Raw genomic sequence first — 57671 nt, forward strand, 5'->3', positions numbered from 1 at the left:
CGACCGCGTCGGTGTCCAGGCGGGATGGCTCAGCGCACGGGATAGCCGGCCTCGGCCAGCCCTGCCTTGACCTGCCCGACCGTCAGCTCCCGGTAGTGGAACACCGACGCCGCGAGGACCGCGTCGGCGCCCGCCTCCACCGCCTCCACGAAGTGCTCGACGGTGCCGGCCCCGCCGCTGGCGATGAGCGGCAACGAGGTCGCGGCCCGCACCGCGCGGATCAGCTCGAGGTCGAAGCCGTCCTTGGTCCCGTCTGCGTCCATCGAGTTGAGCAGGATCTCGCCCGCGCCGAGACGCTCCGCCCGCGCGCACCACTCGATGGCGTCGAGGCCGGCCGAGCGCCGACCACCGTGCGTGGTGACCTCGAAGTGGCCGTCTGCCCGGCGTACGTCCGCGGACAGCACCAGCACCTGCGCACCGAAACGGTCGGCGATCTCGGCCATGACCTCGGGGCGGGCGATGGCGCCGGTGTTGATGCCGACCTTGTCGGCGCCCGCGCGCAGCAGCCGGTCGACGTCGTCGACGGAGCGCACCCCGCCACCCACGGTGAGCGGGATGAAGACCTCCTCGGCGGTGCGGCGCACGACGTCGTAGGTGGTCTCGCGGTCGGACGACGACGCCGTCACGTCGAGGAAGGTGAGCTCGTCGGCCCGCTGCCCGTCGTAGACCTCGGCCAGCTCCACCGGGTCGCCCGCGTCGCGCAGCTGCTGGAAGTTCACGCCCTTGACGACCCGGCCGGCGTCGACGTCGAGGCACGGGATCACACGCACGGCCACACTCACGCCCACCAGGGTAGGTGCTGCTCCGCGCCGGTTCCGCACGACGAGACGGCCCGGAAGGGCGCGGCGCGTGGGGCGTGGGGCCGTGCTCGCGCGCCACGCCACCACGGCTACCCACGGCGCGACCTTGTCCAGCCAGTACGCCGACGGTCAGGTGCACGCGAGGTCGAGCAGCGCCTCGGGCAGGCCGGGGTCGGTGACGTAGACCCGGCCCGTCGGGCTGGTCCAGGTGCACCGCCCAGCGACGGTCATGGTGACCCGCCACCCACCCTCGTGCTTGGCCCGGTGGTGGTGCCGGCACAGGCACTGCAGGTTGCGCTCCTCGGTCGGGCCGCGCGGCCACGGCTCGACGTGGTCGAGGTCGGTGTAGCGACCGCGGCGGTCGCACCCCGGGAAGCGGCAACGCTGGTCGCGACGGATCACCCGGCGGCGCAGGCGCGCACCCGGCCGGTAGCCGTCGGTTCGATCGTCTGGGCCGGGCTGTTCCGCCGCCTGCGCGACGTGGGCTCGGGTGACTCCACCGGCGGTCGGCGCCGGAGCGGCCCAGGCCATGCTCGCCACGTCGTGCGGCGGGTCGATCGGCAGCTGGACCCACTCCGCCGTGGTCCGCGCGGCGCGGCCGGTGAGCAGCTCGAAGACGTCGGCTGTCGGCACCGGGCCGGCGCGCTCGTGGAGCAGGACCGGTACGTCCGCCAACAGCTGCCGCACCTCCCCCGGTGTCACCAGGGTCCGGCTACCCGGCGGCTTCGGGGAATCGGGCAAGGAAGCGGCCCGCTGCGACGGCGCAGCCTGTGTCGACGGCCTCGGCGGCTGCGGCAACTCCGGCGGCGGTTCGGGTGACGAGGGCGGACCAGGCGGCTCTGGCGACGGGGACGGGGACGGGCCAGGCGGCTCTGGCGACGGGGACGGGGACGGGCCAGGCGGCTGGGCCGACGGGGACGGGCCAGGCGGTTGAGGCGGCTCGGGTGACGGCGGCTGCGGGACGATGAGCTCGAGGTGGGCGGTGAGGTCGACGTTGCCCATGGCGAGGTCGTACAGGGCCTCGGCGCGGTGCTCCCCCAGCAGCATCGCTGCGCGCGCCACCTCCTCGCTCGTCCTGTCGCCGTCGCTGGTCGCGCCGGCCGCGCTCTCCGGCGGCTGCTCGCCGTGCGCGGTTGCGGAGCCGGTGCGGGCGGCCTGCTGCGCCTGGTGGGCGCGCTGGTCGACAGCGTCCATCAACGCCACGGCCTTGCCGGTGGGCATGACCGCGCTGAACGCCGACAGCCCCGGAGTCGTGTGCGAGTCGAGCCAGACCCCGGTCTGCTGAGCCTTGGTGCGCTTCGCCGATCGCCGGGCGGCCTCCGACTCGTGACGGCCGACGAGGGTCCGTGTCGAGCGCTGCGCCTGAGTGCGCTGGCGCTGATGCACCCGGCGCCTCAGCACCGCCTCCTCGACCAGCTCGCAGGTCTCGGGCCGCGCCTCCTGCACCTCGCGGGCGATCGCGGCCGCGGTCTCGATGTTGACCTCGCCGCGGCCGACGGCGGCGAGCACGCCGGGCACCCGCGTGGTCAGCCAGACGGAGTCGTCGACGAGGGAGTCGGCGGCGTAGGGCCCGAGGCGCAGCGCCGGCCCGAGCAGGTCGCCGGCGAACTCGGCACGGTGGCCGGGCTGGTGCTCGACCACGTCGAAGGGTCGAGGCTGCTCGCCCGCCAGACACTCCTGCGCCGAGAAGGACGCGCTGTCGGGGACCCGGTCGAACCTCGCCAGTCCCGCCGTGGCGTGCGCCCGCACCGCTGCCGCCTGGTTCATCGCCGCGTGCGCGAGCACCGCGGTCAGCTCGAACTGCGCCTGCCGCTCGGCGGCACGGTCGGCCTCGCGCCACGCAGCCTCCGACTGCAGCTCGCGCTCGACCTCGCCACGCGCGGCGGGCGAGCGTGTCTCGGGGACAGGCAACGGCGTCCGGGGCAGGCCCTCACCACCCGCACCACCCTCACTGCCCGCACCGCTCGCTCCGCTCGGATCGCCCGCTCCGCCCGCTCCGCCCGCTCCGCCCGCTCCGCCCGCTCCGCTCGGACCGTTCATGCCGCCCGCACCGCCAGACGCCACAGCATCACCGGCACCCACCGACGCTGGCACGAGATCTGCCGGCACCAGCCACTGCTCCTGCTCGCTCAGCGCGAACGGGTCGGTGCGCTGCATCCGGTCGATCAGGTCGGCGGTCAGCACCTGGATCGCGCCCATCAGCAGGACCACCGGGTCGTGCGTCCGCGACTCCGCGGCACCGTGCGGACCCGAGCGCGCCACGGGACCGAACGTGCCCTCGACGGCCCCGACGAGGCCGTCCTCGTAGAGCAACGACTCGAACAGCGCACGCGCCGCGGCGACCGGGTCGCCGGGAGTCGGTGCGGTGCTCGAGGTCATGTGCGATATCGTACACCTGTTCGAACACGAGCGGAAGGGGTCAGATCCCCTGTGGACACGATGGATCTCGTTGACCTGCCTGTGGATCCAGGCGCAGCAGCCCGGTCAGCCCCGCGCGCCCCGTGTCGCCTCACCCCGTGCCCACGCGCGGTATCCGCTCGCACTCGCTGCCCCCGCTCCCTAGGGTCGGCCCCATGCCGCAGGAGACCCAGGAGGACCACCACGTCTGGGGCGAGAACCTCGCCGATCCCGCGCACGCCGACCAGGTGGTGGAGCTGGCCCGGCGCGCCCGCGGCGACGCAGCGCCGCCCTCCCCGCGCCCCACGGTCGTCACGTTCGACGGCCCCGCCGGCTCGGGCAAGTCCTCCCTCGCCCGCCTGGTCGCCGACCGGCTCGACGCGCCCGTCGTGCACCTGGACGACCTGCTGCCCGGCTGGGACGGGCTGGCCGCGGCACCGGCCCTGCTCACCACCCAGGTGCTCGTCCCGCTCGCCCGCGGCGAGCAAGCCGGTTTCCGCCGATTCGACTGGCACGCGGGCGAGTTCGCCGAGCTCGTGCCGGTGCCGGCCACTGACTTCCTCGTCGTCGAGGGGGTCGCGAGCAGCGTGGGCCTGGCGCGGGCGTACGCCGGTGTCCGGGTCTGGCTCGAGGCGGCCCACGACGTGCGCATGCGGCGCGGCCTCGCCCGCGACGGCGACGGGTTCGCCGGCCACTGGGAGGCGTGGGCGCGGCAGGAAGGCGCGATCTTCGACGCGGACCGCACGCGCGAGCACGCCCACCTTCGGCTGCAGACCGACGGGCCGGCGCTTCCCTAGGCTGACCCCATGAGCAGCGAGGTGGCCGGCGAGTGGGGTCGGCGGCTCGACCCGCGGCCACGACTCACCAAGCGCTCCTTCGCCCAGCGCGTCGAGCGGCTGCGCGACCGCGCCTTCCTCATCGTGCAGTGCGCCGTCGGTGGCGCGATCGCCTGGAGCCTGGCCCGCTACCTGCTCGGCCACCCCCAGCCGTTCTTCGCCCCGGTGACGGTGCTGGTGGCGCTGGGACTGACGTACGGCCAGCGGTTGCGTCGCGTCGTCGAGCTCACCGTCGGCGTGGCGATCGGCGTGCTCGTCGGCGACGTGTTCGTGCACTTCTTCGGCACGGGTCCGGTGCAGCTGGCCGTCGTCGTGCTGTGCTCCATGTCGATCGCCGTGCTCGCGGGCGCCGGCGGGCTGATGATGATCCAGGCCGGCGTGCAGTCGATGATCGTGACGACGCTCGTCGCCGACTCGGAGTACGCCTTCAGCCGCTGGCTCGACGCCGTCGTCGGCGGGTGCGTGGCGCTGCTCGCGGCCACCATCACCCCCACCTCACCCGTGCGGCGCCCCCGGGTGGAGGCCGCGCGGGTGCTGACCGAGCTGGCCGAGGTGCTGCGCGCGACCGCCACCGCCGGCCGCCGCCGCGACCAGCAGCGCGCCGACGACGCGCTCGCCCGGGCGCGCGCCAGCGAGGGGCACCTCGCCGATCTGCGCGAGGCGGTCGACGAGGGCATCGCGGTGACCCGCCAGTCGCCGTTCCGGCGCCGGCACAACGCCTCGGTGGTGGCGATCGCCGACCTGACCGAGCCGCTGGACCGCGCGATCCGCAACATCCGGGTGCTCGTGCGCCGGGTCTCGGTCGCGGTGCTCGAGGGCGAGCCGATCCCGCCCGCCTACCTCACCGCCGTCGACGACCTGGCCCAGGTCATGGACCAGATGGCCGACGAGCTGTCCGAGCGGCGCGTCCCGCAGAACGTGCGGCCCGCGCTGCTGCTGCTCGCCGACGACACGGCGACGCGCAGCATCGCCGGCACCGGACGTACGTCCTTGTCGGGTGAGGTGATTCGCGCTCAGCTGCGCTCGATCGTGGTCGACCTGCTCATGCTCACCGGGTGGAGCTACGAGAAGGTGCGGGCCGAGGTGCCCTACCGCTCGGACGAGCTGGACGACTAGCGCTCGGAGTCCGGTCCGCGGGTGGAGTGAGCCTGCACCAGCGCCGCCAGCCGCTGCGCCTCGGCCGTGGCGCGCGGGCCGTCGCTGCGCTGGATGCCCATGACGGGCAGCGTGTCGAAGTCGTCGAGCTCGAGCACCGCCCAGGCCTGCCCGCCGCCGAACTGCACCTCGACGATCTGCGACCACGGCACCTGCCGGGTCACGACGAGGTTGTGCACCTCGATGCCCTCCGGCGTCGGGATCGCGCGCACCTGCGCGAACCGCCACAGCACCAGGGCGAACCCGACGCCGATCATCCAGATGAAGGTCTTGTCGCCCACGGAGAACGACGGCTTGCCCTCGCTCGGCAGCGCGATCGCCACCACGGTGAAGATCATGACGCACAGCCCCGCGACGACGAGCGGCACGATGCGACCGCCGACCGGGCGGAAGGTCGCGTAGGGGTCGTTCTTGGCCATCGTCGTCCCTTCAGATGCGGCAGGCCGCGATGTCGGTCACGAGGATCGCGCGGGCGCCGACCTCGTAGAGGTCGTCCATGACCTGGTTGGTGCGGCGCCGGGGCACCATCGCCCGCACGGCGACATAACCGCGGTCGTGCAGCGGCGAGACGGTCGGCGACTCCAGACCGGGCGTGAGCGCGCACGCCTGCTCGACCAGCTCGACACGGATGTCGTAGTCCATCATCACGTAGTGGCGAGCGGTGAGCACGCCCTGCAACCGACGTACGAGCACGTCGACCTGGCCGTTGCTCTCACCCTCGGCGGACGGCCGGATCAGCACCGCCTCGCTGGTGAGGATCGGGTCGCCGAAGACCTCCAGCCCGGCGTTGCGCAGGGTGGTGCCGGTCTCGACGACGTCGGCGATGACGTCGGCGACGCCCAGCGTGATCGCGGTCTCGACGGCACCGTCGAGCCGCACCACCTCGCCGTCGATGCCGCGCTTCGCGAGGTCGGCGCGAACCAGCCCGGGGAAGCTGGTGGCGACGCGGCGCCCGGCGAGCTCGTCGAGGCCGGTGGCGGCGCCGGGGCGCGCGGCGTAGCGGAACGTCGACTGCCCGAAGCCCAGCGGCAGCACCTCCGTGGCGGGACTGCCGGAGTCGAGCAGCAGGTCGCGCCCGGTGATGCCGGCCTCGAGCGTGCCGGAGCCGACGTAGACGGCGATGTCGCGCGGGCGCAGGAAGTACAGCTCCACCCCGTTGTCGGGGTCGGCGACCACCAGCTCCTTGCTGTCGCGGCGGCCGCGGTATCCGGCTTCGCGCAGCATCTCGGCGGCGGACTCGGCGAGCGCCCCCTTGTTGGGGACGGCGAGCTTGAGCATGAGGGGTCCTTTACAGGTTCGTGTAGACGTCTTCGGGCGTGAGGCCGGTCGCGAGCATCAGCACCTGCAGGTGGTAGATCAGCTGGCTGATCTCCTCGGCGGTCCGCTCGCGGCCCTCATGCTCGGCGGCCATCCACACCTCGGCCGCCTCCTCCACGATCTTCTTGCCGATGCTGTGCACGCCGGCGTCGAGCGCCGCGACAGTACCGGAGCCTGCGGGGCGCTCGGTCGCCTTGGCGGACAGCTCTGCCCACAGCTGGTCGAACGTCTTCACGAGGGACCAGGCTAGTGGCGGGGACCGACACCTCCGCGCGGGTGTCCGGCCTCGCGCAGCGCGACGACCGTCGCGAGGGCCGCGGTGGTGGCCTCGTGCCCCTTGTCCTCGGCCGACCCGGGCAGCCCGGCCCGGTCGAGCGCCTGCTCCTCGGTGTCGCAGGTGAGCAGCCCGAACCCGACCGGCGTGCCGGTCGTCACGGCGATGCCGGAGAGCGCGTCGGTGGCGGCCGAGCAGACGTAGTCGAAGTGCGGCGTGCCGCCCCGGATCACGACCCCGAGGGCCACGACCGCGTCGTACGCCAGCGCCACCCGGGCGCACGCGACGCCCAGCTCGAAGGAGCCGGGGACGCGGATCTCGGTCACCGACTCCCGCCGTACGCCCGCGTCGGCGAGCGCACGCCGCGCACCGCCGAGCAGCCCGGCCATCACGACCTCGTGCCACGACGCGGCGACGACCGCGACGCGCACGTCGGGTGCGTGCACCCGCAGCGCCGGCGAGCCCGCCCCGCTCACGACGCCGCCCCGGTGATCGTCGCGGGCAGCCGATGACCCAGCCGGTCCCGCTTGGCCCGCAGGTAGGGCTCGTTGCTGGGGTTGGCCCCCACGCTCAGCGGTTGCACCTCGGTCACCTCCAGGCCGGCCTCGACCAGCGCGTCGATCTTGGCGGGGTTGTTGGTCAGCAGGGCGAGCCGCCGCACGCCGAGGTCGCGCAGGACCGCGGCGGCGCCGGCGAAGTCGCGCGCGTCGACCGGCAGGCCGAGGCGCAGCTGCGCGTCGACCGTGTCGTGCCCGGAGTCCTGCAGCTCGTAGGCGCGCAGCTTGTCCAGCAGCCCGACGCCGCGGCCCTCGTGGCCGCGCACGTAGACCACGACGCCGCCCTCGCGCGCCACCAGCTCCAGCGACGCGTCCAGCTGCGGCCCGCAGTCGCAGCGCAGCGACCCGAGCGCGTCGCCGGTGAGGCACTCGGAGTGCACCCGCACCAGCGCCGGGTCGGTGAGCCCGCGCGGCGAGACCAGCGCGACCAGCTCGGTGCCGGTGCGCCGGTCGCGGTAGCCGTGCACCGCGAACCGGCCGTGCGCGGTCGGCAGCGTGGTCTGCGCGACCGGCTCGACCAGGTCGTGCCGCAGCCGCCAGCGCACCAGCTCGGCGATGGTGATGACCGGCAGGTCGTGCTGCTCGCCCAGCGCCAGCACGGCGTCGGTGCGCATCATCGACCCGTCGTCGTGCACCAGCTCGACGATGCCCGCGGCCTGCGGCAGCCCGGCGAGCCGGCACAGGTCGACCGCCGCCTCGGTGTGGCCGACGCGCTCGAGCACGCCGCCGGGCTTGGCGCGCAGCGGCAGCACGTGCCCGGGGCGGATCAGATCGGTCTCGGTGCTGCCGGGGTCGGCGAGCACCCGCAGCGTCGTCGCGCGGTCTACGGCGCTGATGCCGGTCGAGACGCCCCGGGCCGCGTCGACCGTCACGGTGTACGCCGTCCGCAGCGGGTCCTGGTTGGCGCCGACCATGAGGGGCAGGCCGAGCCGGTCGGCCGTGGCGGGGTCGACCGGCGCGCAGACCAGACCCGACCCATGGCGTACGGCGAACCCGAGCCACTCCGGCGTGGCGCTGGCCGCGGCCAGCACCAGGTCGCCCTCGTTCTCGCGGTCCTCGTCGTCGAGGACCAGCACGGGGCGCCCCGCGCGCAGCGCGGCGACGGCGTCCTCGACGGTGGACATCCGCGCGGCGGCCCGCTCGTGCGCGGGGTTGTGGGCGCCGGGGTCGACGGGACGCGGGTCGATCGGACTCTCGGGACGGGTCATGCCAGCTGCTCCTCGGTGATCGGGTCGGGGCGTTCGGAGCGCGAGGCACGCAGCCACACGACGAAGCCGTAGATGACCAGGAAGGAATAGACGACGTACAGAACGGCGGAGGGATAGAACTTCGAGTGCAGCAGCAGCGGCACCCCGACGAGGTCGACGCCGATCCAGGCCAGCCAGAAGTCGTTCCAGCCGCGCGCCATCGCGAACGTCGCGACGATCGAGCCCACGAAGATCCAGGCGTCGGCCCAGTAGTACCAGCGCGGCGCGGGCCAGCCGGCGCCGACCGTGGCGAAGACCCACTGGAAGACCAGCACGCCCGCGGCCCACACGAGCAGGTAGCCCAGCCGCTCGCCCCGGGTCGCCCAGCGCGGGCTGATCGCGGGCGCGTCGGCGCCGCGCAGCCGGCGGCTCTGCCGCCAGCGCCACCACCCGTAGACGGAGGTGATGATGAAGAAGACCTGCCGCGCGGCCTGGCCGAACAGCGTCTCCTGCTGCGGGTTGGAGAAGGCGACGCCGAAGAACACCGTGAACAGCAGGGCGTTGCCGACGATGCCGACCGGCCAGGCCCACACGCGACGGCGGAGCCCGCCGACGGCGGAGGCGAACCCGAAGAGGTTGCCGATCAGCTCGCGCCACAGGATGTGCTGCCCGAAGACGGTCAGCTGAGCGTCGAAGAGGGTCTCGAGCAGGTTCACGCGCGGGCCTCCTGGGCGGGGTGCGCCACGAGGCGCTCGACGTACTTGGCCAGCACGTCGACCTCGACGTTGACCGGGTCACCGACCTGCGCCCGGCCGAGCGTCGTGAGCTCCAGCGTGGTCGGGATGAGCGACACCGCGAACGTGTCGTCGGCGAGGTCGGCGACGGTGAGCGAGACGCCGTCCAGGGTGATCGACCCCTGGGCGACGACATAGCGCGCCAGGTGCGGCGGCAGCGTGAGCGTCACCACCTCCCAGTGCTCCCCGGCTGGCGCGCGACGACGGTCGCGGTGCCGTCGACGTGCCCCTGCACCACGTGCCCGCCGAACCGGCCGTCCACCGGCATGGCCCGCTCGAGGTTGACCCGCGCGCCGGGCGCCAGGGTGGCGAGGGTGGTCAGCTCGAGGGTCTGGTTCATCACGTCGACGGTGAACCGGCTCTGCCCGGCGCCGGTCACGGTGAGACAGACGCCGTTGACCGCGATCGAGTCGCCGTGCCGCGCGTCGGTGGTCACGAGCGGGCCCTCCACCGTCAGCACGGCGGAGGTGGCGCGCCGCTCCAGCGCGGTGACGGTGCCGAGCTCCTCGACGATGCCGGTGAACATCAGTCCTCCTCGGGGACGGGGGTGGTGGGGTTCGTGAGGGCGGGTGCCGGACGCAGGGTGAGGCGTACGTCCTCGCCCAGCCGGGCGACGTCGGCCAGCTCGAGCCGCACGGCCTCGGCGATGGTTGCGACGCCGAGGTCACCGACGAGCGCGGGGCCGGCGCCGAGCAGCGTGGGGGCGACGTAGGCGCGGACCTCGTCGATCGCCCCGGCCTGCAGCCACGCGGCCGCGAGGGTCGGACCACCTTCGAGCAGCACATGCCGAATCTGCTTGTCGTGCAACGGTTTCAGCGTGTCGAACGGATCCGGTGAGTCGATCTGCAGCCAGTGGTCGTCGGCGCGCACAGCCGCCCCGGCCGGCACCTCGCGGCGACCGACGACGACCCGCAGCGGCTGCCGCCCGACCGGTTCCCCGGCCTCGTCGCGCACGGTGAGCGCAGGATCGTCGACCAGCGCGGTGCCGGTGCCGACGACGATCGCGCCGACCTCGGCGCGCAGCAGGTGCACGTCGCGCCGGGCCTGCGGGCCGGTGATCCAGCGGCTGGTGCCGTCGGCGGCCGCGACGCGCCCGTCGAGGGTCGCCCCGACCTTCCAGGTGACGAACGGCCGGCCGCGCGTCACGGCGGCGGTCCAGCGGCGGTTGAGCTCCTCGGCCGCTGTCAGCGGGTGGTGCTGCACGCGCACGCCGGCCGCGCGGAGCCGATCGGCGCCGCCGGCGGCCTCGACGGTCGGGTCCGCGCCGGCGTAGACCACCCGGGCGACGCCGGCCGCGAGCAGCGCGTCCGCGCACGGCCCGGTGCGGCCGGTGTGCGCGCAGGGCTCGAGCGAGACGTACGCCGTCGCCCCCTCGGCGCGCCCGCTCGCCTCCCGCAGGGCGACGACCTCGGCGTGCGGGGTGCCGGCCCCGGCGTGGAACCCCTCGCCGACGACGACCCCGCCGGCATCGACCAGCAGCGCGCCGACGCGGGGGTTCGGATCGGCGCCGTCCGGACGGCCCTGCCGCGCGAGGTCGACGGCACGGCGCAGCCACGCCTCGTCGGCCGCGTGGAGGTCAACCGGCCCGCCGGTCATCTGGTCCGCTCCCTCGTGCTCGTCTCTCACGAGCTCCGGGGCGGTGGGTGAGCGAAGAACCGGCGACACGGTCGCCGGCGGTGCGACCGCGAAGGCGGACGTCACCACTCACCGGGTCGCCGACGTACGGCCACCCACGTGCGCCTCCCATCCGGACTTTCACCGTCGGTCCTGGAGTTCCACCAGGTCAACCGACCGCCGAGGCGATCGGGTCGCGGACTGTCACCGCCGGCTCAGAGTTTCACTGACCCCGGAGCACGTTCTTGCCCCAGCAGTATGCACGACGCCGGGGGCGCGCGACACGGCGGCCCGGCTGCTGGAACGTGGATGCTGCAGCGTTGGTGCTGCAGCGTTGGCGCCTTGGCGCCGGGCGGGGTACGCCCTACGCGCCAACCATCCGGCCTCGCAAGCTCGGCCTCCCGCCAGACCCATCCACGGCGCTACGGGCGCACCCCCACCCGGCTCGCACAGCCCGGCCCCCGCCCGGCCCGCACAGCCCGGCCACCCGCCAGACCCATCCACGGCGCTACGGGCGCACCCCACCCGGCTCGCACAGCCCGGCCCCCGCCCGGCCCGAACAGATCGGCTCGGGAAGGACCTGCGGCGCGGCCCGCTCAGTGCGCGCAGGCGTCGGCCAGCGCGCGCAGCTCGTCGATGGCCGCGGCGGCGTCGTCGGCGCCGTAGACCGCGGACCCGGCGACGAACACGTCGGCCCCGGCCTCGGCGCACTGCTCGATGGTGCGGGCCGAAACTCCCCGTCGACCTGCACCCAGACCTCGCCGCCGGTGCGCCGCACGGCCTCGCGCACCTGCTGCACCTTGGGCAGCTGGTCGGCCATGAACGCCTGCCCGCCGAAGCCGGGCTCGACGGTCATCACGAGCACCATGTCCAGCTCGGGCAGCAGCTGCTCGTACGGCGCGAACGGCGTCGCCGGCTTCAGCGCCATGGCGGCGCGGGCGCCCTGGGCGCGCAGCTCGCGGGCCAGGCGCACCGGGTCGCGGGCCGCCTCGATGTGGAACGTCACCGACTGCGCCCCGGCCTCGGCGTAGGCGGGCGCCCAGCGGTCGGGGTCGTCGATCATCAGGTGGCAGTCCAGCGGCACCGGCGACACCCTCAGCAGGCTCTCCACGACCGGCAGCCCGAGCGTGAGGTTGGGCACGAAGTGGGCGTCCATCACGTCCACGTGCGCCCAGTCGGCGTTGCTGATGCGGTCGAGCTCGGCCGCCAGGTCGGCGAAGTCGGCCGACAGGATGCTCGGCGAGATCTGCATCGGGTCAGGAGTCCTCGGAGGTCGGGGCGTCGGGGCCATTGGGTGGGGTCTTGCGCAGCAGCGCGAGGAACATGCTGTCGGTGCCTTGCAGGTGGGTCCACAGCTGCACGGTCGGTCCGTCGCCGAGGCCGTCGACCTGCCGGCCCTCGGCGTCGCGGATGTACGTCCGCGCATCCACGAGCTCCACGTCGCCACGGCGCACGGCGTCGTCGACCACGACGCGGGTCTCGGCGGCGTGCGGGCTGCAGGTGGTGTACGCGATCAGCCCGCCCGGCCGCGTTGCGGCCACGGCGGAGGCGAGCAGCTCGCCCTGCAGCCGGGTCAGGTCGGGGACGTCACCCAGCTGGCGGCGCCAGCGCGCGTCGGGCCGGCGGCGCAGCGCCCCCAGGCCGGTGCACGGCGCGTCGACCAGCACCCGGTCGAAGGCTTGCGGCTCCTCCTCGCCCAGGTCGCGCCCGTCGCCCACGCCGACCATGACCTCGATGCCGGCGTCGGTCGCGGCGCGCAGCGTCTGCTCGACCAGGTCGGCGCGGTGCTCGCTGATCTCGTTGGCGAACACGACCGCCCCCTGCTGGGCGCCGAGCGCGGCCAGCAGCGCGGTCTTGCCGCCCGGTCCGGCGCACAGGTCGAGCCAGCGCTCCTCGGAGCCGTCGGTGTCGAGGTCGCCGCCGGCGGCGCCGTCCGCGGGCGAGGCGTCGCCCGCCGGGTCGTCCGCCGGGTCGTCCGCCGGGTCGACCGGCGCGGCGGCCAGCGCCAGGGCGAGCAGCTGCGAGCCCTCGTCCTGCACGGCGGCCCGGGTCTGGCGCACCGCCGGGATCGCGCCCGGGTCGCCGCCCTCCAGCCGCGCCCCCACGGGCGACAGCGCCGACGCCTCGGCGCCCGCCTCGACCAGCTCGGCCACGTCGCTGAGCCCGGGCCGGGCGACCAGCGCGACGGCGGCGGGGTCGTTGTGGGCGGCGAGCAGACGTACGAGATCGCCGTCGACCGACTCCTCGGTGCTCGCGCCGTGCGCGAGCAGGGCGGTGCGCAGCGCCCGGACCTCCCACGCGGGGTGGGAGAACTCCACGGCCAGCGCCTCGTCGCGGTCGCGCCCGGCGGTGACCTCGGCGACCCAGCTCTCGCGCGGGCGCTCGCTCACCCGGCGCAGCACCGCGTTGACGAAGCCCGCCGCGCCCGCGCCGTTGACCGAGCGGGCCAGCGCCACGGTCTCTGACGCGGCGGCGTGCGAGGCCACCCGCATGCCGAGCAGCTGGTGCACCCCGAGCCGCAACGTGTCGAGCACGGGCGGGTCGATCTCGGTGGCTGGCCGGCCGGCCGCGATCTCGATGATCGGGTCGTAGAGCCCGCGCATGCGCACGGTGCCGTAGGCCAGCTCGGTCGCGAACGCCGCGTCGCGGCCGTGCACGCCCGCGCTGCGCAGGATGCGAGGCAGCTCGAGGTTGGCGTAGGCGCCCCGGTCGACCGCGCGCAGCACGTCGTACGCCGCCCGCCGGGCCGGGTCGGCCGCGCGCCGGCGGTCGGCCGGCCGCAGCGCGGAACGCTGCCGCCTCGGGTCGCGCCGCGACTGCGGACGCTGCCGGCCCTTGTCGTCGCGGTAGGAGTTGTCGCGACGGGAATCGCGCTCGTCAGCCACCCAGCACCTCACCCTCGTCGACGCGCACGCCGCGCGCCCAGTCCGCGGCCGCCATGGCCTTCTTGCCCTGCGGCTGAACCGTGCCCAGGCGCAGGTCGCCCGCGCCCGATCCGACCAGCACCTCGCGCTTTCCGGCGCGCAGCCGGCCCGGCGGCAGCTCGCTGGTGCCGGCGACCTCGACCGGCTGCAGCTTCAGCCGCTCGCCGCGGAACGTGGTCCACGCGCCCGGCGCGGGCGTGCACGCACGAACTCGGCGGTCGATCGCGAATCCTGGCTGTTTCCAGTCGATCTCGCCGTCCGATGTGACGAGCTTGGGGGCCTCGCTCACCCCGTCGGCCGGCTGCGGCACGGGGATCACGGTGCCGTCGTCGAGGGCATCGAGGGTCGCCACGAGCAGACCTGCGCCCGCCGTCGAGAGCCGCCCGAGCAGGTCGCCGCTGGTGTCGCGCGGGCGCACCTGCTCGGTCATCGTGCCGAGCACCGGGCCGGTGTCGAGGCCCTCCTCCAGCAGGAAGGTGGTGGCCCCGGTGACCTCGTCACCGTGCAGCACCGCGTGCTGCACCGGGGCGGCGCCGCGCCAGGCCGGAAGCAGCGAGAAGTGCAGGTTGACCCAGCCCAGGCGCGGCAGGTCGAGCGCGGCCCGCGGCACCAGCGCGCCGTAGGCCACGACCGGGCACACGTCGGGGGCGATCTGTCCGAGCGCCTCGAGGAACTCCGGCTCGGACGGGCGGCGCGGCGTCAGCACGGGCAGCCCCCGCTCCTCGGCGAGCGCGCGCACCGGCGACACGGACGTACGTCTGCCGCGCCCCGCGCGCGCGTCGGGCCGGGTGACCACGGCCGCGACCTCGTGCCGCGAGGCGAGCAGCGCCTCGAGCGCCGGGACCGCGACCTGGGGCGTGCCGGCGAAGACCAGCCGCAGGCTCACATCGCCCTCCCGTAGGTCGGGTGCGGGCTCTGCCGCACGATCGGACCGGGCTGGCCGGCCCACTCGGCGAACCGGATCTCCTTCAGCGCCAGGCGGCGCTGCTCGGGGTCGAGGCGGTCGATGAACAGGATCCCGTCGAGATGGTCGGTCTCGTGCTGCAGGCAGCGCGCCAGCCGGTCGGTGCCCTCGATGGTGACCGGCTCGCCGTACATGGAAAAGCCGCGCGCGACGGTGCGGAACGGGCGTGGGGTGTCGATGACCACGTCGGGGATCGACAGGCACCCCTCGGGGCCGCAGATCTGCTCGCCGCTGAGCTCCAGCCGCGGGTTGACCAGGTGACCGACGCCGTCGGGGCCGAGATAGGTGAACACCCTCAGCCCCACCCCCAGCTGCGGTGCGGCGAGGCCGACGCCGGGCGCGTCGAGCATGGTGTCCTCGAGGTCGCGCACCAGCTGGCGCAGCTCGCGGTCGAACGTCGTGACCTCCACGGCGGGCGTGCGCAGCACGGGGTCGCCGAGGAGGCGGATGGGCTGGATCGGCACGGAGTCCTCACGGTGCTGACGATGCGGTGACCACACCCTAGTGCTGCCCTGTTCGGCCAATCCGGTCACGTCGCGCCCCGCCCCGTCCTACTTTCTTCAAGGGGCTCGGTGAGGGATGCCGGGCTGAGGGAGGATCTATGGCGCCCGCAGCGGGACGGCCGACGCGGATCACGACCGATCGGGGCGGGGTGACAGGCGGTCGGCTCGACCTGCGCGCACGCATGGCGTGGCTGGCCCGCACCGTCCGGTGCGCGTCCGGCGACCCGGGCAACCAGCGGCAGGTCGACTTCGCGCGCCGGCTCACCGAGCGCGGCGTCAACGCCAGCAACTCCCGGATCTCGATGTGGGAGAACGGCCACCAGGCGATGTCGCTGGAGGTCATGGGCGGCTACGAGCGGGTGCTCGACCTGACCCCCGCGCTGCTGCAGGCCACCGCGACCGCCCTGTCCCGGGGCGTACGTCGGCGCGGGCGGCTGCCCATCGCCGAGCCGCGCGGCGAGATCTCCCAGCTCGAGGGGCAGCGCCGCCTCGACGCGGTCTACGACGCGGCGATGCGCGGCACCTGCGTCGGCTCCGACTGGTTCGCGCTGGCGGCCTACTGGAACCGGGTCCCGACCGCGATGACGCCGGTGGCCATCGTGCGCCAGCTGATGCTCGTGCTCGTCGACGAGGTCGCCCGCGCCGTCGGGCCGGCGTACACCACGCGCTACCAGGCGCTCGGCATGGTCATCGACCACCCGGTCTACTCCCCCATCGCCGTCGAGACGATCCACGACTACGCCGTCGAGACCGGTGTCGACTCGGTGATGGACGTGCTCGGCGCGCTGGGCGAGTGCCAGCCCAACATCGCCGTCACCCGCGAGCTGATCTCGCTGGCCCGCACCGGGAACGGCCGGGTGCGAGCCGGCGCCGTCTACGCGCTCGAGACGTCGATGCTGCTGCGGGTGCTGCCGCAGGAGGCGCTCCCGCACGTGCAGCGGCTGACCCAGATGCTGCGCGCCGGTTCGGTGCAGGACCTGCGGCTGGCCGAGCGGCTGGTGCGTCAGCTGATCGAGCTGGGCGTGGTCGAGCGGCCCTCGCGGGTGCCACGCCCGGCTCCCGACCGGCGCGCCACGTCGAAGGTCGTGGCGCAGTACGTCACCCGCGCCCGCGAGGCCACCGGACTCCCGCAGGACCCGGTGCTGGTCAACCTGCTGGAGGAGGCGCACGGCCACGACCACCACCAGTACCGCCACCACGTCGCGCTGCTGCTCATGGCCTCGCCCTACCGCCCCGCGCTCGCCGACCACGCCCTCACCGTCGCGCTCTCCGGGCCGACCGGGCACGAGGCCTACTGCGCCGCCTGGCTGCTCACCTACCTCGCGCACCCCGAGCAGGACGCCGCCCTGCTCGCCGCGATCGCGAACGGCCCCGAGTCGCTGCGCTCGACCCTGCTCATGGCACGCACCCACGCGAGCCCCGTCCCGCCCGAGGTCGACCTGGTCGCGCTGCAGCCCGACACCTCCTCGGAGAGCCCGCTGGTCTATGCCGCCGGCATGTCGCAGCACCCGCTGCTCGCCACCTGGGCCGGCCAGAACAAGGACCCCTCGCTGCGCGAGCGCGCCCAGTGGTGGCAACGGCACGGCGGCGCCGTGCGCGAGTGAGCGGCGCACGCACGAACGGACCTCCGCGAGAACGTACGAGCGCCGCACCAGCGCACCCACCGCACCCTCCGGCGGACCACCGCCGAACCGTGCGCCCCACCGCACCCTCCGGCGGACCACCGCGAGAACGTACGACCGCCGCACCAGCGCACCCACCGCACCCCCAGGCGGACCTCCGCCGAACCGTGCGCCCCACCGCACCTTCCGGCGGACCACCGCGACAACGTACGACCGCCGCACCACCGCACCCTCAGGCGGACCTCCGCCGAACCGTGCGCCCCACCGCACCTTCCGGCGGACCACCGCGACAACGTACGACCGCCGCACCACCGCACCCTCAGGCGGACCTCCGCCGAACCGTGCGCCCCACCGCACCTTCCGGCGGACCACCGCGACAACGTACGACCGCCGCACCACCGCACCCTCAGGCGGACCTCCGCCGAACCGTGCGCCCCACCGCACCCCTCGGCGGACCACCGCGACAACGTACGACCGCCGCACCAGCGCACCCACCGCACCCCTCGGCGGACCTCCGCGAGAACGTACGACCGCCGCACCAGCGCACCCACCGCACCTTCCGGCGGACCTCCGCCGAACCGTGCGCCCCACCGCACCCTCCGGCGGACCACCGCGGGAGCGTTCCGGGGTTACTGCGGGAGGTCGAGGCCGCGGGCGCGCAGGTCCTCGCGCAGGTGGCCGGGCCCGGTGAACAGGATGGCGTCCAGGCCGGCCTCCTCGGCGGCCTGCACGTTGGCCGGGGAGTCGTCGACGAAGATCGCGTCGTCGAGGCTGCCGAGGTGGCGCATCCGCTCGCCGAGGATCTGGAAGATCTCGGCGTCGGGCTTGGCCACGCCCTCCTCGCCGGAGACGACGATGTCCTCGAACAGGTCGAGGAAGTCGAACCGGTCGAGCGCCGCCGGGAACAGCTCGGCCGACCAGTTCGTCAGGGCGACGACCGGTACGCCCGAGGCGTGCACGTCGCGCAGCACCGCCACGGTGTCGTCGATGGCGCCGACCAGGGACGCGTCGAAGTTGGCGCGGTAGCCCGCGATCTCTTCGGCGAGCTCGGGGTGGCGCTCGATGGCGGCCGCCTCGGCCTCCGCCCAGGGGCGGCCGGCGTCCTGCTCGTGGTTCCACCGGGCGAAGTCGAACTCCGGGTTCGCCAGGAACGCCGCCGCCCGCTCCTCCCCGACAGCCGCGGCGACGGCGGCCATCGGGTCCCAGCGGATCAGCACGTTGCCGAGGTCGAACACCACCGCATCGACCGCGCTCGGCGCCAGCCGCGGGTCCTGCAGCAGCTCGTCGCCCGTCGGGTCGTTCGAGGTGGGGTCGTACGTCGTCGGCTCGGGCGTCGAGGCGTCGTCCTGCGCAGCGTCGGTGCTCGTGCTGCGCAGGTGGTCGCTGTGCTGGCGGTCAGCGGGCATGGCCCCACCCAATCAGGCGGGTCGACCCCGGCCTGGCTCGCCCCCGTCCCGCGCCCGGCACCCACACCGCCCCGTCCCGCTCGTGCCGCGCCACCCCCTGCCGCGCCACCCGTGCCGCAAGTCCCGTTGTCGCGCCGGGCGTGGCCGCACCTCACAGCCACTTCGGGTCCGGGTCCACCCGGATCTGCAGGCTCCCCGACTCCTTGCGGGCGCTACGGGTCGCGCGCAGCTCGCGCAGCAACCGGGCCGCGGCGGCACCACTCGCCGGATCGGTGCGCAGCAGCGCACGGACGGCCGCACCGCCACCGCCACCGCCAGCACCACCGACACCAGCACCAGCAGCACCAGCACCACCACCGCCACCAGCCGCACCGCCGCCACCAGCCGCACCGCCATCACCCCGCACCCCCGGCAGCTCCAGCGGACCGATCACCTCCAGCTCGATCTCGGCACGCTCGCGCGCCCCTGCTGCAGGGTTTCCAGCGCCGCCAGCACGACCCGGCGGGGGCCGGACAGCATGGCCATCCAGACCGCCGGGGGTTGCTGCAGCTCGCGGCGGTCGGCCAGCTCGCGCTCGGCGAGCCACGCCGGGGCGCTACGCACCAGCGCCTCGACCGCGGGGACCGTCGCGTGCGCGGGGGCGCCGGCCAGCACCACCGCTCCCCCGCGGTCACGGGGGCGGGTCAGCGCGGCGGCCGACGTCCAGCGCCGGAACGCCTCGCTGGAGGCGTCGAGCGCCGGACGGTCCAGCAGCGCCCAGGCGTCGAGCAGCAGCGTCGCGGCATAGCCGGACGCCGCCACCGGCTCGGCGCCCGGGGTGCTGACCACGAGCGCGGGACGTTCGCCGACCTCGGGCGACTCGACGTCGCCTCCGGCCCGCAGCACCGGGACACCGGGGAAGGCCCGGCCCAGCTCCTCGGCGGTGCGCGCGGACCCGACAACGGTCGAGCGCAGCGCGGTGTCGCCGCAGGTCGGGCACTCGCGCCGGCCGGGGTTGCGACCGCACCAGCGGCAGTGCGGCTGCTCGTCGGTGGCCGACAGCACGAGCGGGCCGCCGCACGTGGGGCAGCGCGCCGGGCGGCGGCAGGTGCGGCAGGCCAGCGCCGGCAGGTATCCCCGCCGCGGCACCTGCACCAGCACCGGCCCGTGCTCGAGCGCCCGCTTGGCGGTCTGCCAGGCGGCGGTCGGCAGGTGGGCGCGCGCCGCCGGACCGTGCCGCTCGACGTCGAGGTCTTCGCCGGCGACCCGCACCGGTGGCCCGAGGCGACTGCCCCGCGGCGGCTCGACGGCCCGCACCGAACCCGCCTCGAGCCAGGCCTGCACCGGCACCGAGCGGCTGTGCCCGCCCAGCACCAGCGCGGCCCCGGACTGCTCGGCCCGCAGCCGCAGCACCTCGCGGGCGTGCGGGTAGGGGCGCGCGGCTCGTCGAACGCGTCGTCACCGTCGTCCCAGCAGGCCACCAGCCCCAGGTCGTGCACCGGCGCGAACGCCGCGGCCCGGGTGCCGATCACGCAGCGCACGTGGCCGCGCAGCACCTTGAGCCAGGCGGTATAGCGCGCCTGAGCGCCCTGGTCGGCGGTGAGCGCGACGTGCTGACCCGCGCCCAGCTGCGCCCGCAACGCCGCGTCGAGCCGCGCCACGTCGCGCCCGTCGGGCACCAGCAGCAGCACGCCCCGGCCGGCGGCCAGCGCGGCGTGCGCCAGCTCGGCCAGGCAGGCCGGCCAGTCGCGCGGGTCGGCGGGGTCCTCCGGGTCGGGCGCCCCGGGGGCGCAGGTCCAGCTCGCCGCCGGCGCGCCGCCCTCGGCGACCCGCCGCAGCAGCGCCGGACCCGCGGGATAACCGGCCCAGCGCACCGGCTCGGACGGCTCCAGCGCGGGTGGCTCAGCCTCCGCGGCGAGCGCCTGCTCGGCGCGCGCGTGCCGGGGCGGCACGGCGAGGCGCAGCACGTCCCCCACCGTCCCGGCGTAGCGCTCGGCCACCGCGGTGGCCAGCCGCAGCAGCCGCGGGGTGAGCACCGGCTCGGGGCTGACCACCCGCCGCAGCGGCGCGAGCCGGCCCTCGTGCTCGGCGTCGGACCGCCGCTCCACGACGAAGCCCCCGACGTCCTGCCCGGCGAAGCGGACCTTGACCCGGGCCCCGGGCACAGCGACGTCGCTCAGGTCGGCGGGGACGGCGTACTCGAACGGGCGGTCCAGGTGCGCGAGCCCGGTGTCGACGAGCACGGCGGCCACCGGGTCGACCTCGGCGAGCGTCACGCCGGACGTGGGCCGCGGCGGTCGGCGCGGGGCAGACGCGACCGGCAGGGCCAGCTGCTGCTGACCCTGCCGGTCGTCGTCGTTCGTGCTCACCCGGACGTTCTACCGCCTGCCACCGACAGGCCCGTCAGGGGTGGTGCCTCGGGGGGCGCCGTCGGGCTCGGTCAGCCCTTGACGGCCTTCTGCAGCGCCTCGACCTTGTCGGTGCGCTCCCACGGGAAGGCGCCCTCGACGCCCTCGGCGCTGGTGCGCCCGAAGTGGCCGTACGCCGCCGTCGGCTTGTAGATCGGGCGCAGCAGGTCCAGCTCGTGGATCAGCGCGGCCGGGCGCAGGTCGAACACCGACGTGATGGCCTGCTGGATCTTCTCCAGCGGGGCGGTCTCGGTGCCGAAGCACTCGACGTACAGACCCACCGGCTGCGCCTTGCCGATGGCATAGGCGACCTGCACCTCGCAGCGGCGCGCGAGGCCGGCCGCGACGACGTTCTTGGCGACCCAGCGCATGGTGTACGCCGCGGACCGGTCGACCTTCGAGGGGTCCTTGCCCGAGAACGCACCGCCGCCGTGACGGGCCATGCCGCCGTAGGTGTCGACGATGATCTTGCGGCCGGTGAGGCCGGCGTCGCCCATCGGGCCACCGATCACGAACTTGCCGGTGGGGTTGATGAACTTGTTGTAGTCGCTGGTGTCCAGCTCGACACCGCTGGAGGCGAGCTCCTCCAGCACCGGCGAGAACACGTGCTTCTCGATGTCGGGGGCGAGCATCGAGTCCAGGTTGATGTCCTCGGCGTGCTGGGTCGAGAGCACCACGGCGTCCAGCTTGACCGCCTTGTCACCCTCGTACGCGATCGTCACCTGGGTCTTCCCGTCGGGACGCAGGTAGGGCAGGGTGCCGTCGTTGCGCACCTGGGTGAGCCGCTCGGACAGGCGGTGCGCCAGGTGGATCGGCAGCGGCATCAGCTCGGCGGTGTCGTCGCAGGCGTAGCCGAACATCAGGCCCTGGTCGCCGGCGCCCTGGGCGTCCAGCGGGTCCTCGTTGGACCCGGTGCGGTGCTCGTGGGCGGTGTTGACGCCCTGGGCGATGTCGGGCGACTGCTGCCCGATGGAGATCGACACGCCGCAGGAGTGGCCGTCGTAGCCCTTGGCCGAGGAGTCGTAGCCGATGCCCACGATGGTGTCGCGCACGATCTGCGCGATCGGCACGTAGCCGGTGGTGCTGACCTCGCCGGCCACGTGGGCCAGGCCGGTGGTGACCATGGTCTCCACCGCCACCCGAGCCGTGGGGTCCTGGGCGAGCATCGCGTCGAGGATCGAGTCGCTGATCTGGTCGCAGATCTTGTCGGGGTGGCCCTCGGTGACGGACTCGGACGTGAAGAGACGTGCCACGGAAACTCCTGTTCGGTGTGCAGCGGCTGCTGGCTTCAGGGCGTGCCCGGGCGCGGTCGAACCGCCGCCGGGCGCGTTGGCTCGTGAGTCTAGGGCGCGGCGCGCATCGCCACGACGGCGTCCCACACCGCGGCGGCGACGGCCGACTTGTCGGCCGGACCGACGGTGCGTACGTCCTCGCTGCCTCGGCGCAGCAGGTGCACCGTGCTGACGTCCTGGCCGAACGTCACCCCCTCGCCGACCTCGTTGGCGACGAGCAGGTCGCAGCCCTTGCGCTCGAGCTTCTCGCGGGCGTAGCTGAGCAGGTCGCCGTGCTCGTCGCCCGTCTCGGCGGCGAACCCGACGATGACCGGCGCGCTCGCCGGCCCGCGCTGCTGCACCAGCTCGACGAGGATGTCGGGGTTGCGCACCAGCTCGATGGTCGGGGCGGCGTCGGGGTCGGCCGGGTCGTGGGTCTTCTTGATCTTCGACGACGCGCGCTCCGCCGGCCGGAAGTCGGCCACGGCGGCCGCCATCACGACCGCGTCGGCGCCCGCGGCCCGGGCGAGCATCGCGTCGCGCAGCTCCAGGGCCGACTCGACCGGCACCACCTCGACCCCCGGGGGCGCGGGGCGCTCGGTGGTCGAGACGAGGGTCACCCGGGCGCCGCGCGCGGCGGCGTCGGCCGCGAGGGCGTACCCCTGCTTGCCGCTGGAGCGGTTGCCGAGGTAACGCACCGGGTCGAGCGCCTCGCGGGTGCCGCCCGCGGAGATCAGCACGTGGCGGCCGGACAGGTCGCCGGTCGCGCCCGGCCGCGCCTGGTCGCCGACGGCCGCGAGGGCGTACGCCGCGATCTCGTCGGGCTCGGCCAGGCGCCCGGGACCGGAGTCGGCGCCGGTGAGGCGGCCGCTCGCGGGGTCCATCACGTGCACGCCGCGCTCGCGCAGCGTCGCCACGTTGGCCTGGGTGGCCGGGTGCAGCCACATCTCGGTGTGCATCGCCGGGGCGAGCACGACCGGGCAGCGCGCCGTCAGCAGGGTGTTGGTGAGCAGGTCGTCGGCCATGCCGTGCGCGGCCTTGGCGAGGACGTCGGCGGTGGCCGGGGCCACCACGACCAGGTCGGCCGACTGACCGAGCCGCACGTGCGGCACCTCGTGGACCTGCTCGAACACCTCGTGCTGCGCGGGCCGGCCGGACAGCGCCGCCCAGGTGGCCTCGCCGACGAAGTTCAGCGACGCCGCCGTGGGAACGACGGTGACGTCGTGCCCGGACTCGGTGAACCGGCGCAGCAGCGAGCAGGCCTTGTAGGCAGCGATGCCGCCGCTGACGCCGAGGACGATGCGCATGGGGTGGCAGGCCGAGCCGAGGCTCAGGCCTCCTGGCGCTCCATGGTCAGCAGGCGGTCGTTGATCTCGCGCAGCGCGACCGACAGCGGCTTGTCGTTGACCTGGGAGTCGACCAGCGGGCCGACGTACTCCAGCAGCCCCTCGGACAGCTGGGAGTAGTAGGCGTTGATCTGCCGCGCGCGCTTGGCGGAGTAGATGACCAGGGCGTACTTGCTGTCGGCGACCTCGAGCAGGTCGTCGATCGGCGGGTTGGTGATGCCCTCGGGGGCGGCCTTCGTTCCAGACACAGGCGTGCTCAGCTCTCGTTGATCGCGGGGTTTCGCATCAATGATACGAGTTCTTCGGCTGCGCGCCGAACGTCGTCGTTGACGATGGTGGTGTCGAACTCCGGCTGGGCCGCCAGCTCCTCGCGCGCGGTGCGCAGCCGCACCTCGCGCTCCTCGGCGCTCTCGGTGCCGCGGCCGACGAGCCGGCGCACCAGCTCCTCCCAGCTGGGCGGGGCCAGGAAGACGAGGTACGCCTCGGGCATCCGGGCGCGCACCTGCCGCGCCCCCTGCAGGTCGATCTCCAGCAACGGCAGCCGGCCGGAGGCGATGGCGTCGAGGACGGGCTGGCGCGGCGTGCCGTACGACGCGCGGCCGTGCACGACCGCCGACTCCAGCAGCTGCCCCTCCCGGTCGAGGCGCTCGAACTCGGCGTCGGTGACGAAGTGGTAGTGGACGCCGTCGACCTCACCCGGGCGTGGCCGGCGGGTGGTCAGCGACACCGACAGCCAGACCTCGGGGAAGTTGTCGCGGATGTAGGCGGCGACGGTGCCCTTGCCCACCGCGGTCGGGCCGGCGAGCACGACGAGGGGATGACGCGCGTTCACGGGTCAGTTCTGCTCGAACCGCTCGATGAGCGCCGCGGCCTGGTTGGCGCCGATGCCGCGCACGCGCCGGGACTCCGAGATGCCGATGTCGGCCATGATCTGGCGCGCCCGCACCCGACCCACGCCGGGCATCGACTCCAGCAGCGCCGACACCTTCATCTTGCCGATGACCTCGTCGGTCTTGCCGGCCTCGATGACCTCGCGCAGCGACCCCTGGGCGTACTTCAGCCGGTTCTTGACCGCCGCGCGCTCCCGCCGCACCCGAGCCGCCTTGGCCAGCGCCTCCGCGCGTTGCTCGGGGGTGAGCGGAGGTAGGGCCACGGGATCTCCTCGGTCGGGCACGGCTGCCACCCCGGCAGACGGGTGGGCGGGCGGTTCTGAGTGAACCTAGCGAGTCGCCGGGGCGGTCGGCAACGCGGGGAGCGCACGCTGCGGCGGAGGACCGCGAAGGCGTGGGAGCCCCGCGCCCGCACCCTCCGGCGGACCACCGCCGACCCGTGCGCTCTGGCGCACCATGCAACGGAGGACCGCGAAGGCGTACGAGCCCCGCGCACGCACCCTCCGGCGGACCACCGCCGAACCGTGCGCCCTGCCGCACCATGCAGCGGAGGACCGCGAGACCGTACGCCTGCCGCACCCCTTGCGGTCCACCGCCGACCCGTGCGCCCTGGCGCACCCTCTAGCGGAGGACCGCGAAGGCGTACGGCCCGTCTCAGCCGGCCCTGGTCGCCCGCCGCTCGAACAGCCAGTACGCCTCGCGCACCTGCGCCATCAGCTCCGCCTCGTGCAGTCGCAGGCCGAGCACCGGCAGCCGCAGCGTCGAGTCACCACCGATGAGCAGGGCGTTCTGCCGCAGTGCGTCGTCGACCGGCCCGAGACCCAGGTGGTGCTGCACCCCGTCGATCTCGACGCCGAGCCCGTTGTCCCAGTGCGCATCCCGCACGGCGCGGCCGCCCGGCAGCTCGCGCACGACCTGCAGGCTCGGTGGCGGGATCCGATAGCGCTCGCACAACCGCGCGAAGTCCAGCTCCCCCAGGGCCTGCACCCCACGGGCGACGTCTCCCACCACGGTCGCGATGAACGCCCGACGCCAGTGCGGCTTCATCTCGGCCGCCAACGCCGGGAGCTCCTCCACCCGCACCAGCCGCTGCTGGGCGGTCATGACGAGCAGCAGTGCAGCCTGCCGGTCCGACGCCGCCCACTCCGCGGCGCGGATCAGCGCGACGTCGGGTCGCACGCGGGGCAACCCCTCGAGCAGCTCCCCGGCGCGCCGCGACGCGATGCCCCGGATGTCGACCTGCGGCACCTCGGGTCGGTGGTAGTGACCGGGCAGCGAGACCGTGGGCCGGCGGCCGGCGTCGAACCCGGTCAGGCCCGCGTGCACCAACGCGGTGACCCCGTCGATCGCCGCGCCGGCGCCGCACTCGAACACCGCGGTCCACCGCTCCCCCAGCGCGCCGATGACGCCGTTCGTGGTCGCGACGGTGTGCCGCCCTCGGGTGCTCCACCGGCCCGCCGTCACCTGGTTGCGCACCCGCCAACGGTCCGCCCCGAGACTGCGCAGCTGACGCCGGTGCAGCACGCCGCCCTGCTGCCCAGCCAACGCGGCGATCGCCTCCATGTCCATGGCGGCACGCTGCCCGCGCAGCTCGAACCCGGGAAGTCCAGACCCGCAGCCTGTGGACACCGCAGCTGGTCACGACAGGGTTGTGCACGACCAGCCCGAACCGGCCCGTACGTCCGCGCGACCCGGTCGCTACCGTCGCCGCGTGCAGATGGACGAGTACCAGCAGGCTGCCTTGCGCACCGCCGCGCCGAAGGACAAGAAGAACGAGCTGCTCCACCTCGTGCTGGGGCTGGTCGGCGAGAGCGGAGAGATCGCCGAGAAGTTCAAGAAGTGGGTCCGCGACCTCGACAGCGACGAGGCCGCCATCGACCGCGACGACATCAAGCAGGAGCTCGGCGACGTGCTGTGGTACACCGCCGTGCTCGCCGACTACCTCGGCCTGCGCCTCGAGGACGTCGCGCAGGCCAACGTCGACAAGCTCGCCAGTAGGCAGGCGCGCGGGGTGCTCGGCGGCAGCGGGGACCAGCGCTAGGCCGCACCCGGCGCACCCTGTAGCGGAGGACCGCGAAGGCGTACGAGCCCCGCGCACCCCCTCACCCCCGGCGGTCCACCGCCGACCCGTGCGCCCTGCCGCACCATGCAGCGGAGGACCGCGAAGGCGTACGAGCCCCGCGCACCCTCACCCCACGGCGGACCACCGCCGACCCGTGCGCCCCACCGCACCATGCAGCGGAGGACCGCGAGACCGTACGCCCGCCATCCCCCGCACCCCACGGCGGACCACCGCCGAACCGTGCGCCCTGCCGCACCCTGCAGCGGAGGACCGCGAAGGCGTACGCCCGCCGCACCCCCGCCTCCCCGGCGCCTCAGCCCCCCGCGAGCTCGGCGGCCTGCTGGCGCACCGCCGCGCGCAGGCCCGCGGGTGCCGGGCCGGCGGCGAGGATGCCCCGCGACGACGACGGCAGCACCAGCGGGAGGGCCGGGCCGAAGCCGCGCGCGATGTCGCCCGCGTCAGCGCCCTGCGCGCCCAGCCCCGGCGCCAGCAGCGGCCCACGCGAGTCGGCCAGCGCCTGGGCGAGCCCCAGGTCGGCGATGTCCTTACCGACGGTCGCGCCGACGACCATGCCGGTGCTCCCGAACCGGCCCGAGCCGCCGCCCTCGGCGTTGCGCTCGGTCACGGCCGACACGATCTCCTCGGCCACGGTCACGCCGCCGCCCTCCCCTGCGGCATCCGCCGCGACCCGCGCGTGCTGCACCTGCGCGCCCTCGGGGTTCGACGTCATCGCGAGCACGAACACGCCTCGCCCAGTTGCGTCCGCGAGCTCGAAAGCCGGTGCGAGAGAACCGAATCCGAGGAACGGGCTGACGGTGATGGCGTCGGCGGCGAGCGAGGATCCGTCGGACAGGTACGCCTCGGCGTAGGCCGCCATCGTCGACCCTACGTCGCCGCGCTTCACGTCCAGCAGGCTCAACACCCCGACCTCGCGCAGCATCGCCAGCACGTGCTCGAGCACCGCGACGCCGGCCGAGCCGTGCCGCTCGAAGAACGCCGACTGCGGCTTGGCGATCGCGACCTGCCCCGCCAGCGCCTCGACCACCGTGTCGCCGAACCGCCGCAGCCCCTCGACGTCGTCGTCCAGCCCCCACCGGTGCAGCAGCTGCGGGTGCGGGTCGATGCCGACGCACAGCGGGCCGTACGCCGTCACGGCCTCCTCGAGTCGGTCGCCGAACGTGGTGCTCATCTCGTGCCTCTCGTCATTCGTCGTGCGTCAAGCGTGCGTCGGTCGTCGGTCGTCGCGGGCGGTCACCGGTGGACCAGGCCCACCAGCTGCTGCACGTCGTGCAGCCCGAGCGCCTGCAGGTCGGCGACCAGCTCGTCCCGGAACGTGCGCAGCGCCCCCGGGTCGTGAATCAGCGCCGTCCCGAGCTGCACCGCGCTGGCGCCCGCCGCCATCGCCTGCGCCGCGTCGTGCCCGTTCGAGATCCCGCCGACCGCCACGATCGCCACCGGCGGCAGCCGTCCGTCGCGGATCGCGGCCGCGAGGTCGTGCACCGCGCGCAGCGTGACCGGCAGCAGCGCCGGTCCCGACAGGCCCGCGGAGCGCGCGGGCAGCGACAGGCGTACGCCGGTCATCGACAGCGCCCGCAGCGGGCTCGTGACCACGACGGCCTCGGCGCCGGACTTCACGCAGCCGCGCGCGATCTCGACGACGTCGCTCACGTCGGCGCTGAGCTTGGCCAGCACCGGCACGTTGCGCGGCAGCTCCTCACGCACCCTCGCGATGACCTTCGTCGCGGCAAAGTCGGCGTAGGAGAACGGGATTCCCTTGTTGCCCGCGTCGGGGCAGGCCAGGTTGACCTCGACTCCGCCCACCCCGCGCAGCAGCGTGCGCCGCCGCAGCCCCGCGGCCGCCTGCGCGAACTCACCGCTGGTCGACCCGACGAGCGACGCGACGACCGGTACGCCCTGCTCGCCCTCCCACGGCACCCGCGTCGGCTGCATCGTGTCGGTGCCGATGGTCGGCCAATCCGTCGGCAGCACAAGGGAGCTCGGCGCTTCGGTCAGCCGGACGCGGTGCTGCGTCGGGTGCGACGACGCGCTGATCGACGGCGTCACGAGCGCGCCGAGGTGCTCCAGCACCCCGAGCCTGGCGAGCTCGTGACCGAACCCGCCGCACCCCGCCGCGGCCATCACCGGCGACGTCAGGCGCAGCCCGCCGATCGACACCCGCAGGTTCACGCTCACGCGCGCGCCTCCAACTCACCCGCGAGGCCGGCCAGGTACTGGTCCCACACCACCCGCGCGCCCCGCACGATCGGCCCGTCGCTGCACGCCCGGATGCTGTGCACCCGGTCGTCGCGGCCGCGCACCGGCAGCGTGCACGCCGAGCACAGCCCGGTCCCGCACGGCATGTCCTCGTGGATGGCCACCTGCGTCACCGCGCCCAGCGACTCCGCGAGCGGCGTGACGACGGCCAGCTCCTGGGCCCGGGCCGCGGCGTAGACGATCGCCGCGTCCTGCCGGCGCACGCCCGCGCGCACCGCCGCGCGCAGCGGCTCGTGCAGCCCGGTCTCCCCCGGCGTCACGACCGTCACGTTGCCGATGGTTCGCCGCGCCTCTACGACACCGAACAGGTGCCGGTCGTCCGACCCGGCCACCACCAGCTCGACCGGGCAGCCGCGGTCGCGCAGGGCGCGCGCCAGCCAGGCCAGCGGCGCGGCCGCCGTGTCGACCCCGACGACGAGGCACGGCAGCGGCTCCTGCGGCAGCGGGAACGCCCGCCCCAGCGGAGCGATCAGCGCCACCTCGTCGTGCACCCGACGGTCGGCCAGCCAGCGCATCCCCGGGTCGCGGTCGCCGTCGACGACGATGTCCACCGTCCCGCCGTACGTCCCGCTCGGCGTCACCGCGTGCAGCGGCACCGTGCGTCTCGCCACGAGCGCCGACACCGCGTCGCCCACGGCGACCGACACCAGGTGCCCCGGCCGCGCGATCTCCCCGACACCGGGCGCGACGAACGTCAGGTGCGTGAACGCCCCGACCTTGCGCGTCGCGATCAGCTCCCCGGTGACGGCGACGGTCATGCGCCCTCGCTCGCGCCCGGATCCGGTTGCTGGCCATACAGATCCAGCTCGGCGGCGTGCTCCTGCAACGTCTTGACCCGGGTGATCCCGGTGCGCTGCGCCTCGATGCCCTGCACCGCGGCCGCGAGCTGCTGCACCGTGGTGATGATCGGCTTGTCGACGCTGGTCGTGGCCGCGCGGATGGCGTAGCCGTCGGCCCGCGCGTCACGCCCCGACGGGGTGTTGACGACCATGCCGACCTCGCCGGACAGGATGTGGTCGACGATCGTGCGCGCCCCGTCGGCCCGCTGCCCCGCGTGGTGCTTGTGCACGACCTCGGCGTGAATCCCGTTGCGCCGCAGCACATCTGCCGTGCCGGCCGTGGCCAGCAGGCGGAAGCCGAGGTCGGCGAGCCGCTTCACCGGGAAGATCATCGCGCGCTTGTCGCGGTTGGCGACGGACACGAAGACCGTGCCCTCGGCCGGCAGCCCCGAGGTGCTCGCGAGCTGGCTCTTGGCGAACGCCGAGCCGAAGGCGTCGTCGATGCCCATGACCTCGCCGGTGCTGCGCATCTCGGGCCCGAGCAGGCTGTCGACCACCTGGCCCTCGCGGGTGCGGAACCGCTTGAACGGCAGCACCGCCTCCTTGACGTTGACCGGCGCGTGGATCGGCATCATGCCGCCGTCGCCGTGCGGCGGCAGCAGCCCCTCCTCGCGCAGCTCCTCGATCGTCTCGCCGAGCATGATCCGGGCCGCGGCCTTGGCGATCGGCACGCCGGTCGACTTCGCGACGAATGGAACCGTCCGGCTCGCACGGGGATTCGCCTCCAGGACGTAGAGCACGTCCTGCGCCAGCGCGAACTGCACGTTCATCAGCCCACGCACGCCGATGCCCTCCGCGAGGGCCAGGGTCGAGCGGCGTACGCGCTCCATCTCCTCGGGTCCGAGCGTCACCGGCGGCAGCACGCACGCCGAGTCACCGGAGTGGATGCCGGCCTCCTCGATGTGCTCCATGATCCCGCCGAGATACATCTCGCGACCGTCGTAGAGCGCGTCCACGTCGATCTCGATCGCCTCGTCGAGGAAGCGGTCGACCAGCACGGGGTACTCCGGCGACGCGGTGGTCGCGCGGGTGACGTAGGACGCCAGCGTCTCGTCGTCGTACACGATCTCCATGCCCCGGCCGCCGAGGACGTACGACGGGCGCACCAGGACCGGGTAGCCGATCTCGCGCGCGACCTCGATCGCGTCGTCGGTGCTGTACGCCGTCCCGTGCCGCGGTGCGGGCAGGTCGGCCTCGGCGAGCACCCGGCCGAACGCCCCACGGTCCTCGGCGAGGTCGATCGCCTCGGGCGAGGTGCCGACGATCGGGACACCGGCCTCCTTGAGCGCCTTGGCGAGGCCCAGCGGCGTCTGCCCGCCGAGCTGCACGATCACGCCGGCGAGCGGACCCGCCACCCGCTCGGCGTGCACCACCTCGAGCACGTCCTCCAGCGTCAGCGGCTCGAAGTAGAGCCGGCTGGAGGTGTCGTAGTCGGTGGAGACCGTCTCGGGGTTGCAGTTGACCATCACGGTGTCGAAACCCTTGTCGCGCAACGCGAACGACGCGTGCACGCAGGAGTAGTCGAACTCCACGCCCTGCCCGATCCGGTTCGGCCCGGAGCCCAGGATGATGACGGCCGGCCGCTCGCGCGGCAGCACCTCGGTCTCGGAGTCGTAGGAGCTGTAGTAGTACGGCGTGTGCGCCGCGAACTCCGCCGCGCAGGTGTCGACGGTCTTGTAGACCGGCCGCACCCCGAGGGCGTGCCGCACGCCCCGCACGACCGCCTCGGGCGTCTGGGTGATCTGCGCCAGCTGGGCGTCGCTGAACCCGTGCCGCTTGGCCCGGCGCAGCAGCTCCGGGGTCAGCTGGTCGGCCTGCGCCAGCTCGTCGGCCAGGTCGTTGATGAGCTGCATCTGGTCGAGGAACCACGGGTCGATGCCGGTCTCCTCGTGCACCTCCTCGACGCTGAGACCGCCGCGCAGCGCCTGCTGCACCAGCACGATCCGCCCGTCGGTCGGCGTCTTGGCCTCCTGCAGCAGGGCCCGCGCCATCTCGGTGGTCGGCAGCGACTCGGGGTCCCAGTGGAAGGAGGATCCCTTCCGCTCGGTCGAGCGCAGCGCCTTCTGCAGCGCCTCGGTGAAGTTGCGCCCGATCGCCATGGCCTCGCCCACCGACTTCATCGTCGTGGTGAGCGTCGGGTCGGCCGCGGGGAACTTCTCGAACGCGAAGCGCGGCACCTTCACGACGATGTAGTCGAGCGTCGGCTCGAACGCCGCGGGGTACCACGCGCCGGTGCCGTCGACCGTGGAGGAGGAGGTGATGTCGTTCGGCACCTCGTCGAGGGTGTAGCCGATCGCCATCTTCGCCGCGATCTTGGCGATCGGGAAGCCGGTGGCCTTCGAGGCGAGCGCGCTCGAGCGCGACACCCGCGGGTTCATCTCGATGACGATGATCCGGCCGTCCTGCGGGTTCACCGCGAACTGGATGTTGCAGCCGCCGGTGTCGACGCCGACCTCGCGGATGACCGCGATACCGATGTCGCGCATCCGCTGGTACTCCCGGTCGGTCAGCGTCAGCGCGGGCGCCACGGTGATCGAGTCGCCGGTGTGCACGCCCATCGGGTCGAGGTTCTCGATCGAGCAGACCACGACCACGTTGTCGGCGCGGTCGCGCATGACCTCGAGCTCGTACTCCTTCCACCCCAGGATCGACTCCTCGAGCAGCACCTCGGTGGTCGGGCTGGCCTGCAGCCCCGCCCCGGCGATGCGCCGCAGGTCGTCCTCGTCGAACGCGAAGCCGGACCCGAGCCCGCCCATCGTGAACGACGGACGCACGACCATCGGGTAGCCGAGCTCCTTTGCGGCAGAAAGACATTCGTCCATCGAGCGCGCGATCAGGGAGCGGGCCGACTCGGCGCCGACCTTCTCGACGACGCCCTTGAACCGCTCGCGGTCCTCGCCCAGCTGGATCGCCTCGACGTTGGCCCCGATCAGCGGGCAGTCGTACTTCTCCAGCACCCCCGCCTCGTGCAGCGAGATCGCCGTGTTGAGCGCGGTCTGCCCGCCGAGCGTCGCGAGCACCGCGTCGGGCCGCTCCTTGGCGATGATCGCCTCGACCACCTCGGGGGTGATCGGCTCGACGTACGTCGCGTCGGCCATCTCCGGGTCGGTCATGATCGTCGCCGGGTTGGAGTTGACCAGGACGACCCGGATCCCCTCCTCGCGCAGCACCCGGCAGGCCTGGGTGCCGGAGTAGTCGAACTCCGCAGCCTGCCCGATCACGATCGGGCCGGACCCGATCACGAGCACGCTCTTGATGTCGTCACGCTTGGGCATCAGGCGCGCACTCCCTCGTTCTCGCTCATCAGATCCACGAACCGGTCGAACAGGTACCCCGCGTCGTGCGGACCGGCCGCCGCCTCGGGGTGGTACTGCACCGAGAACGCAGGCAGGTCAAGGCATTCCAGCCCCTCGACCACGTCGTCGTTGAGGCAGACGTGGCTCACCCGCACCCGGCCGTACGCCGTCCCCGCCTGCGCGTCGGACGGCGCCTGCACCTCGCCCTCGGTCGGCGCGTCCACGGCGAACCCGTGGTTGTGCGCGGTCACCTCGACCTTCCCGGTCGAGCGGTCCAGCACCGGCTGGTTGATGCCGCGGTGGCCGTACTTCAGCTTGAACGTGCCGAAGCCGAGCGCCCGCCCGAGGATCTGGTTGCCGAAGCAGATGCCGAAGAACGGGATCCGCGCGTCGAGCACCTCGCGCAGCAGGTCGACCTGCGGGGCGGACGACGGGTCGCCGGGCCCGTTGGAGAAGAACACTCCGTCGGGCGCGACCTCGCGGATCTGCTCGATCGTCGAGTCGGCCGGCAGCACGTGCACCTCGATGCCGCGCTCGCTCATCAGCTGCGGCGTCATCGCCTTGATGCCGAGGTCGACCGCGGCGACGGTGAACCGCTTCTCCCCCACCGCCGGCACGACGTACGCCTCGTCGGTCGAGACCTCCGAGGCCAGCTCGGAGCCGGCCATGGCCGGCTGCTCGCACACGTCGGCCACCAGGTCGCGGCGCGGCCGCTCGGCGTCCTCGCCGCTGAAGATGCCCACGCGCATCGCGCCGCGCTCGCGCAGGTGGCGGGTCAGCGCGCGGGTGTCGATCTCGCAGATGCCGACCACGCCCTGGTCGGCCAGGTCGTCCTCCAGGGTGCGCGTCGCGCGCCAGCTGGACGGGCGTACGGCCGGGTCGCGCACGACGTACCCGGACACCCAGATGCGCCGCGACTCGGCGTCCTCGTCGTTGACGCCGGTGTTGCCGACGTGCGGTGCGGTCATGACGACGACCTGCTGGTGGTAGCTGGGGTCGGTCAGCGTCTCCTGGTAGCCGGTCATGCCGGTGGAGAAGACCGCCTCGCCGGTCGTGGTGCCGACCGCGCCGTATGAGCGGCCCTCGAACGTGCGCCCGTCCTCCAGCACCAGCACCGCCGGCCCGCGCTCGGCGTAGCGGCCCCGTGCGGGTCCGGTTGTCAGCTCGTCGGTCACGCCGATTCTCCTTGCTGCTGGGTCTGTCCGTGCTCGTGCGTCTGCGTGCCCCGCAGGTAGGTCGCGCGCACCTGGCCGGTGAGCTCGCGTCCGTGCCAGGGGTTGTTGCGCGACAGCGACCTGCTGTCGGCCCGGTCGACGGTCGCGGTGGCCGCGGGGTCGACCAGGACCAGGTTGGCCGGCTCGCCCGGCTCCAGCGGGCGGCCCTGCCCGGTGAGCCCGGCGATGCGCGCCGGGCGGGTCGACATCGCGGCGGCCACGTCGGCCCAGGTCATCAGCCCGGGCTGCACCATGACCGTCGCGACGACCGACAGGGCCTGCTCGAGGCCGAGCATCCCGAACGCGGCCTCGGCGAACGCGTGCTCCTTGTCGTGCCGCGCGTGCGGAGCGTGGTCGGTGGCGACCGCGTCGACGGTGCCGTCGGCGAGGGCGGCGCGCAGCGCCTCGACGTCCTCCTGCGGCCGCAGCGGCGGGTTGACCTTGTACACCGGGTCGTAGTCGGTGAGCAGGTCGGTGGTGAGCATCAGGTGGTGCGGGGTGACCTCGGCGGTGACCGAGATCCCTTGTGCCTTGGCCCATCTCACGACCTCGACCGACCCGGCGGTCGACACGTGGGCGACGTGCACCCGCGACCCGGTGTGCCGCGCGAGCATCACGTCGCGCGCGACGATCGTCTCCTCGGCGACGCCGGGCCAGCCGGGCAGCCCCAGCCGGCCGGACAGCTCGCCCTCGTGGCAGCAGGCCTGCCCGTCGGCGAGCCGCGGGTCCTGCGCGTGCTGCGAGACGACCCCGTCGAACGCCTTGACGTACTCCAGCGCGCGGCGCATGAGCCGGGCGTCGTGCACGCACCTGCCGTCGTCGCTGAACACCCGCACGGCTGCTCGCGACCGGGCCATCAGCCCGAGCTCGGCGAGCTCCTCGCCCGCGAGCCCCTTGGTCACCGCACCCACCGGCTGCACGTCGACCAGGCCGGCCGCACGCCCGAGGTCGAGCACCCGCTCGGCGGCCTCGGCGGTGTCGGTCACCGGGGAGGTGTTGGCCATCGCCAGCACCGCGGTGAAGCCGCCGGCGGCAGCGGCCGCGGAGCCGCTGCGCACCGTCTCGGCGTCCTCGCGGCCGGGCTCACGCAGGTGGGTGTGCAGGTCGACCAGGCCGGGCAGCGCCACGAGCCCGTCGGCGTCGACGACGGCCGCGCCCTTCGGCGCGCGCACCGAACCGACCTCGGCGACCAGCCCGTCGCGCAGCAGCAGGTCGCCCCGTCCCGCCCCGGCGAGGTCGGCCCCGCGGATCACGGTCACCTGACCGGCGTCCGCTCCAGTCACGTTGTCTCCCATCAGGATTCGGCCCCCTCGGCCGAGCCGGCCAGCAGGTGGTAGAGCACGCTCATCCGCACCGCGACCCCGGCCGACACCTGGTCGAGGATCACCGACCGGGCCTCGTCTGCGGCGTCGGCAGCGATCTCGAGACCGCGGTTCATCGGCCCGGGGTGGGCGATGACGGCGTGCTCGGGCAGCAGCCGCAGCCGGTCGCGGGTGAGGCCGTAGCCCACGGTGTACTCGCGGGGCGTCGGGAAGTAGCCGCCCGACATCCGCTCGCGCTGCACGCGCAGCATCATCACCGCGTCGACGTCGGGCAGGACGGCGTCGAGGTCGTACGTCGTCGCGAAGCCGTCGTGCTTCGACCAGGCCCCGATGCCGCTCGGCATCAGGGTGGGCGGCGCGACCAGGGTGACCCGGGCACCCAGCGTGCGCAGCAGGATCAGGTTCGAGCGCACGACCCGCGAGTGGGTGAGGTCGCCGACGATCGCGACGTGCCGGCCCTCGAGGCCGCCGAGCCGGCTGCGCATCGTGTACGCGTCGAGCAGCGCCTGCGTGGGGTGCTCGTGCGTGCCGTCGCCGGCGTTGACCACGGAGGCGTCGACCCAGTCGGCGACCTGGCGCGGCGCGCCGCTCGCGTGGTGCCGGATCACCAGGGCGTCGACCCCCATCGAGCCCACGGTGAGCACCGTGTCGCGCAGCGACTCCCCTTGCTCACCGACGACCCCTTGGCCGAGACGTTGATGACGTCGGCCGAGAGCCACTTGCCGGCGATCTCGAAGGAGCTGCGGGTGCGGGTGGAGTCCTCGAAGAACAGGTTGACGACGGTGCGCCCGCGCAGAGCGGGCAGCTTCTTGACGTCGCGGCGCTGCACGTCGTGCATCTGCTCTGCGGTGTCGAGGATCTGGGTGACGTCCGCGCGGCTCAGGTCGGCGGCGGACAGCAGGTGCTTCATCGCGGGTCTCCGTCGACGATCTGGACCGCGTCGTCGCCACCGTCGTGCTCGGCGAGCCGCACGGTGACGCGCTCGGACTTGGCGGTCGGGAGGTTCTTGCCCACGTGGTCGGCCCGGATGGGCAGCTCGCGGTGACCGCGGTCGACCAGCACGGCCAGGCGTACGGCGCGGGGTCGGCCGAGATCGCCGAGCGCGTCGAGCGCGGCGCGCACCGTGCGCCCGGAGAACAGCACGTCGTCCACGAGCACCACGACCTTGTCGTCGATGCCGCCCTCGGGGATCGCGGTGCTGTGCGCCTGGCGCACCGGCTGACGGCGCAGGTCGTCGCGATACATCGTCACGTCGAGCGCACCGACCGGCACCGGCCCGCCCTCGACGTCCTCCAGGGCGGCGGCCAGCCGCTCGGCGAGCGCCACGCCGCGGCTCGGGATGCCGAGCACGACGAGGTCGTCGGTGCCCTTGTTGTGCTCGATCACCTCGTGCGCGATGCGCCGGAGGGCCCGGGAGATGTCACCGGGACTGAGAACGGTGCGGCCGGGCTGGGACGGATCACCAGCGGCCGCGGGTACGTCTGCGTCGGGACGCGCCACAGCGCGGACCTCCTTCGCCGCCTCACGGGACGGAATCGTTAAAGGATGTCGTTCGCCGACGATCGTACCGCCTGCCCCGCCCTGCCCCGGACGCCCGTCTCAGAGTTGCTCGAGACCCACTTTCGAGACCTCAGCCGAGTCCTCAGCGCCGCAGCCAGACCCACGCGTTCAGCAGCCCCAGCAGGATCGGCTGGTGCAGCAGGTAGATCACCAGGGTGTGCCGCCCGACGAAGGCCAGCCACCCGAGCGGCCCACGGTCGGTGCGCACCCGCGCCAGGCGTACGTCGTCGCCCCGCTCGCGCAGCGTGCGCATCAGCACGATCCCGAGCAGGGTCAGCCCGAACAGCGGCAGCAGCAGGGCGTGGTCGATGGTCGGCTGCACACCTTCGGTGAGCCCGGTCCAGGACAGCCAGCGCGAGTCGCCGGGGATCGTGACCAGCCCGGGCAGCGCGAACGCCAGCACCGCGGCGCCGACCGCGAGCAGCCGCGAGGCCCGCAGGAACGGCAGCGCCAGCACGCTCGCGACCGCGAGGCACTGCAGGATGCCGAAGCTGACCCACTGGCTCGGGAAGATCAGCAGCGTCACCACGCTGACCAGCAGGGCGTAGCCGACCAGCTCGGCCAGCCGGCGCAGGAACTTGCGCGGCCGGAACCGGTCGCCGTGCGCCAGCACCAGGCTCACGCCGACCAGGAAGATGAACGACCCGGCGATGCCGTGCGCGACGTTCTTGCCGGTCTCGCCCTGGGCCGGGGTGCTGTCGATCAGCCCGAGGTCACCCAGGTCCCACACCAGGTGGTAGACCACGACCGCGACGATCGCGACGCCGCGGGCCACGTCGATCAGGCCGATGCGGCCGGCCCCTGGCCGGTCCGTTCGTGCTCGGGGGCCACACGGGTGGCCGGGCTGGTGCTCATGCCCGGTCCGACGTCGTACGCCATCGGCTGGCTCCTCCCCTCGTCGCCGCTCAGACCAGGGTGGCCTTCACGTCGGCGATGCGCGAGAGCAACCCGTTGATGAAGGCGGGCGACTCGTCGGTGGACAGCTCGGTCGCGAGCGCCACCGCCTCGCTGATGGCGACGCCGTCGGGCACGTCGTCGAGGTAGAGCACCTCGAACGTCGCGACCCGCAGCAGCGCCCGGTCCACGGCGGGCATCCGCTCCAGCGGCCAGCCCTGGCTGTAGGTCGTCAGCGCCTCGTTGATCGGGTGCCAGCGCGAGACGACGCCGCGCACCAGGGTGTCGGTGTGCTCGCGCGGCGGGATGTCACCGCTGGGCTCGGCGATCCGCTGCTCCAGCAGGTCGACGGCGTTGACCCCGCGCTGCTCGGCCTCGAACAGCAGGTCCAGCGCGGCCCTGCGGGCCTTGGTGCGCGCGGTCGGCCTGCTCACTCAGCTGACCCGGCCGAGGTAGGAACCGTCGCGGGTGTCGACCTTGACCCTGGTGCCCTGCTCCAGGAACAGCGGAACCTGGATCACGGCGCCGGTCTCCAGCGTCGCGGGCTTGGTGCCCCCGGTGGAGCGGTCGCCCTGCAGGCCCGGCTCGGTGTGCGCGATCTCGAGCACGACCGAGGCCGGCAGCTCGATGTAGAGCACGGTGCCGTCGTGCTGGGCGACGATCGCCTCCTGGTTCTCCAGCAGGAAGCCGGCGGCCTTGCCGACGGTCGTGGCCGGCACGTGGATCTGGTCGTAGGTCTTGGAGTCCATGAACACGAAGTCCTCACCGTCGCGGTAGAGGTACTGCATGTCCGAGCGGTCGACGTTCGCGGTGTCGACCTTGACGCCCGCGTTGAACGTCTTGTCGACGACCTTGCCGGAGAGCACGTTCTTGAGCTTGGTGCGCACGAAGGCCGGACCCTTGCCGGGCTTGACGTGCTGGAACTCCACCACGGACCACAGCTGGCCCTCCAGGTTGAGCACCATGCCGTTCTTCAGATCGTTCGTGCTGGCCATCGTTCTCTTTCGCTCGGGACGGTCCCCGCTGGGCACGCGTGAGCGCCCGGGGATCGGGGTTTCGCCCAGTCTACCGGGCTGCGCCGCCCCCGCCGTACGCCTCACCCGGCTCGGTGGTTGGCCGCGGCCCCGCGGAGGGACAGACTGCGAGGCATGAGCTGGACCCGAGCCGCCGGCGTCGCCGCGATCGCGACCCTCGGCGTCGCCGCGCGCGACCTGACCCAGAAGAAGCACGCGCTGCTGCGCAACTACCCCGTCCTCGGCCACGGCAGATACCTGCTGGAGACCATCGGGCCGGAGCTGCGGCAGTACATCGTGACGAGCAACGACCAGGAGCGGCCGTTCAGCCGCGACCAGCGCTCCTGGATCTACGCCTCGGCCAAGCACGAGAACAACTACATCGGGTTCGGCACCGACGACGACGTCGAGAACGGCGTGGGCTACCCCATCATCAAGCACCGCACGTTCAGCGCCGCCGTGCCGGCGGGCGGGGTGCACGCCGGGGAGGACGAGGCGCTGCCCTCGGCCAAGGTCCTCGGCGCCGCGCGCGGCCGGGCGCAGGCGTTCCGGCCGTGCTCGGTGGTCAACGTCTCGGCGATGAGCTTCGGGGCGCTGTCCGGTCCCGCGATCGAGGCGATCAACCGGGGCGTGGCGATGGCCGGGGCGCTGCACAACACCGGCGAGGGCGGGCTGTCCTCCCACCACCGGCAGGGCGGCGACCTGATCCTGCAGATCGGCACCGGCTACTTCGGCTGCCGCGACGAGCAGGGCCGCTTCGACCTGGCCCGGCTCAAGGACGTCGTCGCGAGCGCGCCCGTGCGGGCCATCGAGATCAAGCTCAGCCAGGGGGCCAAGCCGGGCCTCGGCGGGGTGCTGCCCGCGGCCAAGGTCACCCCGGAGATCGCCGAGATCCGCGGCGTCCCGCTCGGCCAGGACGTCATCAGCCCCAGCCGGCACGCGGAGTTCCACGACGTCGACTCGATGCTCGACTGGGTCGAGCTCGTCGCCGCCGAGACCGGTCTGCCGGTCGGTGTGAAGTCGGCCGTCGGCGACCTGCTGTTCTGGGAGCGGCTCACCGAGCAGATGGCCCGGGGCGACCGCGGCGTCGACTTCGTCACCATCGACGGCGGCGAGGGCGGCACGGGCGCGGCGCCGCAGGTGTTCAGCGACGCGGTGGCGCTGCCCTTCTTCGTGGCGTTCACCCGGGTCTACCGGATGTTCGCGGCGGCCGGCCTCACCGACGACGTCACCTTCGTCGGATCCGGCAAGCTCGGCCTGCCCAAGAACGCCATCACCGCGATGGCGCTCGGCGTGGACCTGCTGCACGTCGCGCGCGAGGCGATGCTCGCCGTCGGGTGCATCCAGTCGCAGAAGTGCCACACCGACAAGTGCCCCACCGGCGTCGCCACGCAGAGCCCGTGGCTGGCGCGCGGCCTGGACCCGACGGACAAGGCGGTGCGGCTGGCGTCCTACGTCAAGACGCTGCGCCGCGACCTGCTCAAGGTCAGCGAGGCCGTCGGCGTGCTGCACCCGGGACTGATCACGCCCGACGACATCGAGCTGATGGAGGGCCAGCGGCACGGCCGGACGCTGCGCGAGATCTACGACTACGAGCCTGGCTGGGGCACGCTCGGCCGCTCGCTCGACGACGAGATCTGCCGGATCATGCTGGACATCGCCCCACAGGGCGGCTCGGCCCCACCGAGCGGCACGGCCGAGCACTGAGCCGCGCGATCCGTAAGCCGCGCCGCGCTGCTCAGCCGCGGACGGCGTCGTACGCCCCGCGCAGCTGCTGCTCGCTCGGCCCCTCGAGCCGGGTCGTGCGCCCGACCCCGCCGTCCAGCGCCACGAACCGCAGCAGCGCACCGCGCGTCTTCTTGTCGCGGCGCATCGCGGCCAGCAGGTCATCGAACCCGCGGCCGGCCGAGGGTGCGTACGTCGTCGGCAGCCCGAGCGCGCCCAGCACCTCGCGGTGCCGGGCCACCAGGGCGTCGTCGACCAGGCCGGCGGACCGGGCCAGCTCGGCGACGTAGACCATGCCGACCGCGACGGCGTCGCCGTGGCGCCAGGTGTAACCCTCGACCTGCTCGATCGCGTGGGCGAAGGTGTGGCCGTAGTTGAGGATCTCGCGCAGCGAGGACTCCTTGAGGTCGGCCGCCACCACCTTCGCCTTGACCGCGACGGCCCGCTCGACCAGCTCGGGCAGCACCGGGCCCTCGAGGTCGGTCGCGGCTGCGGGATCGGCCTCGACCAGCTCGAGGATGCGCGGGTCGGCGATGAAGCCGCACTTCACGACCTCGGCCATGCCGGCGACGAGATCGGGCCGCGGGAGGGTGCGCAGGGTGTCGAGGTCGATCAGCACGCCGGCCGGCTCGTGGAAGGAGCCGACGAGGTTCTTGCCCGCGGCGGTGTTGATGCCGGTCTTGCCGCCGACGGCCGCGTCGACCATGCCGAGCAGCGTGGTCGGCACCTGCACGACCCGCACCCCGCGCAGCCAGGTGGCGGCGACGAACCCGCCGAGGTCGGTGGTCGCTCCCCCGCCCAGCGCCACGACCGCGTCGCTGCGGGTGAAGTCGTGCTCGCCCAGCACCTGCCACAGCCGCTCGGCCACCGCGGCAGTCTTGGCCTCCTCGGCGTCGGGCACCTGCTCGACCACCACGTCGACACCCTGCGCGGCCAGCTGGTCGCGCACCGGACCCGCGAGCGCCGCCACCCCGGGGGCGTGGACGAGCAGCACCCGCCGGGCACCCTCGCCGACGAGCCGAGCGATCGCCCCGCGCCCGGGCGCCCCGCTCCCGAGCACACCGCGCCCGATCACCACGTCGTAGACGTCGCCCACCGCGATCGTGCGGGGAGAGGCCAGCGCCTCGGCGCCCGGCTCCTCGCTCCCGACCGTCACGGCGCGCCGTCCTCGAGCGCGGCCGCCACGGCGGTCGCCACGTCGTCGGCCGAGCGCCCGCTGGTGTCGACGACGACGTCGGCGAGCCGGGCGTACGTCGGGCGGCGCTGCTCCATCAACCGCGACCACTGAGCCCGCGGGTTGACCGACAGCAACGGCCGCGACCTGTCGAACCCGATGCGCGGAGACGCGTCAGCGATGCCGACCTCGAGCAGCACGACCGGCAGGTCGGCGATGAGCTCCTGGACCGGCTCCTGCATGGGTGCCCCACCGCCCAGCGCCAGCACCCCGGGCCGGCGCACCGCGGCGCGCACCGCCTCGACCTCCAGCGCACGGAACGCCGGCTCGCCGTCCTCGACGAAGATGTCGCTGATCGTGCGACCGGTCGCGGACTCCACCTCGGCATCCGTGTCGACCAGGTCGAGCCCCCACCGCTCGGCGAGCAACCGCCCCACGGTCGACTTCCCGGCACCCGGCGGCCCGATGAGCACCACCCGCGGCCGCGCTCCTCCGTCGCCTCGTTCCTCGCCGCTCATGCCCTCTGTCGCGCTCGGTCGCACTCCGCTCCGGCCGCGTGCTCCTTCGTCGCCCGCAACCTGCGCTGCGCACTCCTCGCCGCTCACCATGACCGCATGACCTCCGGGATCGCCGCGAGGTAACCCTCCAGGTTGCGCCGGGTCTCGGCCACCGAGTCGCCGCCGAACTTCTCCAGGCACGCCTCGGCCAGGACCAGCGCGACCATCGCCTCGGCCACCACCCCGGCCGCCGGGACCGCGCACACGTCGGAGCGCTGGTGGATGGCCGTGGCGGCCTCGCCGGTGGCGACGTCGACCGTGCGCAGCGCCCGCGGCACGGTGCTGATCGGCTTCATCGCGGCGCGCACCCGCAGCGGGTCGCCGGTGGACATGCCACCCTCGGTGCCGCCGGCGCGGTCGGTCACCCGGTGGATCACGTCGTGGTCGCGCACGATCTCGTCGTGCGCCCGCGAGCCTCGGCGCGCGGCGGTGCGGAAGCCGTCGCCGACCTCGACACCCTTGATGGCCTGGATGCTCATCAGCGCCCCGGCGAGGCGGCCGTCGAGGCGCCGGTCCCAGTGCACGTGCGACCCGAGGCCCGGCGGCAGGCCGTAGGCCAGCACCTCGACCACGCCGCCCAGGGTGTCGCCGTCCTTCTTGGCCGCGTCGATCTCGGCGACCATCGCGGCCGAGCCGTCGGTGTCGAGCGTGCGCACCGGGTCGGCGTCGAGCCGGTCGACGTCGTCGGGCTGCGGCGCGGCGTCGTCGCTCGCGCCGGCCTCACCGATCGCGACGGTGTGCGAGACCAGCCGGATGCCGTACGCCTGCTCCAGGAACGAGGCCGCCACCTGACCGAGCGCCACCCGCGCCGCGGTCTCGCGGGCGGAGGCGCGCTCGAGCACCGGACGGGCCTCGGTGAAGGCATATTTCTGCATGCCGACCAGGTCGGCGTGCCCCGGGCGGGGGCGGGTGAGCGGCCGGTTGCGGGCCAGCTCCTTCTCGGCGCCGACGTCGTCGGCCGCCGCGAGCGCGGCGGACTCGACCGGGCCGGGGCTCATCACGGTCTCCCACTTGGGCCACTCGGTGTTGGCGATGTGGATCGCGACGGGCGAGCCGAGCGAGAGCCCGTGCCGGAAGCCGCCGAGGATGCTCACCTGGTCCTTCTCGAACGACATCCGCGCCCCGCGGCCGTAACCCAGCCGTCGACGGGCCAGGGCCGCCTGCAGGTCGGCGACCGTGACCTCGACCCCGGCCGGCAGACCCTCGAGCATGGCGACCAGGGCAGGGCCGTGGGACTCCCCGGCAGTCATCCAGCGCAGCATGGCGCCGATCCTCCCACGCACCCCCGACAGCCCCGCCGGGGCTCCCGCAGGACAAGAAGCCTCAGCTGGCCGCCGGCTCCAGCGCCGCGCGCCCGGCCTCGGTCATCGCCTCCAGCGGCGGCTCGACGCCGGTCATCATCCGGAACTGCGCGGCCGCCTGGTGCACGAGCATCTCCACGCCGCTCAGCACCCGCGCGCCCCGCTGCTCGCTGATCGTCGCGAGCGAGGTCGGCCAGTCGGCGTAGACGCAGTCGAGCACGACCTGCCCCAGCGGCGCCGGGCGCTGCGCCAGGGCGATGGCGACGGTGTCGGCCGCGCCCGGCGGGGTCGTACTGACCATCAGCTGTGCGTCGGCCCAGTCGGCCACGGGGTCGCTGAACCGCCGCGTCGAGACGGTCATGCCGTGGTCGTGCGCCTGAGCCAGGGTGCTCTCGCGCACCTGGTCGCGCACGACGAACGTCACCTCGGTGATCCCGATCTGGTCGAGCGCGGCGAGCACCGCCCGGGCGGTCGCACCCGAGCCGATGATCGTGGCGCGGGCGGGGTGCTCGCCGCCCTCGTGCGCGGCGCACAGCGCCCCGCGCACCCCGGCGACGTCGGTGTTGTCCGCGAGCCAGCCGTCGTCGGGCCGGCGCACCAGCGTGTTGCCGGCGCCGACCTGCAGCGCGAGCGGAGTGCATTCGGTGGCCAGCAGCAGCGACTCCTCCTTGAGCGGCATCGTCAGCGACAGACCCCGCCACTGCGGCCCCAGCCCGACCAGGAAGTCGGCGAGTCCACCGGCGCGCACCTCGTGCGCGTCGTAGGTCCAGTCGCGCAGCCCGGTCGCGGCATACCCCGTGCGGTGCAGCAGCGGCGACAGGCTGTGCGCCACCGGCGAGCCGAGGACCGCTGCCCGGTGGGTCGCCATCAGCACTTCCCCGGGTTGTCGCGGCACCAGGTGCGGAACTCGCGCACGTTCTTGTCGTGCTCGGGCTTGGTCTCGGCGAACTTGGTCTCGCCCGTCTCCTGGTTCACGGTGACGAAGTAGAGCCAGTTGCCCTCGGCCGGCGCGGCGGCCGCCTTGATCGCGGCGACGCCCGGGTTGTTGATCGGCCCCGGCGGCAGCCCCTGGTTGCGGTAGGTGTTGTACGGGCTGTCGGTCTCCCGCTGCTGGGCGGTGGTGGTCACGGTGCCGCGCTTCTTGATGGCGTAGTGCACCGTGGAGTCCATCTGCAGCCGGCCCGCGGTCTCACCGCCGGGCTTGAGCCGGTTCTCGACCACGCGCGCCACCTTCGGCCCGTCGGCCCCGGCACGCGACTCACCCTGCACGATGCTCGCGACCGTCATCACCCGGTTGAGGTTGTCGGCCCGGATGCCGAGCGGACGCACCTGTCGCTTGAACTCGGCGACCATCCGCTTGAGCTGGTCGGTCGCGCTGGTCTTGGGGTCGAACTCGTAGGTCGAGGGGAACAGATATCCCTCGACGCGGTTGTTCGCCCCGGGCGGCAGACCCAGCTGCTTGGGGTCGACCTCGGTGTAGTCGCCGATCGGGGTGTTCGTCGCCTTGGCCAGCCGCGCGTAGATCTCCGAGGCCCACAGCCCCTCGGGGATGGTGACGGCCTGGCCGGTGCGCGAACCAGGCGTGAGCATCAGGGTGAGCGCCGAGCTGGAGCTCATCTCCTTGCGCAGCCGGTACGTACCGGGCTGGATCTTCGAGGCGTCGGGGTTGGTGGCGAACACCTGGGCGAACGTGCTGCCCGACTTGACCACGCCGGCCTCCTGCAGCCGCGCGCCGATCGCCGACCCGCTGTCGCCCTGCTCGACCTTGACGTCGACCTGGCCGCTGCCCTCGCCCTCGTAGTCGCCGCCGGCCTGGGAGCTGCCGAACCCGAGCGAGGGCATCCCGACCCCGAGCGTGCGCACGGCGACGAAACCACCGCCCACCACGAGCGCGAGCGCCAGCAGCAGCGGGATCCACGGGCGGCGGCCACGCGCCGGGCGGTCGTCGTAGTCGTCGTCGCCGCCCCGCTCGTCGACGTACGCCAACTCGGCGTCGTGCTCGGCCCGCGCCTCTGCGCGACGCCGGGCGGCGGCCCGGGTCGCCGGCGGGCGTTCGGCCGGGAGGCGGTGCCGCTCGGCAGGGACCTCCTCGCCCTCCGGTCGCGCGCCCGCGGGGTTGTCCCCGTCGTCGCGTCCGAACAGGGAGTTCCCGAGGTGGGAGTCGTTCATCCTCCGCCTTCCTGGCGTGCGGTGCGGCGCGCTCTCGGCTTTCGTCCCCCCACTGATTCTCCCGCAGGCTGTCCCGTCCGCCGCTCGGAGTCAAGCGCGACTTGCAGGATCAGCACAGCTGCTACCTGATCCACGTGCTTGCGGTGCTGCCGACCGGCCACCCCGCCCTCGTGCAGCGCCCGGTGCGCGTCGACCGTCGTGAGCCGCTCGTCGACCAGCCGCACCGAGGTGCGCGGCAGCTGCTTCTTGAGCGCGCGCGCCCAGGTGCGGGCGTCCTGCGCGGCCGCGCCCTCGCTGCCGGAGAGCCCGACAGGCAGGCCCACGACGACCTCGATCGCCTCCCGCTCGGTCGCCTCCTGCGCGACCCGGCGCACGTCCCCGAGGGCCGCGGGCTCGCGGGTGAGCGTCTCGACCGGGGTCGCGAGGATCCCGTCGGCGTCGCTCGCGGCCAGCCCGACCCGGGCCTTGCCCACGTCGACGCCGAGCCGGACGCCCCGCCGCACGCTCAGCTGCCCGAGGTGACCGTCTTGCCGACGGCGTGCTCGACCTGCTGCAGCGCCTCGGGGCGCTTCGCCGGGTCGCTGCCGCCGCCCTGGGCGAGGTCGGGCTTGCCGCCCCCGCCGCCACCGAGCGTGCCGGCCGCGAGCTTGACCAGGTCGCCCGCCTTCACGCCCCACTCGCGCGCGAGCGCATTGGTCGCGACGACGACGACCGGCCGGGCTCCGCCACCGGCGACCGCGACGACCGACGGCTGCTGCTCGCCGAGCCGGCCACGCAGGTCGAGCGCCAGCTTGCGCGCGTCGTCGGCCGGCAGGTCGCCACCGTCGTGACCGACGAACCGCACGCCGTAGACGTCCTTGGCCGCCTCGACCAGCGAGCCGGCCTGGGCGAGCACCTGCTGCTGGCGCAGCGTGCTGACCGCCCGCTCGGCCTCCTTGACGCGGTCGAGCAGCTCGCTCACCCGCTGCTTCAGCTCGCCCGGCTGGGCCTTGACCAGCTGGCTGAGCTCGGAGACCAGCGCCCGCTCCGAGGCGAGGAAGCGCAGCGCGTCCATGCCGACGTACGCCTCGAGCCGGCGCACGCCGGACCCCACCGAGCTCTCCCCGGTGAGGGTGAGCGCGCCGACCTGCGAGGAGTGCGCGACGTGGGTGCCACCGCACAGCTCGCGCGACCACGGGCCGCCGATCTCGACGACGCGCACCTGCTCGTCGTAGGTCTCGCCGAACAGCGCGAGCGCGCCCATCTCCTTCGCCTGCGGCAACGTCATGAACGCAGCCGACACCGGAAGGTCTTGTCGCACAGCAAGATTCGCGACCTCCTCGATCTCGCTGCGCGTCTCGGGCGAGAGCGCGGAGTTCCAGGCGAAGTCGAGCCGGAGGTATCCCGGCTTGTTGTACGAGCCCGACTGCAGCGCCGACGGACCGAGCACCTGGCGCAGCGCGGCGTGCACCACGTGCGTGCCGGAGTGCGCCTGGCAGGCCGAGACGCGCCACTCGGGGTCGACCTGCGCCTGCACGGCGTCACCCACCGCGACCGGTCCGTCGACCGCCTCGACGGTGTGCACGATCAGGCCCTTCACCGGGCGCTGCACGTCGCGCACCCGCAGCCGTCCCTGCGGCGTGACGATGACGCCGTCGTCGGCGATCTGACCACCGGACTCGGCGTAGAACGTGGTGCGGTCGAGCACCAGCTGACCGGTCTGCCCCGGGTTCAGCTCGGGCACCTGCGCACCGTCGAGCACCAGGCCGGTGACGGTCGCCTCCGCGTCGAGCGCGTCGTACGCCAGGAACTCGGTGGCGCCCCGCTCGCGCAGCTGCTTCCAGACCTCGGTGTCGGCGTGGCCGGACTTCTTGGCCTTCGCGTCGGCCTTGGCCCGGTCGCGCTGCTCCTGCATGAGCCGGCGGAAGCCCTGCTCGTCCACCTGGACGCCCTGCTCCGCGGCCATCTCGAGGGTGAGGTCGATCGGGAAGCCGTACGTGTCGTGCAGCTGGAACGCCTGCGACCCGCTGAGCGCAGGGCCGGCTGCGCTGCCGCTCGCCTCGGTCTTGGCGCGGCCGACCGCGCTGTTCAGGATCGTGGTGCCCGCCTCGAGGGTGCGCCGGAAGGCGGTCTCCTCCGCGTAGGCGATCTGGCTGATGCGCGGGAAGTCGGTCTTGAGCTCGGGGTAGGACTGGCTCATCCGCTCCATGCTCACCGGGAGCAGCTGCGGCAGCGCGGGCTCGGCGTACCCGAGGAGGCGCATCGCGCGCACGGCGCGGCGCAGCATCCGGCGCAGGACGTAGCCGCGGCCCTCGTTGCCCGGCGTCACGCCGTCGCCGATGAGCATCAGCGAGGAGCGCACGTGGTCGGCGACCACGCGCAGGTGCACGTCGTCGGGGTGGCTGTGCGCCGCGTCGTGCTGGGAGTGCGCGCCGTACTCCTTGCCGGTGAGCTCCGCGGCCTTCTCCAGGACGGGGTAGACCTCGTCGATCTCGTACAGGTTGTCCACGCCCTGCAGCACGCTCGCGATGCGCTCCAGGCCCATCCCGGTGTCGATGTTCTTGGCCGGCAGCGGGCCCGCCACGTCGAAGTCGGACTTGCTGCGCACGGCCGACAGCTCGTCCTGCATGAAGACCAGGTTCCAGATCTCCATGTAGCGGTCCTCGTCGACCGCCGGCCCGCCCTCGGTGCCGTACTCCGGGCCGCGGTCGTAGAAGATCTCCGAGCTCGGGCCGCCCGGGCCGGGCACGCCCATCGACCAGTAGTTGTCGTTCTCGTCGCGCCGGACGATCCGCTCCTCGGGGATCCCGATGACGTCGCGCCAGATGGCGTACGCCTCGTCGTCGTCGCGGAAGACGGTCGGCCAGATGCGCTCGGGGTCCAGGCCGTAGCCGCCCTGCGACTGGTGGGTGGTGAGCAGCCCCCAGGCCAGCTCGATCGCGCCCTGCTTGAAGTAGTCGCCGAAGGAGAAGTTGCCGTTCATCTGGAAGAACGTGCCGTGCCGGGAGGTCTTGCCGACCTCCTCGATGTCACCGGTGCGCACACACTTCTGCACGCTGGTCGCGAGCTGCCACGGCGGGGTCTGCTGCCCGAGGAGGTACGGCTTGAACGGCACCATCCCGGCGTTGACGAACAGCAGGTTGGGGTCGTCGTAGATCAGGGTGCGCTGGGCACCACCGCGTGTCCGTGCTGCTCGAAGTAGCGCAGCCAGCGGCGGCGGATCTCAGCGGTTTCCATGGGTGTCCTTCGAGGCGGTGCAACGAGCGCGAAAAGTCGCGCCCGACCCTATCGCGAGGGTCGGGCGCGACGACGAGCGGATATTCGCTACGCGGGAATGTCCTCGGTGCTGACCACCAGGTCGCTGCGCTTCTCGGCGAAGTGGCAGGCGATCAGGTGCTCGGGCTTGCTCGACGGCTTCGACTCCAGCACCGGCTCCTGCTCGGCGCAGATGTCCTGCGCCTTCCAGCAGCGGGTGCGGAAGCGGCAGCCGCTCGGCGGGTCGATCGGGCTCGGCACGTCACCCTCGAGCCGGATGCGCTCCGGCGGGGTCGCGCCGCGCACGACGTTGAGGTCGGGCGCCGCCGACAGCAGCGCCTGGGTGTAGGGGTGCTCGGGGGCCTCGTAGATGTCCTCGCGGTCACCGATCTCCATGATCTTGCCGAGGTACATCACGGCCACGCGGTCGCAGAAGTGGCGGACGACGCCGAGGTCGTGCGCGACGAAGATGAACGCCAGGTTCAGCTCCTTGCGCAGCTTCTCCAGCAGGTTCATCACCTGCGCCTGGATCGACACGTCCAGCGCCGACACCGGCTCGTCGGCCACGATCAGCCGCGGCTCGACCGCGAGCGCCCGGGCGATGCCGATGCGCTGGCGCTGACCACCGGAGAACTCGTTCGGGTAGCGGTTGACGTGCTCGGGGTTGAGCCCGACCAGCTCCAGCAGCTCTTGGACCCGCGCCTTGCGCTTGTTCTTCGGCACCAGGTTGTGGATCTCCAGCGGCGTGCCGACGATCGTGTTGACCGTCTGCCGCGGGTTCAGCGACTGGTAAGGGTCCTGGAAGATCAGCTGGATGTCGCGCCGCATGGGGCGCAGCTCGCTCTCCTTGGCGTGCGCGATCTCCTTGCCCTCGAACCGGATCGACCCCGACGTCGGCTCGAGCAGCCGGGTCACGAGGCGACCGGTCGTGGTCTTGCCACAACCCGACTCCCCCACCAGGCCCAGCGTCTCGCCGGGTGCGACGTCGAAGGAGACGCCGTCGACCGCCCGCAGGTTCAGCTTGGTGGGCAGCACCCCGGTGTACTCCTTGATCGGGAAGTGCTTCACCAGGTCGGTGACCTCGAGCATGGGCTTGCGGCTCTGGTCACGACGCGGATGCACGATCGGCTCGTCGGTCGTCGACATCGCGCCCATCGCCGTCGCGCCGGTGCCCCGCTCGGTCATCTGCTCCTCGTTCACGTTGTCACTCAAGGGTCGCCGCCACCTCGGTCTCGAAGATCTCCGCCGGATTCTGCAGGTGGCACCTGGACGTGCGCGTGGTGTCACCCTCGCGCACCGCCAGCTCCGGCAACGTCGTCACGCACGCCTCGCCGACCCGGTCCCGGAAGTCGCACCGGGGGTGGAACGAGCACCCGGTCGGCAGGTTGATCAGCGACGGCGGCAGGCCGCGGATGGTGCGCAGGTTGCCGCCCTGCGAGGACAGCTTGGGCACCGAGCCCAGCAGACCCCAGGTGTAGGGGTGACGCGGGTTGGCGAGCACCTCGTGCGCCGTGCCGTGCTCGACGGCGCGGCCGCCGTACATCACCATCACGTCGTCGGCCACCTCGGCGACCACGGCGAGGTCGTGGGTGATCAGCACGATCGCCGAGCCGAACTCCTTCTGCAGGTCTCCCAGCAGGTCCAGGATCTGCGCCTGAACCGTGACGTCGAGCGCGGTGGTCGGCTCGTCGGCGATCAGCAGCTTGGGGTCGTTGACCAGCCCGAGCGCGATCATCGCGCGCTGGCGCATACCGCCGGAGAACTCGTGCGGGTACTGCTTGGCGCGCCGGCCCGGGTTGGGGATGCCGACCCGGTCGAGCATCTCGACCGAGCGATTCATCGCCACCTGCTTGGACACCTTGTGGTGCGCGAGGTAGGCCTCGGCGATCTGCGGCCCGATCTTCTTGAACGGGTGGAACGAGCTCTGCGGGTCCTGGAAGATCATCGACGCCGTGGAGCTGCGCATCCGTCGCAGCAGCGACGGGGAAGCGCCCACCAGCTCGGTGCCGTCCAGCTCGATCGAGCCGCTGATCCTGGTCCGCTGCGGGTCGTGCAGGCCCATCACGGCCATGCTCGACACGCTCTTGCCGGAGCCGGACTCACCGACGATCGCCAGCGTCTTGCCCATGTCCAGCGAGTAGCTCAGCCCGTTCACGGCGTTGACCAGGCCGTCGGCGGTCGGGAACTGCACCGTGAGGTCCTTGACCGTCAGGATGCGCTCGCCGCGCTGGCCCAGGTGGCCCTCGTCGGCCGGGACGCCGGCCGTCTCGGTGGTGTTGGTCTCGGTCATGACAGCTTCACGCGGGGGTCCACCACTCCATACAGCAGGTCGACGATGATGTTGGCCACCACCAGCAGGACCGAGCTCACGATCACGATGCCCGCGATGACCGGGAGGTCACCCTGGGTGTACGCGAGGATCGTCCGGGTGCCCATCCCCGGGAGCCCGAAGACCCGCTCGGTGAAGATCGCTCCGGTCAGCTCGGCCGCGACACCGAGGCCGAGCAGGGTCACGAACGGCGCGATGGCCGCGCGCAGGGCGTGCTTGAAGGTGACGTCGAACTCCGAGATGCCCTTGGACCGGGCGGTGCGCACGTAGTCCTGCGCCTGGGTGTCGATCATCGAGGCTCGGATGTACCGGATGTAACCGGTCGAGGTGATCGCGCCGTAGAACAACCACACGCCGAGGAGCCCGATGAACCAGGCCCAGGGGCTTTCCGTCAGCGGGGTCCACGTCGCTTCAGGGACCAAACCGGTGTACTTCATGCCGTAGAGGAAGAAGATCACGGCGAGGATGTAGTACGGGATCGCCGAGATGAACTGGGAGCTGCCGACGATCAGCTTGTCGACCCATTTGCCTCTCTTGCGCGCACAGAGCACACCGAGCGAGATGCCCAGTATCGAGTAGACGACCATCCCTCCGGCCACCACGGACACGGTGACGGGGAAGGCTTCCTTCACGATGTCGGTGACCGACCGGTTCTGCACGTAGGACCAGCCGAGGCAGGGCGCCTCGCAGTCCCGGGCGCCGCCCCCGTCACTTTCCTTGGTGCCGACGACCAGACCCTTGACGTAGCGGGTGAACTGCTCGGTCTTGGGCTTGTCCAGCCCCAGGTTCTTCTCGATCTGCGCTGCGCGCTCAGGGGTGCACTGACGACCGCACAGGGCGGTCGTCGGGTCACTCGGCCCGACGAAGAAGAGGATGAAGGTCGCGACAATGGCCGCGAGCACCACGCTCACGCCCAGTAGGACGCGTCGCGACAGATAGATGAGCACCGCAGATCACACTTCCTCGTGCGAGGGGACGAAACGACGATAGATCCGATCTTGGGCTCGCGTCGGGGGCAGGACGTGGAAATCCTGCCCCCAACGCGAGCGGGTCAGGTCAGCGTCAGCCGACCCAGACCAGAGCCAGGTCCGGGAAGCCCTGGTTCGGGTCGATCTGGACGTTGTTGACCTTCGAGCCGAAGATCGCCGAGCCCTTGCTGTAGTTGTACGGCAGGGCCGGCAGGACCGTGTCGCGCAGACGCTTGTCGATCGCGCTCCACTTCGGGCCCTGCTGCTCCAGCGGCAGCTGGGAGATGTCGCTCATCTCCTTGTCGAGGGCCTTGTTCTTGATGTTGCCGACGCCACCGTTGACGGGCAGCGAGCTGGCGAACAGCGGCGGGTAGATCGAGTCGCCGCCCGGCCAGTCGTAGCACCAGCCGTTCGTGCCCTGGTAGAGGTTCACGTTGTGGCTGGTCTCGATGCGCTTCTTGCGAAGCTCGCTCTGGGCAACCGGGATCGACTTGACCTTGAAGCCGGCGGCCTCGAGCAGCGGCTTGCGCACGGCCTCGACCTTCTTGGCCGTGTCGTCGTCGCTGGCGTAGTAGTACGACAGCTCGAAGTTGCTCTTGCCCGCCTGCTGCAGCATCTGCTTCGCCTTGGCCGGGTCACCCTTGCCGGTGCCGGTGAGACCCGGGGTCTCCTGGAAGCTGAAGCCGGGCACCTGCGGGGCGCCGTAGCTCTTGGCCGGGGCGTAGTCGAACGTGGTCAGGCCGCCCGCGATGCGGATCTGGTCGTAGGGCCACGCGGTGGCGATGGCCTTGCGCACCTCGAGCGGAACCGTGGTGGTGTCCATCGTCACGTACGTGACGCAGTTCGACGGACCGGTCGCGACCTGGTTCTTCTTGGGGCCGAGCACCTGCTGCAGGATCGAGGCGTCCACACCGTCGTACGACGCGGTCGTCTGGTCGCTTCCGTTGTCGGCCATGATCGCCTTGGCGGTCGTGGCGTTGTCACGGTTGAAGTTGAAGACGATCCGGTCGGGGTACTGCGTGCGCGACGGGTCGGACTTCGCGTCCCAGTTGGTGTTCTTGACCAGGGTCAGCTTCGAACCCTTGCTGTAGGACTCGATCTTGTAGGGACCGGTGGCCACCCACTTCAGCTGGTAGTTGGTCTTGGTGTCCTTGGCCTTCGGCACCGGGCTGAACATGGTGAACGCCGCGAAGTAGGGCAGCGTCTGCATCGGCTTCGACAGGTTGAAGGTGATCGTGCCGGCCGCGTCGTCGGCGGTCACGCCGGCGTAGTTCTCACCGGACTTCCACGGACCCTTGTACTTGTCGCCGTCCTTGAAGTACTCGTTCTGGAAGGTCGGCCCGCCGGGCATCTCCTCCTGGGCGAACGAGCGCTTCACCGAGTAGGCGATGTCGGACGCCTTGATCGGCGTGCCGTCCTCGTACTTGATGCCCTTCTTCAGCGTGAACTTCCAGGACAGCTTGTCGTCGGACATCTCGCCGAGGTTGGTGGCCAGGTCGGGCACCAGCACCGACTTGTTGCCGCGCATGGCGTAGGAGGTGAGCGTGCGGGTGGTGAGCTTGTGGATGCCCGCGACGTCTTGGTAGTACTGCGTCGACGGGTCGGTGTTCTCCGGGATGGCGTTGACGTTCCACGTCAGCGTGCCGCCCGACTTCGCACCCTGGACCGTCACCGGACCCTTGGCGTCGGGCTCGAAGCCGGCGCTCGCCGGGACCTTGGTGAAGTCCTGGTTGTTGGCGGCGTTGGGGTCGGCGGTGGTGCTCGAGGAGCTGCCGCCCTCGGACCCGCCGCTGCACGCGGCGAGAGAGAGCGAACCCGCTGCCGCGAGGGCGACAACCTTGGTCCAGCGCATGGATTTCTCCTTCTGAGATCCCTCCCGGTCTTGTGCTGCCGGGAGTGGTGTGTGGGATGTGTTTTCAGTTGTGTCGAGCAGAGACTGCGGCGCGGCCCCGTCCGCGCGTGCCGCGGCTAGCGGCGGGTCTGCGGGTTGAACGCGTCGGAGACGGCGTCGCCGAACAGGCTCAGCGCGAGCACCAGCAGGGCGATGCTGATCGTCGGGACCCACATGTAGATCGGATAGGTCTCGAACGAGGACTGCGCGCTCGCGATGGTCTGGCCCCAGGAGATCGTCGGCGGCTGCAGCCCGATGCCGAGGAACGACAGGCCGGCCTCGATGGAGATGAACGCCGGAATCATCACGGTGTAGTTGACGATGATCGGGCCGAGCAGGTTGGGCAGCATCTCCTTGAACAGCACGCGTCGTGACGGAGCGCCGAGCGCGCGCGAGGCCTGGACGAACTCCCGCTCGCGCAGCGACAGCACCTCACCGCGGATGAGTCGGCACAGGCTCGGCCAGCCGAAGATCACGAGGATGCTGATGAGCGACGCCATACCGATCAGCGCGCGCTTGTCGTCCTCGATGAAGCCACTGGCGTCGGGGCTGCCGAAGCGCGCCATGGCGATCGGGACGATGGCGAACGCCATGATCAGGAACGGCAGGGAGAGCAGGAAGTCCACCCACCAGGAGATGACGCGGTCGACCCAGCCGCCGAGGAAGCCGGCGAGCAGCCCCATCGTGATGCCGATGAGCAGCGTCATCGTCGCGGCGAAGATGCCGACCAGCAGACTCGGTCGAGCTCCGTGGACCCACATGTAGAACAGGTCGCGGCCGGTCTGCGGCTCGACGCCGAGCGGGTGATCACTGTTGCTCGTGAACGGCGGCAGCGTCGTGGTGGGGTCGATCAGCAATGGATCGGGCTGGGCGTTGACCCCGACGATGTTGGTGATCTGGGTCTGGAAGATCGCCATCAGGACGAACAGCGTGATCACCACGAGGCAGACGATGGCGATCTTGTCCTTGCGCAGCCGCTCCAGCGCGATCTGCGTCGGCGACTTACCCTCCCGCGGCGCAGGCCCTTCAAGGGCGATGTCTTCGCCTTCTGCGACAGCGGTTTGCTCCGCTCCCGGCGGGATGCTCATGCGGCCTCCGTGACCTCACTCGGACAGCCGTTGTAGGCCATCCGTTCACCTCTGGACAGTGACGCCGCCCGTCCCCCGTGGTTCGACGCCGGGTTCACAGTGCCACAGCGTGAGACGGCTCACTCCGAGGGAGCGATCAGGGTCACTCAATCGTTATCTTGCGGTCGCCCCTGGGTCTCGCCGCGAATCGTCCGGCGCAGCGTCGTCCAGCGCGGACCGATGCGCTCCTCCCACCCGCGATCGGTCGGGTGGTAGTAGTCCGCCACCTCGGCGAGGTCGTCGGGGAGGAACTGCTGCGGCCCCACACCACCCGGCTCGTCGTGGCTGTAGCGGTACCCCTTGCCGTGGCCGAGCTGTTCGGCGCCGGAGTAGCTCGAGCCGCGCAGGTGCACCGGGACGGCACCGCCCTTGCCGGCCCGCACGTCCGCGATCGCGGCGTTGATGCCGCTGTAGCTCGCGTTGGACTTCGGCGCCAAGGCGTTGTGAACCACGGCCTGGGCCAACACGATTCGCGCCTCGGGCATCCCGATCTGCGCCACCGCGTGCATCGCGGCGACGGCGGTCTGCAGCGCCGTGGGATCGGCCATGCCGACGTCCTCGCTGGCCGCGATCACGATGCGCCGCGCGATGAATCGCGGGTCCTCGCCCGCCTCGAGCATGCGCGCGAGGTAGTGCAGCGCCGCGTCCACGTCGCTCCCCCGCATCGACTTGATGAGCGCGCTGGCGACGTCGTAGTGCTGGTCGCCGGCCCGGTCGTACCGCACCGCCGCCACCGCCAGCGCCTGCTCGAGGGTCTCCAGCGAGATCGGGACAGGCGAGCCGTCACTGCCCGAACCTCCACTGCCAGAACCGGCCGAACCTCCTTGCCGCGCAACGTCTTCCGCGACTCCTGCGGCCGCCTCGAGCGCGGTCAGCGCCGCCCGCGCGTCACCGCCGGACAGCCGCACCAGCTGCGCCTTCGCGTCGTCCGCGAGGGCGAATCTCCCTGCCAGGCCTCGTGATTCGGTGAGTGCGGCATCGATCAGGGCGGCGACGTCGTCGTCGCTCAGCGACTGCAGCCGCACCAGGATCGAGCGCGACATCAGCGGCGAGATGACGCTGAACGAGGGTTCTCCGTCGTGGCGGCGACCAGCACCACCAGCCGGTTCTCGACCCCTGGCAGCAACGCGTCCTGCTGCGCCTTGCTGAACCGATGGATCTCGTCGAGGAACAGCACGGTCTGCCGCCCGTACAGGTCTCGATCACGTGCCGCCTGATCCATCACGGCGCGCACGTCCTTCACGCCTGCGTTGATCGCCGACAGCTCCACGAACGCCCGACGAGGCGTCGCCGGGCCAACGCCGCGACCCTCGCCGGCCCTCTGCCCCGCGCCGCTCTGCTGCTCCGCGCGGTCGTGCTCCCCCGCACGCGCCACGAGGTGCGCCAGGGTCGTCTTCCCGGTGCCAGGCGGGCCCCACAGGATCGCTGACACCGGCCCGGCGGCGCCCTGGGCGCCCTCGACCAACCGGCGCAGCGGACTTCCCTGCCGCAGCACGTCGCCCTGCCCGCGCACCTCGTCCAACGACCGCGGCCGCATCCGCACCGCGAGCGGCGCCGACGCCTGCGCCGCCCCGGACTCCGTCGCGGCACTCGAGAACAGGTCATCGCTCACGCCGACACGCTAATGACCGGCACAGACAACCCCACCGACGCCCCGGCGCCCACCGCGCGCCGCGTAGCGCGTGCTGCGACACGGGCACACACACGGGCCCCGACGGCCCACCACGCGCTGCACGCTGCGGCACGGGCACCCCACGGACGTCCCGGCGACTCCCGCGTGCCTGCGGCACGGGCACCCCACGGACGTCCCGGCGACTCCCGCGTGCTGTGATCTGCCTCGTGCAGCACGTCGACGTCGAACCGGTGGAAGTCGCGCCGGAGCCGATCACCACCCAGCGGGCGCTCGAGAAAGCCAGCCAGCACGACCCGTACGTGCTCTACGACGGGGCGCTGGCCTCCGGTGACACGGGCTACCGCTGGGGCAGCGCCTACGCCCTGCGCACCATGCCGCACTCCCCGCGGCGACGCGGGCCCCGCGGCACCGTGCTCGGCCCCGACGATGCCGACGCCGCCGAGCTGCTGGCGTGGATCGCCCGCACGCGTCCGTGGGGCGACCTCGCAGGCATCTCGGTCGAACGACACCGCGAACCCACGCTGCACGAGCACTTCGTCGTCGGTGACGGCGGCAACTGGGACTGGTGGTGGAGCACGGTCGCGCCGCCACGGACCCCCGGCGAGGACCTGGTGGTCCCGCTCGACGACACCGCCGACGCCCAGGCCATCACGGCGCTCAACGCGATCGGCAACCCGACCGCCGAGTCGGAGCCGGGCACGGGACGCACCGAGCTGTGGGCCGGCATCCGCGACGAGCTGGACCCGTCCCGCGTCATCGCCGCGGCGGCGCTGCACCGCTCTCGGACCGGCCACGGAGTGCTGACCGGCATCGTCGTCGACCCGGCCCACCGAGGCCGGGGCCTC

48 protein-coding genes, 6 pseudogenes and 1 riboswitch (1 of these 55 only partly in view) are annotated in these 57671 nt (G+C 73.0%); of the genes and pseudogenes, 6 read left to right on the top strand and 48 right to left on the bottom strand.

The window, feature by feature from the left end:
* Positions 1–29: 29 nt before the first annotated feature.
* Both hisF and QUE40_RS09145 read right to left on the bottom strand, forming a co-directional pair.
* The gene (gene hisF, locus QUE40_RS09140) at positions 30–782 is read right to left on the bottom strand and encodes an imidazole glycerol phosphate synthase subunit HisF (protein WP_289232950.1); all 753 of its coding nucleotides are present in this window, start codon (positions 780–782) and stop codon (positions 30–32) included.
* Positions 783–929: 147 nt separating this feature from the next.
* The gene (locus QUE40_RS09145; RefSeq protein ID WP_289232951.1) at positions 930–3179 is read right to left on the bottom strand and encodes an HNH endonuclease signature motif containing protein; all 2250 of its coding nucleotides are present in this window, start codon (positions 3177–3179) and stop codon (positions 930–932) included.
* 194 nt (positions 3180–3373) lie between these two features.
* On the opposite strand from QUE40_RS09145, the gene QUE40_RS09150 reads away from it, so the two are divergent.
* Positions 3374–3994, top strand: coding sequence for a nucleoside/nucleotide kinase family protein (locus QUE40_RS09150; RefSeq protein WP_289232952.1), 621 nt, complete (start codon positions 3374–3376; stop codon positions 3992–3994).
* A 9-nt stretch (positions 3995–4003) separates the two neighbouring features.
* Complete coding sequence (locus tag QUE40_RS09155) at positions 4004–5149, top strand: FUSC family protein (RefSeq protein ID WP_289232953.1); 1146 nt, start codon at positions 4004–4006, stop codon at positions 5147–5149.
* On the opposite strand, the gene QUE40_RS09160 is transcribed toward QUE40_RS09155, so the two are convergent.
* The 12 genes and pseudogenes from QUE40_RS09160 to def all read right to left on the bottom strand — a co-directional run bounded on the left by QUE40_RS09160 (position 5146) and on the right by def (position 15283).
* Positions 5146–5607, bottom strand: a complete 462-nt coding sequence (locus tag QUE40_RS09160; RefSeq protein WP_289232954.1) for a PH domain-containing protein — start codon at positions 5605–5607, stop codon at positions 5146–5148. The genes QUE40_RS09155 and QUE40_RS09160 overlap by 4 nt on opposite strands.
* 10 nt (positions 5608–5617) lie before the next feature.
* On the bottom strand, positions 5618–6466 hold the full coding sequence (hisG, locus tag QUE40_RS09165) for an ATP phosphoribosyltransferase (RefSeq protein WP_289232955.1): 849 nt from the start codon (positions 6464–6466) through the stop codon (positions 5618–5620).
* Between the two features lie 10 nt (positions 6467–6476).
* The gene (locus tag QUE40_RS09170) at positions 6477–6740 is read right to left on the bottom strand and encodes a phosphoribosyl-ATP diphosphatase (protein WP_289232956.1); all 264 of its coding nucleotides are present in this window, start codon (positions 6738–6740) and stop codon (positions 6477–6479) included.
* 11 nt (positions 6741–6751) lie between these two features.
* Positions 6752–7255, bottom strand: coding sequence for a 6,7-dimethyl-8-ribityllumazine synthase (gene ribH / locus QUE40_RS09175; protein WP_289232957.1), 504 nt, complete (start codon positions 7253–7255; stop codon positions 6752–6754).
* Positions 7252–8460 (bottom strand): 3,4-dihydroxy-2-butanone-4-phosphate synthase, encoded by a 1209-nt coding sequence (gene ribB / locus QUE40_RS09180; RefSeq protein ID WP_289233051.1) that lies wholly within the window; start codon positions 8458–8460, stop codon positions 7252–7254. Before ribB ends, ribH begins: the two co-directional genes overlap by 4 nt.
* 80 nt (positions 8461–8540) lie before the next feature.
* Complete coding sequence (gene pnuC / locus QUE40_RS09185; protein ID WP_289232958.1) at positions 8541–9239, bottom strand: nicotinamide riboside transporter PnuC; 699 nt, start codon at positions 9237–9239, stop codon at positions 8541–8543.
* Positions 9236–9843 (bottom strand): annotated as a pseudogene (locus QUE40_RS09190) (riboflavin synthase). The gene pnuC and the pseudogene QUE40_RS09190 overlap by 4 nt, the downstream one beginning before the upstream one ends.
* Positions 9843–10913: a bifunctional diaminohydroxyphosphoribosylaminopyrimidine deaminase/5-amino-6-(5-phosphoribosylamino)uracil reductase RibD gene (gene ribD, locus QUE40_RS09195; RefSeq protein WP_289232959.1), complete on the bottom strand. Its 1071-nt coding sequence runs from the start codon at positions 10911–10913 to the stop codon at positions 9843–9845. The pseudogene QUE40_RS09190 and the gene ribD overlap by 1 nt, the downstream one beginning before the upstream one ends.
* Before the next feature lie 135 nt (positions 10914–11048).
* Positions 11049–11175: riboswitch (FMN riboswitch) on the bottom strand.
* 352 nt (positions 11176–11527) lie between these two features.
* Positions 11528–12183 (bottom strand): annotated as a pseudogene (gene rpe, locus QUE40_RS09200) (ribulose-phosphate 3-epimerase).
* Between the two features lie 4 nt (positions 12184–12187).
* Positions 12188–13816, bottom strand: a complete 1629-nt coding sequence (locus QUE40_RS09205) for an RsmB/NOP family class I SAM-dependent RNA methyltransferase (RefSeq protein WP_289232960.1) — start codon at positions 13814–13816, stop codon at positions 12188–12190.
* Positions 13809–14735: a methionyl-tRNA formyltransferase gene (gene fmt, locus QUE40_RS09210; RefSeq protein WP_289233052.1), complete on the bottom strand. Its 927-nt coding sequence runs from the start codon at positions 14733–14735 to the stop codon at positions 13809–13811. The genes QUE40_RS09205 and fmt overlap by 8 nt, the downstream gene beginning before the upstream one ends.
* 2 nt (positions 14736–14737) lie before the next feature.
* Positions 14738–15283, bottom strand: coding sequence for a peptide deformylase (gene def, locus QUE40_RS09215; protein ID WP_142005387.1), 546 nt, complete (start codon positions 15281–15283; stop codon positions 14738–14740).
* A gap of 221 nt (positions 15284–15504) precedes the next feature.
* Between def and QUE40_RS09220 the strand changes: the two genes are divergently transcribed.
* The gene (locus tag QUE40_RS09220; protein WP_289232961.1) at positions 15505–16926 is read left to right on the top strand and encodes a helix-turn-helix domain-containing protein; all 1422 of its coding nucleotides are present in this window, start codon (positions 15505–15507) and stop codon (positions 16924–16926) included.
* 647 nt (positions 16927–17573) lie between these two features.
* Here the strand turns inward: QUE40_RS09220 and QUE40_RS09225 are convergent.
* The 10 genes and pseudogenes from QUE40_RS09225 to QUE40_RS09270 form a co-directional block, all read right to left on the bottom strand.
* Positions 17574–18350, bottom strand: coding sequence for an HAD family hydrolase (locus QUE40_RS09225; protein ID WP_289232962.1), 777 nt, complete (start codon positions 18348–18350; stop codon positions 17574–17576).
* 151 nt (positions 18351–18501) lie between these two features.
* Entirely contained in the window at positions 18502–18783 is a 282-nt protein-coding gene (locus QUE40_RS09230; RefSeq protein ID WP_289232963.1) for a hypothetical protein, read from the bottom strand.
* The gene (locus QUE40_RS09235) at positions 18780–19742 is read right to left on the bottom strand and encodes a hypothetical protein (protein WP_289233147.1); all 963 of its coding nucleotides are present in this window, start codon (positions 19740–19742) and stop codon (positions 18780–18782) included. Before QUE40_RS09235 ends, QUE40_RS09230 begins: the two co-directional genes overlap by 4 nt.
* 593 nt (positions 19743–20335) lie before the next feature.
* Positions 20336–20698 (bottom strand): annotated as a pseudogene (locus QUE40_RS09240) (primosomal protein N' family DNA-binding protein); the annotation flags it as partial.
* A gap of 71 nt (positions 20699–20769) precedes the next feature.
* The gene (gene metK, locus QUE40_RS09245) at positions 20770–21990 is read right to left on the bottom strand and encodes a methionine adenosyltransferase (protein ID WP_289232964.1); all 1221 of its coding nucleotides are present in this window, start codon (positions 21988–21990) and stop codon (positions 20770–20772) included.
* A gap of 89 nt (positions 21991–22079) precedes the next feature.
* A complete protein-coding gene (gene coaBC / locus QUE40_RS09250; RefSeq protein ID WP_289232965.1) occupies positions 22080–23315 on the bottom strand; it encodes a bifunctional phosphopantothenoylcysteine decarboxylase/phosphopantothenate--cysteine ligase CoaBC in 1236 nt (411 codons plus the stop codon).
* Positions 23316–23338: 23 nt separating this feature from the next.
* Positions 23339–23602 (bottom strand): DNA-directed RNA polymerase subunit omega, encoded by a 264-nt coding sequence (gene rpoZ, locus QUE40_RS09255; RefSeq protein ID WP_142005393.1) that lies wholly within the window; start codon positions 23600–23602, stop codon positions 23339–23341.
* Between the two features lie 8 nt (positions 23603–23610).
* Positions 23611–24186 carry a guanylate kinase gene (gmk, locus tag QUE40_RS09260; RefSeq protein ID WP_142005394.1) on the bottom strand — a complete coding sequence of 192 codons (576 nt, stop codon included), beginning with the start codon at positions 24184–24186 and terminating at the stop codon, positions 23611–23613.
* Positions 24187–24189: 3 nt separating this feature from the next.
* On the bottom strand, positions 24190–24507 hold the full coding sequence (gene mihF, locus QUE40_RS09265; RefSeq protein ID WP_142005395.1) for an integration host factor, actinobacterial type: 318 nt from the start codon (positions 24505–24507) through the stop codon (positions 24190–24192).
* 391 nt (positions 24508–24898) lie between these two features.
* Complete coding sequence (locus QUE40_RS09270; protein WP_289232966.1) at positions 24899–25813, bottom strand: hypothetical protein; 915 nt, start codon at positions 25811–25813, stop codon at positions 24899–24901.
* A gap of 148 nt (positions 25814–25961) precedes the next feature.
* Here QUE40_RS09270 and QUE40_RS09275 point away from each other — a divergent pair, with 148 nt between their 5' ends.
* Positions 25962–26285, top strand: coding sequence for a nucleoside triphosphate pyrophosphohydrolase family protein (locus tag QUE40_RS09275; RefSeq protein WP_236022453.1), 324 nt, complete (start codon positions 25962–25964; stop codon positions 26283–26285).
* A gap of 334 nt (positions 26286–26619) precedes the next feature.
* Here QUE40_RS09275 and pyrF read toward each other — a convergent pair whose 3' ends face one another.
* From pyrF to efp, 11 genes and pseudogenes are all read right to left on the bottom strand, one after another.
* Positions 26620–27495 (bottom strand): orotidine-5'-phosphate decarboxylase, encoded by an 876-nt coding sequence (gene pyrF / locus QUE40_RS09280; RefSeq protein ID WP_289232967.1) that lies wholly within the window; start codon positions 27493–27495, stop codon positions 26620–26622.
* Positions 27496–27557: 62 nt separating this feature from the next.
* A complete protein-coding gene (locus QUE40_RS09285; RefSeq protein WP_289232968.1) occupies positions 27558–28499 on the bottom strand; it encodes a nitronate monooxygenase in 942 nt (313 codons plus the stop codon).
* Positions 28496–29338, bottom strand: a complete 843-nt coding sequence (locus tag QUE40_RS09290) for an iron-sulfur cluster-binding protein (RefSeq protein ID WP_289232969.1) — start codon at positions 29336–29338, stop codon at positions 28496–28498. Before QUE40_RS09290 ends, QUE40_RS09285 begins: the two co-directional genes overlap by 4 nt.
* On the bottom strand, positions 29335–32694 hold the full coding sequence (gene carB / locus QUE40_RS09295) for a carbamoyl-phosphate synthase large subunit (protein WP_289232970.1): 3360 nt from the start codon (positions 32692–32694) through the stop codon (positions 29335–29337). The genes QUE40_RS09290 and carB overlap by 4 nt, the downstream gene beginning before the upstream one ends.
* On the bottom strand, positions 32694–33890 hold the full coding sequence (gene carA / locus QUE40_RS09300; protein WP_236022332.1) for a glutamine-hydrolyzing carbamoyl-phosphate synthase small subunit: 1197 nt from the start codon (positions 33888–33890) through the stop codon (positions 32694–32696). Before carA ends, carB begins: the two co-directional genes overlap by 1 nt.
* Entirely contained in the window at positions 33887–35224 is a 1338-nt protein-coding gene (locus QUE40_RS09305; RefSeq protein ID WP_289232971.1) for a dihydroorotase, read from the bottom strand. Before QUE40_RS09305 ends, carA begins: the two co-directional genes overlap by 4 nt.
* A pseudogene (locus tag QUE40_RS09310) lies at positions 35224–36161 on the bottom strand (aspartate carbamoyltransferase catalytic subunit). Before QUE40_RS09310 ends, QUE40_RS09305 begins: the two are co-directional and overlap by 1 nt.
* Complete coding sequence (pyrR, locus tag QUE40_RS09315) at positions 36158–36751, bottom strand: bifunctional pyr operon transcriptional regulator/uracil phosphoribosyltransferase PyrR (protein ID WP_142005404.1); 594 nt, start codon at positions 36749–36751, stop codon at positions 36158–36160. The pseudogene QUE40_RS09310 and the gene pyrR overlap by 4 nt, the downstream one beginning before the upstream one ends.
* Before the next feature lie 142 nt (positions 36752–36893).
* Positions 36894–37586 carry an acetyltransferase domain-containing protein gene (locus QUE40_RS09320; RefSeq protein ID WP_433997064.1) on the bottom strand — a complete coding sequence of 231 codons (693 nt, stop codon included), beginning with the start codon at positions 37584–37586 and terminating at the stop codon, positions 36894–36896.
* A gap of 130 nt (positions 37587–37716) precedes the next feature.
* Positions 37717–38139, bottom strand: a complete 423-nt coding sequence (nusB, locus tag QUE40_RS09325) for a transcription antitermination factor NusB (protein WP_142005406.1) — start codon at positions 38137–38139, stop codon at positions 37717–37719.
* Entirely contained in the window at positions 38140–38700 is a 561-nt protein-coding gene (gene efp / locus QUE40_RS09330) for an elongation factor P (protein WP_142005407.1), read from the bottom strand. It lies immediately after the preceding gene.
* Between the two features lie 153 nt (positions 38701–38853).
* On the opposite strand from efp, the gene QUE40_RS09335 reads away from it, so the two are divergent.
* On the top strand, positions 38854–40425 hold the full coding sequence (locus QUE40_RS09335) for an FMN-binding glutamate synthase family protein (protein WP_289230784.1): 1572 nt from the start codon (positions 38854–38856) through the stop codon (positions 40423–40425).
* Between the two features lie 31 nt (positions 40426–40456).
* Here the strand turns inward: QUE40_RS09335 and aroB are convergent, their stop codons facing one another.
* The 13 genes and pseudogenes from aroB to QUE40_RS09400 all read right to left on the bottom strand — a co-directional run bounded on the left by aroB (position 40457) and on the right by QUE40_RS09400 (position 56805).
* The gene (aroB, locus tag QUE40_RS09340) at positions 40457–41563 is read right to left on the bottom strand and encodes a 3-dehydroquinate synthase (protein ID WP_433997078.1); all 1107 of its coding nucleotides are present in this window, start codon (positions 41561–41563) and stop codon (positions 40457–40459) included.
* Between the two features lie 32 nt (positions 41564–41595).
* Entirely contained in the window at positions 41596–42135 is a 540-nt protein-coding gene (locus QUE40_RS09345; protein WP_142005409.1) for a shikimate kinase, read from the bottom strand.
* Between the two features lie 83 nt (positions 42136–42218).
* Positions 42219–43436: a chorismate synthase gene (gene aroC, locus QUE40_RS09350; RefSeq protein WP_142005410.1), complete on the bottom strand. Its 1218-nt coding sequence runs from the start codon at positions 43434–43436 to the stop codon at positions 42219–42221.
* A gap of 61 nt (positions 43437–43497) precedes the next feature.
* Positions 43498–44343, bottom strand: a complete 846-nt coding sequence (locus QUE40_RS09355) for a shikimate dehydrogenase (RefSeq protein WP_289230786.1) — start codon at positions 44341–44343, stop codon at positions 43498–43500.
* Entirely contained in the window at positions 44343–45644 is a 1302-nt protein-coding gene (gene mltG / locus QUE40_RS09360; RefSeq protein ID WP_289230787.1) for an endolytic transglycosylase MltG, read from the bottom strand. Before mltG ends, QUE40_RS09355 begins: the two co-directional genes overlap by 1 nt.
* Positions 45641–46147: a Holliday junction resolvase RuvX gene (ruvX, locus tag QUE40_RS09365; protein ID WP_289230788.1), complete on the bottom strand. Its 507-nt coding sequence runs from the start codon at positions 46145–46147 to the stop codon at positions 45641–45643. The genes mltG and ruvX overlap by 4 nt, the downstream gene beginning before the upstream one ends.
* Before the next feature lie 2 nt (positions 46148–46149).
* Positions 46150–48860: pseudogene (alaS, locus tag QUE40_RS09370) on the bottom strand (alanine--tRNA ligase).
* Between the two features lie 87 nt (positions 48861–48947).
* Positions 48948–50024, bottom strand: coding sequence for an ABC transporter ATP-binding protein (locus QUE40_RS09375; RefSeq protein WP_289233054.1), 1077 nt, complete (start codon positions 50022–50024; stop codon positions 48948–48950).
* Positions 50025–50082: 58 nt separating this feature from the next.
* Entirely contained in the window at positions 50083–51168 is a 1086-nt protein-coding gene (locus QUE40_RS09380; protein WP_289230789.1) for an ABC transporter ATP-binding protein, read from the bottom strand.
* A complete protein-coding gene (locus tag QUE40_RS09385; protein WP_289230790.1) occupies positions 51165–52154 on the bottom strand; it encodes an ABC transporter permease in 990 nt (329 codons plus the stop codon). The genes QUE40_RS09380 and QUE40_RS09385 overlap by 4 nt, the downstream gene beginning before the upstream one ends.
* A 115-nt stretch (positions 52155–52269) precedes the next feature.
* On the bottom strand, positions 52270–54027 hold the full coding sequence (locus QUE40_RS09390) for an ABC transporter substrate-binding protein (RefSeq protein ID WP_289230791.1): 1758 nt from the start codon (positions 54025–54027) through the stop codon (positions 52270–52272).
* A 116-nt stretch (positions 54028–54143) separates the two neighbouring features.
* The gene (locus QUE40_RS09395) at positions 54144–55154 is read right to left on the bottom strand and encodes an ABC transporter permease (protein WP_289230792.1); all 1011 of its coding nucleotides are present in this window, start codon (positions 55152–55154) and stop codon (positions 54144–54146) included.
* Between the two features lie 146 nt (positions 55155–55300).
* Positions 55301–56805 (bottom strand): annotated as a pseudogene (locus QUE40_RS09400) (replication-associated recombination protein A).
* 227 nt (positions 56806–57032) lie between these two features.
* On the opposite strand from QUE40_RS09400, the gene QUE40_RS09405 reads away from it, so the two are divergent.
* Positions 57033–57671 carry the 5' portion of a GNAT family N-acetyltransferase gene (locus QUE40_RS09405; protein ID WP_289230793.1) on the top strand. Its footprint extends 162 nt past the window's final position, so 639 of the gene's 801 nt are visible here — the first part of the coding sequence; it begins with the start codon at positions 57033–57035; its stop codon lies beyond the right edge, outside the window.

Source organism: Barrientosiimonas endolithica, assembly GCF_030296655.1.
Lineage (GTDB): Bacteria > Actinomycetota > Actinomycetes > Actinomycetales > Dermatophilaceae > Barrientosiimonas > Barrientosiimonas humi.

Excerpts from the sequence above, each read along its gene's own strand:
- mltG (WP_289230787.1), bottom strand. The coding sequence starts at position 45,644 with ATGAACGACTCCCACCTCGGGAACTCCCTGTTCGGACGCGACGACGGG.
- QUE40_RS09395 (WP_289230792.1), bottom strand. The coding sequence starts at position 55,154 with ATGAGCATCCCGCCGGGAGCGGAGCAAACCGCTGTCGCAGAAGGCGAA.
- QUE40_RS09155 (WP_289232953.1), top strand. The coding sequence starts at position 4,004 with ATGAGCAGCGAGGTGGCCGGCGAGTGGGGTCGGCGGCTCGACCCGCGG.
- QUE40_RS09225 (WP_289232962.1), bottom strand. The coding sequence starts at position 18,350 with ATGCCCGCTGACCGCCAGCACAGCGACCACCTGCGCAGCACGAGCACC.
- aroC (WP_142005410.1), bottom strand. The coding sequence starts at position 43,436 with ATGCTGCGCTGGATGACTGCCGGGGAGTCCCACGGCCCTGCCCTGGTC.
- QUE40_RS09305 (WP_289232971.1), bottom strand. The coding sequence starts at position 35,224 with ATGGGAGACAACGTGACTGGAGCGGACGCCGGTCAGGTGACCGTGATC.
- QUE40_RS09150 (WP_289232952.1), top strand. The coding sequence starts at position 3,374 with ATGCCGCAGGAGACCCAGGAGGACCACCACGTCTGGGGCGAGAACCTC.
- hisG (WP_289232955.1), bottom strand. The coding sequence starts at position 6,466 with ATGCTCAAGCTCGCCGTCCCCAACAAGGGGGCGCTCGCCGAGTCCGCC.
- QUE40_RS09335 (WP_289230784.1), top strand. The coding sequence starts at position 38,854 with ATGAGCTGGACCCGAGCCGCCGGCGTCGCCGCGATCGCGACCCTCGGC.
- QUE40_RS09375 (WP_289233054.1), bottom strand. The coding sequence starts at position 50,024 with ATGTCGACGACCGACGAGCCGATCGTGCATCCGCGTCGTGACCAGAGC.
- QUE40_RS09160 (WP_289232954.1), bottom strand. The coding sequence starts at position 5,607 with ATGGCCAAGAACGACCCCTACGCGACCTTCCGCCCGGTCGGCGGTCGC.
- QUE40_RS09345 (WP_142005409.1), bottom strand. The coding sequence starts at position 42,135 with ATGAGCGGCGAGGAACGAGGCGACGGAGGAGCGCGGCCGCGGGTGGTG.
- coaBC (WP_289232965.1), bottom strand. The coding sequence starts at position 23,315 with ATGCGCATCGTCCTCGGCGTCAGCGGCGGCATCGCTGCCTACAAGGCC.
- QUE40_RS09220 (WP_289232961.1), top strand. The coding sequence starts at position 15,505 with ATGGCGTGGCTGGCCCGCACCGTCCGGTGCGCGTCCGGCGACCCGGGC.
- ribB (WP_289233051.1), bottom strand. The coding sequence starts at position 8,460 with ATGTCCACCGTCGAGGACGCCGTCGCCGCGCTGCGCGCGGGGCGCCCC.
- pyrF (WP_289232967.1), bottom strand. The coding sequence starts at position 27,495 with ATGAGCACCACGTTCGGCGACCGACTCGAGGAGGCCGTGACGGCGTAC.
- QUE40_RS09390 (WP_289230791.1), bottom strand. The coding sequence starts at position 54,027 with ATGCGCTGGACCAAGGTTGTCGCCCTCGCGGCAGCGGGTTCGCTCTCT.
- efp (WP_142005407.1), bottom strand. The coding sequence starts at position 38,700 with ATGGCCAGCACGAACGATCTGAAGAACGGCATGGTGCTCAACCTGGAG.
- QUE40_RS09275 (WP_236022453.1), top strand. The coding sequence starts at position 25,962 with ATGGACGAGTACCAGCAGGCTGCCTTGCGCACCGCCGCGCCGAAGGAC.
- carB (WP_289232970.1), bottom strand. The coding sequence starts at position 32,694 with ATGCCCAAGCGTGACGACATCAAGAGCGTGCTCGTGATCGGGTCCGGC.
- QUE40_RS09270 (WP_289232966.1), bottom strand. The coding sequence starts at position 25,813 with ATGGACATGGAGGCGATCGCCGCGTTGGCTGGGCAGCAGGGCGGCGTG.
- QUE40_RS09290 (WP_289232969.1), bottom strand. The coding sequence starts at position 29,338 with ATGACCGTCGCCGTCACCGGGGAGCTGATCGCGACGCGCAAGGTCGGG.
- QUE40_RS09380 (WP_289230789.1), bottom strand. The coding sequence starts at position 51,168 with ATGACCGAGACCAACACCACCGAGACGGCCGGCGTCCCGGCCGACGAG.
- ribD (WP_289232959.1), bottom strand. The coding sequence starts at position 10,913 with ATGACCGGCGGGCCGGTTGACCTCCACGCGGCCGACGAGGCGTGGCTG.
- QUE40_RS09355 (WP_289230786.1), bottom strand. The coding sequence starts at position 44,343 with ATGGCGACCCACCGGGCAGCGGTCCTCGGCTCGCCGGTGGCGCACAGC.
- QUE40_RS09145 (WP_289232951.1), bottom strand. The coding sequence starts at position 3,179 with ATGACCTCGAGCACCGCACCGACTCCCGGCGACCCGGTCGCCGCGGCG.